At 74.2% G+C, this 57215-nt stretch carries 47 protein-coding genes (1 of these 47 running past the window's edge); 21 read left to right on the forward strand and 26 right to left on the reverse strand.

The features are described 5' to 3' along the window. Positions 1-374: 374 nt before the first annotated feature. A complete protein-coding gene (locus ACFFKU_RS01380; RefSeq protein ID WP_380134798.1) occupies positions 375-3092 on the forward strand; it encodes an MGH1-like glycoside hydrolase domain-containing protein in 2718 nt (905 codons plus the stop codon). A gap of 2 nt (positions 3093-3094) precedes the next feature. On the opposite strand, the gene ACFFKU_RS01385 is transcribed toward ACFFKU_RS01380, so the two are convergent. From ACFFKU_RS01385 to ACFFKU_RS01395, 3 genes are read right to left on the reverse strand one after another with little or no spacing between them, the layout of a single operon-like run. Then, positions 3095-3829, reverse strand: coding sequence for a TSUP family transporter (locus ACFFKU_RS01385; RefSeq protein WP_380134801.1), 735 nt, complete (start codon positions 3827-3829; stop codon positions 3095-3097). Next, positions 3826-5790: a M13 family metallopeptidase gene (locus tag ACFFKU_RS01390; RefSeq protein WP_380134803.1), complete on the reverse strand. Its 1965-nt coding sequence runs from the start codon at positions 5788-5790 to the stop codon at positions 3826-3828. The genes ACFFKU_RS01385 and ACFFKU_RS01390 overlap by 4 nt, the downstream gene beginning before the upstream one ends. Next, positions 5787-7175 carry a multidrug effflux MFS transporter gene (locus ACFFKU_RS01395; protein ID WP_380134805.1) on the reverse strand — a complete coding sequence of 463 codons (1389 nt, stop codon included), beginning with the start codon at positions 7173-7175 and terminating at the stop codon, positions 5787-5789. The genes ACFFKU_RS01390 and ACFFKU_RS01395 overlap by 4 nt, the downstream gene beginning before the upstream one ends. Before the next feature lie 268 nt (positions 7176-7443). Between ACFFKU_RS01395 and ACFFKU_RS01400 the strand changes: the two genes are divergently transcribed. Further along, positions 7444-8022, forward strand: a complete 579-nt coding sequence (locus ACFFKU_RS01400) for a TerD family protein (RefSeq protein WP_380134807.1) — start codon at positions 7444-7446, stop codon at positions 8020-8022. A gap of 45 nt (positions 8023-8067) precedes the next feature. On the opposite strand, the gene ACFFKU_RS01405 is transcribed toward ACFFKU_RS01400, so the two are convergent. The 3 genes from ACFFKU_RS01405 to ACFFKU_RS01415 form a co-directional block, all read right to left on the reverse strand. Beyond that, positions 8068-8307, reverse strand: coding sequence for a hypothetical protein (locus ACFFKU_RS01405; RefSeq protein ID WP_380134809.1), 240 nt, complete (start codon positions 8305-8307; stop codon positions 8068-8070). 119 nt (positions 8308-8426) lie between these two features. Next, complete coding sequence (locus tag ACFFKU_RS01410; protein ID WP_380134810.1) at positions 8427-8918, reverse strand: dihydrofolate reductase; 492 nt, start codon at positions 8916-8918, stop codon at positions 8427-8429. Then, complete coding sequence (locus ACFFKU_RS01415) at positions 8915-9709, reverse strand: thymidylate synthase (protein WP_380136084.1); 795 nt, start codon at positions 9707-9709, stop codon at positions 8915-8917. The genes ACFFKU_RS01410 and ACFFKU_RS01415 overlap by 4 nt, the downstream gene beginning before the upstream one ends. Before the next feature lie 207 nt (positions 9710-9916). Here ACFFKU_RS01415 and ACFFKU_RS01420 point away from each other — a divergent pair, with 207 nt between their 5' ends. Together ACFFKU_RS01420 and ACFFKU_RS01425 are read left to right on the forward strand one after the other, a co-directional pair. Then, entirely contained in the window at positions 9917-11626 is a 1710-nt protein-coding gene (locus tag ACFFKU_RS01420; RefSeq protein ID WP_380134811.1) for a dihydroxyacetone kinase family protein, read from the forward strand. Positions 11627-11705: 79 nt separating this feature from the next. Further along, complete coding sequence (locus ACFFKU_RS01425; protein WP_380134813.1) at positions 11706-12206, forward strand: ribose-5-phosphate isomerase; 501 nt, start codon at positions 11706-11708, stop codon at positions 12204-12206. Positions 12207-12257: 51 nt separating this feature from the next. Here the strand turns inward: ACFFKU_RS01425 and ACFFKU_RS01430 are convergent, their stop codons facing one another. Together ACFFKU_RS01430 and ACFFKU_RS01435 are read right to left on the reverse strand one after the other, a co-directional pair. After that, positions 12258-13676 carry an APC family permease gene (locus ACFFKU_RS01430; protein WP_380134815.1) on the reverse strand — a complete coding sequence of 473 codons (1419 nt, stop codon included), beginning with the start codon at positions 13674-13676 and terminating at the stop codon, positions 12258-12260. Between the two features lie 104 nt (positions 13677-13780). Next, positions 13781-14053, reverse strand: a complete 273-nt coding sequence (locus ACFFKU_RS01435) for a GlsB/YeaQ/YmgE family stress response membrane protein (RefSeq protein ID WP_380134817.1) — start codon at positions 14051-14053, stop codon at positions 13781-13783. Between the two features lie 149 nt (positions 14054-14202). Here ACFFKU_RS01435 and ACFFKU_RS01440 point away from each other — a divergent pair, with 149 nt between their 5' ends. Beyond that, positions 14203-15432 carry an NAD(P)/FAD-dependent oxidoreductase gene (locus ACFFKU_RS01440; RefSeq protein WP_380134820.1) on the forward strand — a complete coding sequence of 410 codons (1230 nt, stop codon included), beginning with the start codon at positions 14203-14205 and terminating at the stop codon, positions 15430-15432. Positions 15433-15448: 16 nt separating this feature from the next. On the opposite strand, the gene ACFFKU_RS01445 is transcribed toward ACFFKU_RS01440, so the two are convergent. After that, positions 15449-16063, reverse strand: a complete 615-nt coding sequence (locus ACFFKU_RS01445; RefSeq protein WP_380134821.1) for a LysE/ArgO family amino acid transporter — start codon at positions 16061-16063, stop codon at positions 15449-15451. 72 nt (positions 16064-16135) lie between these two features. Between ACFFKU_RS01445 and ACFFKU_RS01450 the strand changes: the two genes are divergently transcribed. Next, positions 16136-17065: a LysR family transcriptional regulator ArgP gene (locus ACFFKU_RS01450; RefSeq protein WP_380134823.1), complete on the forward strand. Its 930-nt coding sequence runs from the start codon at positions 16136-16138 to the stop codon at positions 17063-17065. A gap of 18 nt (positions 17066-17083) precedes the next feature. Here ACFFKU_RS01450 and ACFFKU_RS01455 read toward each other — a convergent pair whose 3' ends face one another. Both ACFFKU_RS01455 and ACFFKU_RS01460 read right to left on the reverse strand, forming a co-directional pair. After that, positions 17084-19612, reverse strand: a complete 2529-nt coding sequence (locus ACFFKU_RS01455; protein WP_380134825.1) for an MMPL family transporter — start codon at positions 19610-19612, stop codon at positions 17084-17086. A 1-nt stretch (position 19613) separates the two neighbouring features. Next, positions 19614-20264, reverse strand: coding sequence for a TetR/AcrR family transcriptional regulator (locus tag ACFFKU_RS01460; protein ID WP_380134828.1), 651 nt, complete (start codon positions 20262-20264; stop codon positions 19614-19616). Positions 20265-20375: 111 nt separating this feature from the next. Between ACFFKU_RS01460 and ACFFKU_RS01465 the strand changes: the two genes are divergently transcribed. Further along, complete coding sequence (locus ACFFKU_RS01465) at positions 20376-23135, forward strand: aminotransferase class I/II-fold pyridoxal phosphate-dependent enzyme (protein WP_380134831.1); 2760 nt, start codon at positions 20376-20378, stop codon at positions 23133-23135. Here ACFFKU_RS01465 and ACFFKU_RS01470 read toward each other — a convergent pair. Beyond that, a complete protein-coding gene (locus ACFFKU_RS01470; RefSeq protein ID WP_380134834.1) occupies positions 23103-25253 on the reverse strand; it encodes a PP2C family protein-serine/threonine phosphatase in 2151 nt (716 codons plus the stop codon). The two genes, ACFFKU_RS01465 and ACFFKU_RS01470, sit on opposite strands and share 33 nt — an antisense overlap. Before the next feature lie 130 nt (positions 25254-25383). On the opposite strand from ACFFKU_RS01470, the gene ACFFKU_RS01475 reads away from it, so the two are divergent. Further along, positions 25384-26421 carry an LLM class flavin-dependent oxidoreductase gene (locus ACFFKU_RS01475; RefSeq protein ID WP_380134837.1) on the forward strand — a complete coding sequence of 346 codons (1038 nt, stop codon included), beginning with the start codon at positions 25384-25386 and terminating at the stop codon, positions 26419-26421. A gap of 39 nt (positions 26422-26460) precedes the next feature. On the opposite strand, the gene pruA is transcribed toward ACFFKU_RS01475, so the two are convergent. Both pruA and ACFFKU_RS01485 read right to left on the reverse strand, forming a co-directional pair. Beyond that, entirely contained in the window at positions 26461-28086 is a 1626-nt protein-coding gene (pruA, locus tag ACFFKU_RS01480; protein ID WP_380134839.1) for an L-glutamate gamma-semialdehyde dehydrogenase, read from the reverse strand. A gap of 20 nt (positions 28087-28106) precedes the next feature. Next, complete coding sequence (locus tag ACFFKU_RS01485; protein ID WP_380134842.1) at positions 28107-29084, reverse strand: proline dehydrogenase family protein; 978 nt, start codon at positions 29082-29084, stop codon at positions 28107-28109. A 151-nt stretch (positions 29085-29235) separates the two neighbouring features. Here ACFFKU_RS01485 and ACFFKU_RS01490 point away from each other — a divergent pair, with 151 nt between their 5' ends. Then, entirely contained in the window at positions 29236-30378 is a 1143-nt protein-coding gene (locus ACFFKU_RS01490) for a PucR family transcriptional regulator (protein ID WP_380134845.1), read from the forward strand. Here ACFFKU_RS01490 and ACFFKU_RS01495 read toward each other — a convergent pair. The 3 genes from ACFFKU_RS01495 to ACFFKU_RS01505 form a co-directional block, all read right to left on the reverse strand. Beyond that, positions 30362-32857 carry a SpoIIE family protein phosphatase gene (locus ACFFKU_RS01495; protein WP_380134848.1) on the reverse strand — a complete coding sequence of 832 codons (2496 nt, stop codon included), beginning with the start codon at positions 32855-32857 and terminating at the stop codon, positions 30362-30364. The two genes, ACFFKU_RS01490 and ACFFKU_RS01495, sit on opposite strands and share 17 nt — an antisense overlap. A gap of 152 nt (positions 32858-33009) precedes the next feature. Further along, positions 33010-34104, reverse strand: coding sequence for a glycosyltransferase family 4 protein (locus ACFFKU_RS01500; RefSeq protein ID WP_380134851.1), 1095 nt, complete (start codon positions 34102-34104; stop codon positions 33010-33012). Between the two features lie 140 nt (positions 34105-34244). Beyond that, the gene (locus tag ACFFKU_RS01505) at positions 34245-34784 is read right to left on the reverse strand and encodes a TetR/AcrR family transcriptional regulator (RefSeq protein WP_380134853.1); all 540 of its coding nucleotides are present in this window, start codon (positions 34782-34784) and stop codon (positions 34245-34247) included. 93 nt (positions 34785-34877) lie between these two features. On the opposite strand from ACFFKU_RS01505, the gene ACFFKU_RS01510 reads away from it, so the two are divergent. Both ACFFKU_RS01510 and ACFFKU_RS01515 read left to right on the forward strand, forming a co-directional pair. Beyond that, complete coding sequence (locus ACFFKU_RS01510) at positions 34878-36524, forward strand: MFS transporter (protein WP_380134855.1); 1647 nt, start codon at positions 34878-34880, stop codon at positions 36522-36524. 55 nt (positions 36525-36579) lie between these two features. Continuing rightward, positions 36580-37005, forward strand: coding sequence for a ChaB family protein (locus ACFFKU_RS01515; RefSeq protein ID WP_380134857.1), 426 nt, complete (start codon positions 36580-36582; stop codon positions 37003-37005). A gap of 27 nt (positions 37006-37032) precedes the next feature. On the opposite strand, the gene ACFFKU_RS01520 is transcribed toward ACFFKU_RS01515, so the two are convergent. Further along, a complete protein-coding gene (locus tag ACFFKU_RS01520; RefSeq protein WP_380134859.1) occupies positions 37033-37599 on the reverse strand; it encodes a hypothetical protein in 567 nt (188 codons plus the stop codon). Positions 37600-37789: 190 nt separating this feature from the next. On the opposite strand from ACFFKU_RS01520, the gene ACFFKU_RS01525 reads away from it, so the two are divergent. Both ACFFKU_RS01525 and ACFFKU_RS01530 read left to right on the forward strand, forming a co-directional pair. Then, on the forward strand, positions 37790-38458 hold the full coding sequence (locus ACFFKU_RS01525; protein ID WP_380134860.1) for a VOC family protein: 669 nt from the start codon (positions 37790-37792) through the stop codon (positions 38456-38458). Between the two features lie 86 nt (positions 38459-38544). Continuing rightward, positions 38545-39210: a PilZ domain-containing protein gene (locus ACFFKU_RS01530; protein WP_380134863.1), complete on the forward strand. Its 666-nt coding sequence runs from the start codon at positions 38545-38547 to the stop codon at positions 39208-39210. A gap of 14 nt (positions 39211-39224) precedes the next feature. Here the strand turns inward: ACFFKU_RS01530 and ACFFKU_RS01535 are convergent, their stop codons facing one another. After that, the gene (locus ACFFKU_RS01535) at positions 39225-40661 is read right to left on the reverse strand and encodes a CCA tRNA nucleotidyltransferase (RefSeq protein WP_380136086.1); all 1437 of its coding nucleotides are present in this window, start codon (positions 40659-40661) and stop codon (positions 39225-39227) included. 164 nt (positions 40662-40825) lie between these two features. On the opposite strand from ACFFKU_RS01535, the gene ACFFKU_RS01540 reads away from it, so the two are divergent. Both ACFFKU_RS01540 and ACFFKU_RS01545 read left to right on the forward strand, forming a co-directional pair. Then, positions 40826-41299: an NUDIX hydrolase gene (locus ACFFKU_RS01540; protein ID WP_380134865.1), complete on the forward strand. Its 474-nt coding sequence runs from the start codon at positions 40826-40828 to the stop codon at positions 41297-41299. Beyond that, positions 41296-43677 (forward strand): DUF6049 family protein, encoded by a 2382-nt coding sequence (locus ACFFKU_RS01545; protein WP_380134868.1) that lies wholly within the window; start codon positions 41296-41298, stop codon positions 43675-43677. The genes ACFFKU_RS01540 and ACFFKU_RS01545 overlap by 4 nt, the downstream gene beginning before the upstream one ends. Here the strand turns inward: ACFFKU_RS01545 and murJ are convergent. Continuing rightward, positions 43636-45318, reverse strand: coding sequence for a murein biosynthesis integral membrane protein MurJ (gene murJ / locus ACFFKU_RS01550; RefSeq protein ID WP_380134871.1), 1683 nt, complete (start codon positions 45316-45318; stop codon positions 43636-43638). The two genes, ACFFKU_RS01545 and murJ, sit on opposite strands and share 42 nt — an antisense overlap. 262 nt (positions 45319-45580) lie before the next feature. Here murJ and ACFFKU_RS01555 point away from each other — a divergent pair, with 262 nt between their 5' ends. The 5 genes from ACFFKU_RS01555 to trxA all read left to right on the forward strand — a co-directional run bounded on the left by ACFFKU_RS01555 (position 45581) and on the right by trxA (position 50252). Next, a complete protein-coding gene (locus tag ACFFKU_RS01555; RefSeq protein WP_380134872.1) occupies positions 45581-47248 on the forward strand; it encodes a hypothetical protein in 1668 nt (555 codons plus the stop codon). Positions 47249-47252: 4 nt separating this feature from the next. Then, entirely contained in the window at positions 47253-47846 is a 594-nt protein-coding gene (sigM, locus tag ACFFKU_RS01560) for an RNA polymerase sigma factor SigM (RefSeq protein ID WP_380134875.1), read from the forward strand. A 111-nt stretch (positions 47847-47957) separates the two neighbouring features. Then, on the forward strand, positions 47958-48737 hold the full coding sequence (locus ACFFKU_RS01565) for a hypothetical protein (protein WP_380134877.1): 780 nt from the start codon (positions 47958-47960) through the stop codon (positions 48735-48737). A 95-nt stretch (positions 48738-48832) separates the two neighbouring features. Further along, the gene (gene trxB / locus ACFFKU_RS01570; protein ID WP_380134880.1) at positions 48833-49882 is read left to right on the forward strand and encodes a thioredoxin-disulfide reductase; all 1050 of its coding nucleotides are present in this window, start codon (positions 48833-48835) and stop codon (positions 49880-49882) included. Positions 49883-49928: 46 nt separating this feature from the next. Beyond that, positions 49929-50252, forward strand: a complete 324-nt coding sequence (trxA, locus tag ACFFKU_RS01575; protein ID WP_380134882.1) for a thioredoxin — start codon at positions 49929-49931, stop codon at positions 50250-50252. Positions 50253-50332: 80 nt separating this feature from the next. Here trxA and ACFFKU_RS01580 read toward each other — a convergent pair whose 3' ends face one another. Continuing rightward, positions 50333-51001, reverse strand: a complete 669-nt coding sequence (locus tag ACFFKU_RS01580; RefSeq protein ID WP_380134884.1) for a GNAT family N-acetyltransferase — start codon at positions 50999-51001, stop codon at positions 50333-50335. A 79-nt stretch (positions 51002-51080) separates the two neighbouring features. On the opposite strand from ACFFKU_RS01580, the gene ACFFKU_RS01585 reads away from it, so the two are divergent. Then, entirely contained in the window at positions 51081-52292 is a 1212-nt protein-coding gene (locus ACFFKU_RS01585) for an aminotransferase-like domain-containing protein (RefSeq protein WP_380134886.1), read from the forward strand. A gap of 25 nt (positions 52293-52317) precedes the next feature. On the opposite strand, the gene ACFFKU_RS01590 is transcribed toward ACFFKU_RS01585, so the two are convergent. The 5 genes from ACFFKU_RS01590 to yidC all read right to left on the reverse strand — a co-directional run. Further along, a complete protein-coding gene (locus ACFFKU_RS01590; protein WP_380134887.1) occupies positions 52318-53553 on the reverse strand; it encodes a ParB/RepB/Spo0J family partition protein in 1236 nt (411 codons plus the stop codon). Next, positions 53550-54656 (reverse strand): ParA family protein, encoded by a 1107-nt coding sequence (locus ACFFKU_RS01595; protein ID WP_380136088.1) that lies wholly within the window; start codon positions 54654-54656, stop codon positions 53550-53552. Before ACFFKU_RS01595 ends, ACFFKU_RS01590 begins: the two co-directional genes overlap by 4 nt. Before the next feature lie 361 nt (positions 54657-55017). Then, positions 55018-55758, reverse strand: a complete 741-nt coding sequence (rsmG, locus tag ACFFKU_RS01600; RefSeq protein WP_380134889.1) for a 16S rRNA (guanine(527)-N(7))-methyltransferase RsmG — start codon at positions 55756-55758, stop codon at positions 55018-55020. Between the two features lie 119 nt (positions 55759-55877). Continuing rightward, the gene (locus tag ACFFKU_RS01605; RefSeq protein ID WP_380136090.1) at positions 55878-56405 is read right to left on the reverse strand and encodes a Jag family protein; all 528 of its coding nucleotides are present in this window, start codon (positions 56403-56405) and stop codon (positions 55878-55880) included. A gap of 164 nt (positions 56406-56569) precedes the next feature. Further along, positions 56570-57215: the 3' portion of a membrane protein insertase YidC gene (gene yidC, locus ACFFKU_RS01610; RefSeq protein WP_380134892.1), read on the reverse strand. The gene runs 332 nt beyond the window's last position; 646 of the gene's 978 nt are visible here — the last part of the coding sequence; its start codon lies beyond the right edge, outside the window; the stop codon is at positions 56570-56572.

Here is a 57215-nt window from a genome sequence, read left to right on the forward strand (position 1 = left end):
TGAGTTCTCAAGAACCGGACGCACCCGCACCACCACCCCACCAGGAGCAGCAGCAACAGGGACAACTTTCCCACCGTAACCCGCGACCACACCACACGACAACCAAACACCGCGTGACCTGAACCACAGACCCGGACCACCAGAACCAGCACCCAGAAGAAGCCCTCAGACCCTCCCGCTGCCCCGTCCCGGCGACATCGAGAACATTACGGGGCCGGGTGGACGGAAGACAAATCCGCGGTGTCGGGCGGGCGACATGGGCTGCGGCGCAACGGATGTGACGCGCCGATGTCAGCCGCTCACGAAACCACGTCCGCCCGGTGGGACCCACCCGCCCCCGGTTCACCCCTACCGGGTGCCCCGTAGACGGCAGGATGAGGACCGTGAGCGAAGCGACCGCCGGCAGCGCCGACCCGTCCGGGGACCACCCCTCGATCGAGCACGCCCGCCTCGCGGAGTCGCCGGGGGCCGAGGGTCCCTGGCGCATGTGGGGTCCCTACCTGTCCGGCCGGCAGTGGGGCACGGTCCGCGAGGACTACTCCGCCACGGGCGACGCGTGGTCGGCCTTCCCGTTCGACCAAGCCCGGTCCCGGGCCTACCGCTGGGGCGAGGACGGACTGGGTGGCATCTGCGACCGCTTCGGCTTCCTCAACCTGTCGGTCGCCCTGTGGAACCGCAAGGACCCGATCCTCAAGGAACGGCTCTTCGGGCTGACCAACGGGGAGGGCAACCACGGCGAGGACGCCAAGGAGTACTGGTGGACCGTCGACGGGACGCCCACCCACAGCTGGATGCGCTGGCTGTACCGCTACCCCCAGGCGGAGTTCCCCTACGAGCGGCTCCGGACGGAGAACGCCCGTCGCGGCCGCGACGAGCGCGAGTTCGAGCTGGGTGACACCGGCGTCCTGGACGAGAACCGGTTCTTCGACGTCGAGGTCCGCTACGCCAAGGCCTCCCCCGACGACCTCTGCATGGTGGTGCGGGCCACCAACCACGGACCCGACGCGGCGCCGCTGGACCTCGTCCCCCAGATCTGGTTCCGCAACACCTGGGCCTGGGGGGTCGACCGTCGGCGCGGGACGATGGACCAGGTCCTGCCCCCGACCCTCACCGTCGGCGGGCTCGAGGCCGTCGAGTGCAACCACGCCCATCTGGGGCGCTACTACGTCAGCGCCGAGGGCAGCCCCGAGGTGCTGTTCTGCGAGAACGAGACCAACGCCGTCGAGCTGTTCGGGGCCCGCCGCAACGACACCCCCTACACCAAGGACGGCATCGACCGTCGGATCGTCCGGGGCGACCTCAAGGCGGTCAACCCCGGCCTGCAGGGCACCAAGGCGGCGTTCTGGTACTCCTTCGACGAGGTCCTGCCCGGTCAGACCGTCGAGGTCCGGCTGCGGCTGTCCCACGCGGCACCGAACCTCACGACCTTCGGCCCCGGGTACGACGCCGTCCTGCGCGACCGGCAGGCGGAGGCCGACGAGTTCTACGACAACGTCATCCATGCCGACCTGACCCCCGCCGACCGGCACGTCGCCCGACGCGCCTACGCGGGGCTGCTGTGGACGAAGCAGCTCTACCGCTACGACGTCCGGCAATGGCTCGAGGGCGACCCCGGGGTCGAGCCGGCACCGGAGTCGCGCACGCGCCGCGGCGCGCGCAACGTGGGGTGGCGCCACCTCGCGCTGGCCGACGTCATCTCGATGCCCGACGAGTGGGAGTACCCCTGGTTCGCGGCGTGGGACCTGGCCTTCCACACCATCCCGCTGGCGCACGTCGACCCCGAGTTCGCCAAGGAGCAGCTCGTCCTGATGTGCCGCGAGTGGTCGATGCACCCCAACGGCCAGCTCCCGGCCTACGAGTGGGCGTTCGGCGACGTCAACCCGCCCGTGCACGCGTGGGCGGCCTGGCACGTCTACCGCCTCGACGGGTACCGGGACCAGGGTTTCCTGGTCCGGGTCTTCACGAAGCTGCTGCTCAACTTCTCGTGGTGGGTCAACCGCAAGGACGCGAGCGGGTCGAACCTCTTCGAGGGCGGCTTCCTCGGCATGGACAACATCGGGCTGTTCGACCGGTCGGCCCCCCTGCCGCCCGGGTACCGGCTCGAGCAGTCCGACGCCACCAGCTGGATGGCCTTCTACTGCCAGCAGATGTTCAAGATCGCCCTCGAGCTCTCGCGGCACGACCCCGCCTGGGAGGACGCCGCCACCAAGTTCCTCGAGCACTTCCTCTCGATCGCGCAGGCGATGACCACCTTCGGTTCGCGCGACGTCTCCCTGTGGGACGAGGAGGACGGTTTCTTCTACGACGTCCTGCTGCATCCCGACGGGACCGCCGAACCGATGCGCGTGCCCTCGATGGTGGGACTGCTGCCCATCCTCGGGGCCACCGACGTGCCGAGCTGGATCTCCGAGGAGTGCCCCGACCTCACCAGCCGGCTGCGCTGGCTGCAGCGCCGACGTCCTGACCTCATGGGGCCGTTGCTGACCCGGTCCACGCCGGAGGGCCGCAGCCTGCTGCTCTCGCTGCTGGACAAGCCCCGGCTGGTCCGGATCCTGGAGCGGATGTTCGACTCCGAGCAGTTCCTCTCCCCCTACGGCATCCGCTCGCTGTCGGCGGCGGTCAAGGAGACGATCACGACCTCCGTCTCGGGTCAGAGCTCCTCGATCACCTACGAGCCCGGGGAGTCCCGCACCGGGTTGTTCGGGGGCAACTCGAACTGGCGCGGACCCATCTGGTTCCCGGTGAACGTGCTGCTGGCCGACAAGCTGCGCACCTACGGCCGCTTCTTCGGCGACTCCCTCACCATCGAGGTGCCCAAGGGGTCCGGGAAGCGGATCAACCTGGTCCAGGCTGCCGACCTGGTCGACAACTCCCTGGTCGACCTGTTCCGTCCGGTCGAGGGGTCCCGGCCCGCGGACGGGCAACGGATCGAGGCGACCCGCGACCCCCTCTGGCAGGAGCACCCCTCGTTCCCGGAGTACTTCGACGGGGACACCGGGGAGGGGCTGGGTGCGAACCACCAGACGGGGTGGACCGCGCTCGTGGCGCACCTGCTGCACCCGCGGCTGCCGGGACGTCCGCCCGGGCGCTGACCTCAGCCGGCGGCGCCGAGGAGCACCCCGCGGACCAGGGCGACCAGCGCGCCGGTCAGCGCCAGCCCCACGGTGAGCCGGTAGGCCGCGCGGGCCGGGACCCGTCCGGCGAGGCGGTCGCCCAGCACCGACCCGGCCAGCAGCGCCGCGAGCGCCACCGGCCACACGGCGACCTCGACCCGGGGCAGGCCCTTGACCAGCAGCGACGTGAGGTTGATGACCAGCAGGTAGGCCTGCATGGTGGCGACGAAGGTCGCCGGGGGCCACCGGCGCGACAGGCACCAGGCGGCGGCGATCGGCCCGCCGACCCCGGCGGCGACGTTGAGCAGTCCACCCGCCGCGCCGGCCCCGGCGCCCCATCCCGGAGCGTCGGCGGCCACCCGGGCCCCGCCGCGGGTCAGCACGACCACGACCACCGCGACCAGGCTGAGGAGCCCGACCGCCACGAGCATCGGGGCGTCGGGGACGTCGGCGATCAGGACGGCCCCCAGCGGCACCACCAGCACGGCGGGGACGGCCAGCAGCAGCAACTGCCGCACGTCCAGACCGCCGCGGGTGCTTCGCAGGGCGAGCAGGCAGGAACCGGCCGACAGCGCGTTCCCGAGCGAGACCCCGTCGTGCGGGCCGGCGAGCAGGACGAGGAACGGCGAGGCGATGAGGGCGAAGCCCAACCCGGTGGCGCGCTGGGTGGCCGCCCCGACGAGGACCGCCAGGGCGACCAGGACGAGCGTCGTCACCAGATCCGGACGCGCTCCTGCGGGTCCATCCAGAGCGCGTCGCCGGGCTGCACGTCGTAGGCGGCGTGGAACTCGTCGAGGTTGCGCACGACGGCGTTGCAGCGGAACTCCGGCGGCGAGTGCGGGTCCACCGCCAGGCGCCGGGCGACCTCCTCGGGACGGACCTTGCCGCACCAGACCCGGGCCCACCCGTTGAACAGGCGCTGCGGGCCGGTGAGCCCGTCCACCACCGGGGCCTCGGCCCCGCCCAGGGAGATCAGGTAGGCCTTGTGGGCGATGGTCAGACCGCCCAGGTCCCCGATGTTCTCCCCCACGGTCAGCGAGCCGTTGACGTGCTGCCCGGGGGTCTCCGGCGGTTCCAGCGCGTCGTACTGCGCGACCAGGGCCTCGGTGCGCTTGCCGAACTCGGCCCGGTCCGCGTCGGTCCACCAGTCGACGAGGTTCCCGCGCCCGTCGTACTTGGAACCCTGGTCGTCGAACCCGTGGCCGATCTCGTGACCGATGACGGCCCCGATCCCGCCGTAGTTCTCGGCGTCGTCGGCGTCGGGGGAGAAGAACGGCGGTCGCAGGATGGCAGCGGGGAAGACGATCTCGTTGAGCCCGGGGTTGTAGTAGGCGTTCACCGTCTGCGGGCTCATGAACCACTCGCCGCGGTCGACGGGCCCGCCGAGCTTGGCCAGTTCCCGGTCCACCTCGAAGGAGAACGCGCGACGCACGTTGCCCACCAGGTCGTCCCGGTCGATCTCGAGGGCGGTGTAGTCGCGCCACTCGTCGGGGTGGCCGATCTTGGGCGTGAACTGCGACAGCTTGAGCAGGGCGCGGTCCTTGGTCTCCCGCGTCATCCAGTCCAGGGCCTCGATGTCGACCCGGTAGGCCTCGACGAGGTTGGCGACGAGCTCCTCCATGCGGGACTTGGCGACCGGCGGGAAGTGCTCCTCCACGTAGAGCCGGCCGAGCGCCTCGCCCAGGTTGCTCTCGACCAGACCGATGCCCCGCTTCCAGCGCTGCCGCAGCTCGGGCGCCCCGGTGAGCGTCGTGCCGTAGAAGGCGAAGTTCTCGGCCACGAAGGGGCTGCTGAGCAGGGCCGCCCCCTGGTGCAGGACCCGCCAGGCCAGCCACTCCCGCCAGACCTCGACGGGGGTCGCCGTGAGGACCTCGGCCAGCCCCTCGAGGTAGCTGGGCTGCCGGACCACCACCTCGGCGAAGGCGTCCGCGGGGATGCGGGCCGCGGCCAACCAGGCCGGCACGTCGACCCCGGGCAGCAGGGCGGCGAACTGCTCGCCCGTGACCTTGTTGTAGGTCAGGTTCGCGTCCCGGTTGCGGACCCGGTCCCAGTGGTGGGCCGCGAGCGCCGTCTCCAGGTCCAGGACGCGACCGGCCGCGCCGGCCGGGTCCGGGCGCCCCGCCAGGGTGAAGATGTTCTCGACGTGGCGCCGGTAGGCCGCACGGATCCCCTCGTACTGCTCCTCGCGGTAGTAGGACTCGTCGGGCAGGCCCAGCCCCGACTGGGTCACGTAGACGACGTAACGCTCGGAGTCGCCGTTGTCGGTGTCCACCCAGTACGCGAACGGCCCCCCGACCCCCGAGCGTTCCAGGGCGCCGAACCGGCGCACGAGCTCGGCGTGGTCGGTCACCGCGTCCACCGCGGCGAGGTCGGCGGCGAGCGGGGACACCCCGAGGGCCTCCACCCGCTCCTCGTCCATGAACGAGGCGTAGAGGTCGCCGATCTTGCGGCGGACCGACCCGGGTTCGGCGTCGGAGGCGGCCGCGGACTCGACGATGGCCCGGCACTGCGCCTCCGACTCGTCGCGCAGCCGGATGAAGGCGCCGTCGACGGCCCGGTCGGCCGGGATCTCGGTGCTGTCCAGCCACCGTCCGTTGACGTGGCGGAAGAGGTCGTCCTGGGGTCGCACCGAGCCGTCCAGGTCCGTCGCGGCGAAGGGCGGCGTCTCGGTGGTCATGCCCGCAAGCCTAGGGCGGCCCCCTCGCGTCGAGCCCGCCGGGACACCAGGGCGAAGAGGAACGTCGAGAGGGCCACCGCGCCGAGCGACACCCCGGCCATGGCGACCGCGTCGCCCCCCAGCGCCCCGGTCAGGACGCCGACGACGCCGCCGACGCCGGACTGCAGGGCGGTGACCAGCGCCGCGGCCGACCCGGCCCGCTCGCCGTAGGGCGCGAGCGCCAGCGTGGCGGCGTTCGGCATGACCAGACCACCCGTGGCGAGGAGCAGCCAGAGCGCGACCACGAGCCCGGTCAGGCCGCCGGCGCCCGTGAGGGCCACGACCAGCAGGCCGACGGCGAAGACGACGCCCAGGACGAGCCCCGCCCGCAGCAGGACCATCGAGTCGAGGCGACCGACCAGGGCGGCGTTGACCTGGGTGCCCCCGACGAGCGCGATCCCGTTCACCGCGAAGAGGACGGCGAACTCGGTGTGGCTGAGTCCGTAGCCGACCTGCAGCACGAACGGCGAGACGGCCACGTAGCTCATCACCACGGCCATGGCCAGGCCCGGCATCACGGCGAAGGACAGGAAGCGGCGGTCGCGCAGCAGGACCCCGAACCCGGCGAACGTGCTCAGCAGCCCCCGGGCGCCCGCGGTCGTGGGACGCACCGTGACCGGCCGGGTCTCGGGCAGCGCGCGCCAGACGACCACGGCCAGCAGCAGACCGGCGACCCCGATGCTCGCGAGGACCGTGCGCCAGCCCCACACCTGCGCCAGGGCCCCGCCGATGGTGGGGGCGAAGAGCGGTGCGACCCCGATCACCAGGACGAGGCGGGACATCAGGCGGGCCGCGGTCGGTCCGGTGAACAGGTCACGGACGACGGCCATGCCGATGACGCCGCCCGCGGAGGCGCCCACCCCGGAGAGGATGCGCGCGGCGGCGAGGGCCTCGATGGTCGGGGCCAGCACGCAGGCCACGCTGATCAGCACGAAGAAGCCGAGGCAGACGAGGGCGGGGCGGCGGCGCCCGAACCGGTCCGACATGGGCCCGACCACGAGCTGCCCGACGGCCGAGCCGATGAGCACGCCGGTGATGGTCAGCTGGGCGGCGGCGGGCGTCGTCCCCAGGTCGCTCGCCACCTGGGGCAGCGAGGGCAGGTAGAGGTCCACCGAGATCGGTCCGAGCGTCGCCATGGCGCCGAGCAGGACGATCAGGCCCACGACCCGGGCCCGGGAGAGCGCCAACCGGTCCGCGACCGACCCGACCGGCTCCCCGGTGACGCTCTCGGCCTCGGGGGCGGGACGCGGGGCCGGGGGGCGGGCGGCGTCGATCCGGGACTGCGCCGGGACGACGTCGCGGGGCGGGCAGGACTCGGGCGAGGAGGGACGCTGGGGCGAGGTCATTCTGTCCTTGACGGGAGGGGCGGTGGCACCTCGGCGCATTCGGAGGACCCGGAGCCGCGGGGCACGGTCCGGGGGGCGCTCGGGGTGGGGCGACGGCGGATCGCCGTGCGTCGTACCCCAGGGTAACTATCTTCGGGCCTCCCTGTCCTGCCCGTCCGTGGCCGACGACCGGCCGGGGCCGGCACAGCCGTCGTCCAGGAACCCCCCGGGCGGGGTGCAGCGCGCTCGCGTAGCGTCGGGACCTCGACGAGCGGAGGGACGAGGGACGATGGGTGTCACGCTGGCCAAGGGCGGCAACGTGTCGTTGACGAAGGTCGCGCCCGAGCTGCGGCAGGCGTCGGTGGGACTCGGCTGGGACGTCCGGACGACGACCGGGGTCGACTTCGACCTCGACGCCAGCGCGCTGCTCGTCGGTCCGCAGGGAAAGGTCCTCTCCGACGCCCACTTCGTCTTCTACAACAACCTCACCTCCCCCGACGGGTCGGTGACCCACACCGGGGACAACCGCACCGGCGAGGGCGAGGGCGACGACGAGGTCATCGACGTCGACCTCACCCTGGTCCCGACCTCGTGCGACAAGATCGTCTTCGCGGTCTCGATCTACGACGCCGAGAGCCGGCGGCAGAGCTTCGGGCAGGTGCAGGGCGCGTTCATCCGGCTCGTGGACAAGGCCGACGGTCGCGAGGTCGTCCGCTACGACCTGTCCGAGGACGCCTCGACCGAGACGGCGATGGTGTTCGGCGAGGTCTACCGCTACAACGGCGAGTGGAAGTTCCGGGCGGTGGGCCAGGGGTACGCCAGCGGGTTGCTGGGCATCGCGCGGGACTTCGGCGTCGACGTCTCCTGAGCCGGACCTGAGCGGGGTCTTGTCGGCGGCCCGACCGGGGCGGGCTCAGTTCCCGCCGCCCCCACCGTCGCAACCGCCCCCGCCGCCGTCGAACCCCCCGCCGCCCCAGCCGCCGCCGGAGGTGTCGCACCAGTCGGAGCCGGAGCCGGACCCCTGTTCGCCGCCACCGGCCCAGAAGGAGTCCGAGGTCCGGGCCCTGGAGCGGGGTCGCGGGGCGGGGCTGCCCATGCGGATGACGAAGCCGATGAGGGCGAAGAACCCGAGCAGGACGAGCAGCGTGCCCATGACGACCTCCGGGGGCCGGGGACCCGACGGGTCCCTGTCGTCGGAGGGTGCCACCCGTGATCGCCGGCGTCCAGAGGTGCGGTGCCGGAGCGGCCTGCAGGGTGGCGTGAGCAGGCGGCTCAGCCGGGCCGTTCCCAGGTGACGACGCGGAAGCGGATTCCGGTCCGCGAGGTCGTCCAGCCCTCCGCGGGCTCGACGTCGAGCCGGGACCACCCCGGCCCGAGGTCCGGGGCGAGGGTGTCGCCCTCGACGTCGAGGTCGACCTCGGTGACCACGGCCCGGTCGGCCAGCGGCAGGGCGTCGCGGTAGACCGCGCCCCCGCCGATCACCCAGACGTCCTCGGCCAGGGCGAGCGCCGTCCGCAGGTCGGCGGCGACCTCGGCACCGGGCGCGGACCAGCCCGGGGTCCGGGTGAGGACGACGTTGCGCCGGTCCGGCAGCGGCCGGTAGGAGTCGGGCAGGGACTCCCAGGTGGCCCGGCCCATCACGACGACGTGGCCGCGGGTGCGTGCCGTGAACTGGTGCAGGTCCTCGGGGATGCGCCACGGCAGCCCCCCGTCGCGGCCGATGACCCGGTCGCGGGACTGCGCCCAGATCAGCGAGACGGTCACACCGCCACCGGGGCCGCGATCGTCGGGTGGTGGCGGTAGTCGTGGACGCCGAAGTCCTCGTACTCGTGCTCGAACAGGGAGGGGCGCGGCGCGACGGTCAGCGTCGGGAACGGGTAGGGGTCGCGGGTCAGCTGCTCGCGCACCTGCTCCACGTGGTTCTCGTAGACGTGGCAGTCACCGCCGGTCCAGACGAACTCACCCGGGGTCAGTCCCACCTGCTGGGCGACCATCGTCGTCAGCAGCGCGTAGGAGGCGATGTTGAACGGCACGCCCAGGAACAGGTCGGCCGAGCGCTGGTAGAGCTGGCAGGAGAGGCGGCCGTCGGCCACGTAGAACTGGAACAGCGCGTGGCAGGGGGCGAGGGCCATCTTGTCGAGCTCGGCGACGTTCCAGGCCGAGACGATCATGCGGCGGGAGTCCGGGTCGCGGCGCAGGGTGTCGAGGACGGCCGTGACCTGGTCGACGTGGCGACCGTCCGGCGTCGGCCAGGACCGCCACTGCACGCCGTAGACGGGGCCGAGGTCGCCGTCGGGGGCGGCCCACTCGTCCCAGATGCGCACCTTGCGCTCCTGCAGCCAGCGGGCGTTGCCCTCCCCGCGCAGGAACCACAGCAGCTCCAGGGCGAGGGAGCGGAAGTGGACGCGCTTGGTGGTGACCAGCGGGAAGCCCTCCGCCAGGTCGTAGCGGAGCTGGTGGCCGAACAGGCTGCGGGTCCCCGTACCGGTGCGGTCGGACTTGCGGGCCCCCGTCTCGAGGACGCGGCGCAGCAGGGTCTCGTACTGGGTGTCGATCACGTTCGTGGGCCCTTCCCCTGGTCTGCGCCGACCCTACCCGCGGGCCGGAATCTCTATATCGCAGCCTCGTGCTCAGGTGAGCAAGGCCCCTGACACCGCCTCCGGGGCCGGTTACCGTGGCCGCAGACCGCACGGCACACCTGTCCAGAACGCCTGTGCCGGGGCGGTGCAGCCCCCGCGCAGCGATCGAAGGAGATCCCGAGCATGACGCGCATCTACGGCGACCCGTCCTCGTTCGTCCCCGACGCCCTGGCCGGCTTCGTCGACCTGTACTCCCACTACGTGCAGCCGGTGCCGCACGGCGTCGTGCGCTCGACCGCGACGCCGGAGGGCAAGGTCGCGGTGGTCGTCGGCGGCGGGTCCGGGCACTACCCGGCGTTCGCGGGCTACGTCGGCCCGGGGCTGGCCGACGGCGCCGTGTGCGGCGACGTGTTCGCCTCCCCCTCGACGCGCTGGGTCTACGACGTGGCGCGCGCGGCCGACCACGGCGGCGGGGTGATCCTCGGCTTCGGCAACTACGCCGGGGACATCCTCAACTTCGGTCTGGCCGCCCAGCGCCTGCGCTCGGAGGGCATCCGCGCCGAGCTGCTCGTCGTCACCGACGACGTCGCCAGCGAGGGGCAGGGCGCGCAGGGGAACCGGCGCGGCATCGCCGGTGACGTCGTCGCCTTCAAGATCGCCTCCGCGGCGGCCGAGGCGGGCTACGACTTCGACGAGACGCTGCGCGTCGCCCGGTTCTCCAACGACCGCACGCGCTCCATGGGCATCGCCTTCGCCGGCTGCACGCTGCCCGGCGAGAAGGAGCCGCTGTTCACCGTCACGTCCGGGCACATGGGCGTCGGGCTCGGCATCCACGGCGAACCCGGCATCTCCGAGGAGCCCATCGGCAGTCCCGACGAGATCGCGGACCTCCTCGTCGACCGGGTCCTGGGCGGCCGCCCGGAGGACGCTCCCGAGGGCGGGAAGATCACCGTGCTGGTGAACGGGCTGGGCTCGACCAAGTACGAGGAGCTCTTCCTCCTGTACGCCCCCATCGCGAAGCGGCTGCGCGAGAAGGGGTACGAGATCGTCGCCCCGCAGGTCGGCGAACTGGTCACCTCCCTCGACATGGCCGGCGCCTCGCTCACCGTCACCTGGCTCGACGAGGAGCTGGAGACCCTGTGGACCGCCCCCGCGCAGTCGCCCGCGTTCTCCACCGGGACGACGATCCAGACCTCCCCCGCGCCCACCTACGTGGTGCCCGAGGAGGAGCGCGCCGACTACACCGGGACGCCCGCCGCGGCCGCCGAGGTCGGGGCCGCGGTGGCCGGCCACCTCGAGGCGGTGCGGGACGCGCTGGCCGCGGCCGAGGACGAGCTGGGCCGGATCGACGCCGTCGCCGGGGACGGGGACCACGGGGTCGGGATGACCCGAGGGTCGACCGCCGCCGCCCAGGAGGCGCGCTCGGCCGCCGACGCGGGCGCGGGCGCCGGCTCGACCCTGGCCGCCGGTGCCGACGGGTGGGCCGACCGGGCGGGTGGGACCTCCGGGGTCATCTGGGGGGTGTTCCTGCGGGCCTTCGCGGCCGCCCTCGGCGACGAGGGGCGGCCCGAGGCCGGCGCGGTCGCGCAGGGCGTCGCCGACGGGATCGCCGCCGTGCAGGACCTCGGTGGGGCCCGGGTCGGGGACAAGACGCTGCTCGACGCGCTGGTCCCCTTCGGCGACCGGTTGACCGAGCGGGTCGAGGCCGGCGACGACCTCCGGACCGCGTGGGCGTCGGCCGCCGAGGCGGCGACCGAGGCCGCCGAGGCGACCAAGGACCTGCGCCCGCAGATCGGGCGGGCCCGCCCCCTGGCCGAGCGTTCGCTCGGCCACCCCGACGCCGGTGCCGTCTCGCTGGCCCTGGTGGCCCGCACCGTCGCCGAGCGGCTCTGAGCGGTCCCGCACGAACGATCAGGAAGCATCCGGGCGCGGCGGACGCTGCACCCGGGGACGGCAACGACGAGGAGTGGTGATGAGCGAGACCCCGCAGTGGCGTGTCGTGGTGGGTGCCGACGACGCCGGAGTGCAGTACAAGGACGTCATCAAGGCCGACCTGCTCAAGGACCCGCGGGTCGTGGAGGTCGTCGACGTCGGGGTGAACGGTGACGAGGACACCGCCTACCCGCACGTCGCCGTGGCCGGGGCGCGCAAGGTCGCCGCGGGCGAGGCCGACCGGGCCCTGTTCATCTGCGGCACGGGGCTCGGCGTGGCCATCGCGGCCAACAAGGTCCCCGGGATCCGGGCCGTGACCGCCCACGACAGCTTCTCGGTCGAGCGGGCCGTGCTGTCCAACGACGCCCAGGTGCTCTGCATGGGCCAGCGCGTCGTGGGCATCGAGCTGGCCCGCCGCCTGGCCAAGGAATGGCTCGGCTACACCTTCGACCCGAGCAGCCACTCCAAGGCCAAGGTCGACGCGATCTCCTCCTACGAGAACCTCGACGGTTCCGAGGCGGAGACCGTCGCCGCCTGCTGAGGTCCTCAACAGGGTCGAACCGATCCCCGTCCCGGTCTCCCGGGGCGGGGATCAGTTCGTGGGGGCGCCCACCTGGTCCGGCGCGGGACGCCCGTCGTGCCCCAGCAGCCGGGTGATCGCCCAGAGGACCAGACCGAGCCCGAGGAGCACCCCGGCGATCTCGTACTGCTCCGGGTCGCGGCCCGAGGAGAACGGCAGCACGAGCCAGGCGCAGGTCACGACGCCCACGACCGGGATCACCCGCCCCGCCCGGAAGTGGTGGTGCCCCACGCGGTCCCGGCGCAGGACCAGCACGCAGGCGTTGACCACGCAGAACACGGTGAGCAGCAGCAGCGACGTGGTCCCCCCGAGGATCGAGACCACCGGCGAACCCGGGTCCAGCGACACGTAGGTGATGAGGGCGAAGGAGATGCCGGTCGTCACGACGATCGCGACCCACGGGGTCTGCCGACGCGGGTGGACCCGGGCCAGGGCGGGCGGCAGCACCCGCTGCCGGGCCATCCCGTACAGCAGTCGGCTGGCCATGAGCATGTTGATGAGGGCCGAGTTCGCGACGGCGAACATCGAGATGAACGGCAGCAGGTCCGAGATGGGGAAGTCCGGGGCCGCGGTCTGGACCACGGTCGCCAGCGGCGTCTCGCTCTCGGCCAGGACCCCGACCGGGACCACCGCGACCGCGCAGACGGAGACGAGCACGTAGATGACCGCGGTGATGCCGAGACCGGTCAGCATGATGCGCGGGAAGATGCGGCTGGGATCCTTCGTCTCCTCGGCCATGTTCACCGAGTCCTCGAAACCCACCATGGCGAAGAACGCCAACGACGTCGCGGTGCTGACGGCCAGCAGTGCGGACTTGTCGTCCGGGGACTCGAAGACGACCACGCGGGAGAGGTCGGCGTTGCCGCCGGCGATGGCGTAGAAACCGATGAGGATGACCAGCAGCAGACCGGAGAGCTCGACGAGGGTCAGGACGACGTTCACCCGCACGCTCTCGGAGACCCCGCGCACGTTGACGGCCATCACCAGGGACATGAAACCCAGGGCGATGAGCAGGACCACCCCGTTGGAGACCTCGAGCCCGAAACCCAGGGCGAGGTTGGCGGCGAAGGCGCGCGAGGCGGCGGACGCCGAGGTGATGCCGGAGCACATCACGATGAAGCAGATGAGGAACGTCACGACGTGGACGCCGAACGCCTTGTGCGCGTAGAGCGCGGCCCCGGCGGCCTGGGGGTACTTGGTGACCAGTTCCAGGTAGGAGAACGCCGTGAGGGTCGCGACCGCGAAGGCGACCAGGAACGGGATCCAGGCGGCCCCCCCGACCTCACCCGCGACCTGACCGGTGAGGGCGTAGACCCCCGTGCCGAGGATGTCCCCGACGATGAAGAGCAGGAGGAGCCTGGGCCCGATGGCCCGTTTGAGCTCCGGTGCGTCCTTGACGTTCTCGTCGGTCGCGCTCGACGTCGCACCCATGACCGGCTCCTCGGGTAGCGGGAACTACGGAGGAGGAGATCGTCGCGCAACCGGGGCTGCCGGTCCACCCTTCTCGAGACGGGCAGCCACCGGTGGGCAGGACCTCAGGAACGGGCGCGAGCGCGACCGCCGAGCTTGAGGTACAGGAACAGCACGATGATCGCGCCGATGATGGAACCGATCCAGCTCGACGGCTGCACGAAGTCGTTGCCCGAGTTGAAGATCAGTTTGCCGAGGAAACCACCGACGAAGGAGCCGACGACCCCGACGAGGATGGTGCCGAGGATGCCGATGTTCTGCTTGCCGGGCATGACGAGGCGGGCGATGGCGCCGGCCACCAGACCGATGATGATGAGCCCCACGATGGTGCCGAGCACGATTACCTCCAGGTGAGACGCGGTGCGGGTGCCGACCGACAGGTCGACGTCACCGAAGGTAGGACCGGGAACGGCTCCCAGCATTCCCAAACGGGGTTCGGAACGGAAGAGTGATCGATACGTGACGCAGGGTCGGGAGAATGCGGCGGATGAACGGTGAACTCGTGGTCGTCGGCGCCGGGCAGGCCGGGGTGGACCTGGTCGACGGCCTCCGGACCGGCGGGTGGGCTGGGGGTCTGACCCTGCTCGGCGAGGAGGGCCACGCCCCCTACGAGCGGCCGCCGTTGTCCAAGACGCACCTGCACGACCCGGCCACGGTCCCCTCACCGCTGCGCGCGGCGGAGTTCTGGGACGAGCAGGACGTGCGGCACCGGCCGGGGACGGTGGCGGTGGGGATCGACCGGGCCGGCCGGCGCCTGCGGCTGGCCGACGGCACCGAGGTCGGCTGGGACGTCCTCGTCCTCGCCACGGGGGCCCGGCACCGCCGGCTCGACGTGCCGGGCGCGGACCTTCCCGGGGTGGCGCAGCTGCGCACCCTCGACGACGCCGTGCAGGTCGCCCGGGCGCTGGACACCGCCCCCCGGGTCGTCGTGGTCGGCGGCGGGATCCTCGGGGTGGAGCTCGCCGCCAACGCCCGGGCCCGCGGGGCCGACGTGACCCTGCTGGCCCGCGGGCCCCGCCTGCTGGCCCGCACCGCCTCCGCCCCGGTGGCCCAGACCCTCCGCGAGCGCCACACGGCGGCGGGGGTCCGGGTCGAGACGGGCACCGGGGTGGTGCGGATCGAGGCGCGCGACGGCCGGGTGGGCGCGGTCCTCGACTCCCGCGGGCGGACCCACCCCGCCGAGCTGGTGCTGGTCGCGGTCGGGGCCGAACCGCGCGTGGACCTCGCCCGGGACGCCGGGATCGAGACCGACGACGGGATCCTCGTCGACGCGACGCTGCGGACGTCGGCGCCGGAGGTGTACGCGATCGGGGACTGCGCCCGACCGCGGGACGGCGCCCGGAGGGAGACCGTCCAGAGCGCCACCGCACAGGCCCGGCACCTCGCCGCGGGCCTGCTCGGCACCGTGGACGGAGGACGCGCACCCGACGACGTCCCGTGGTTCGCCAGCGACCAGGGAGGGGTGCGGCTGCAGAGCGCCGGCACCCCTCCCACCGACCCCGTCCCGGCGGGGACCACGCAGGTCCGCCGCGGACCGGGCGACGGGCCGCACTCGGTGTTCTCCTGGGTGGGGTCCACCCTGGTCGCGGTCGAGTCGGTCGACGCCGGGCGCGACCACGCCACCGCGCGACGGTTGCTGGCCGCGGGGGTGGCCGTGGACCCGGCCGTGGCGGCCGACCCCGCGGTCGACCTGCGGGGCCTGCTGCGTCGGGGGTGACCCGCTCCCGAGGTCCTCAGACGGGGCGGAGGACCAGCAGGACCGCCAGGGTCGCCATGACCACCGCGACGCCCGCGTCGAGCAGCCGCCAGGCGGCGGGCCGGGCGAAGAACGGGCGCAGCCAGCGGGCCCCGACCCCCAGCAGGGTGAACCAGGTGATGCTGCCGAGGGCGGCCCCCAGGGCGAACCACCACCGGTCGCCACCGTGGCTGCCGGCCACCGATCCGAGCAGCAGGACGGTGTCCAGGTAGACGTGGGGGTTCAGCCAGCTGAGCGCGAGCACGGCGGTCAGGACCCGGGCCGCGGGGACGCGCGCCCCCTCCGTGCCCGCGCGCAGGGCACCCGGGTGCAGGGCGCGGCGGGCGGCCAGCACGGCGTAGCCGGCCAGGAAGGCGGCTCCGGCCCACCGCACCACGTCGACGACGACGGGCGCCCGTTCGAGCACGACCCCGACCCCGGCCGTGCCGGCGAAGATGAGCGTGACGTCGGTCGCGGCGCAGACCGCGACGACCAGTCCGACGTGCTCCCCGCGCAGACCCTGGCGCAGGACGAAGGCGTTCTGCGCCCCGATCGCGACGATGAGGGACAGACCCAGGCCGAGCCCGGCGAGAACGGTGAGGAGGACGGTCACGCGTCCGACGCTAGGGCGGGCGGAACCATCAGTGAATCTGTTCCTGCTTACGCAGCATTAGCATCGCTGTTCATGGCGCTCGACGACGACCTCGATCTCGGACAGCTGGCCGCGCTCGACGCGGTCGTGACCGAGGGCACCTTCGACGGGGCGGCGCGACGGTTGCACGTCACACCCTCGGCCATCTCGCAACGGATCCGGGCCCTGGAGGTCGCCACCGGACGGGTCCTGCTGGTGCGCTCGAAACCGGTGCACCTCACCGAGTCCGGTGAACCCGTCCTGCGGCTGGCCCGCCAGATCGGGCTGCTGACCGCCGAGGCCCGTCGCGAGCTCACCGGTTCCGTGGGCGGGCCCGACGACGGGACCGAACCGGTCGAGGGTCCGGTGCGGCTGCCCATCGCCGTGAACGCCGACTCGATGGCGACGTGGTTCCTGCCGGCCCTCGCCCCGTTGGCGGGCGAGTTCAGTTTCGAACTGCACCGGGTGGACCAGGAGCGGACCGGTGACCTGCTGCGCGGCGGCCGGGTCATGGCCGCGGTGACGACGCGTTCCACCGCCCTGCCCGGGTGCAGCAGCACCCGCCTCGGCACGATGCGCTACCGACCCGTCGCGTCCCGGGCCTTCGTCCGTCGGTGGTTGCCGGACGGCGCGACGACGGCCGCGCTGCGGCGGGCCCCGGTCGTGGTCTACGACAACGACGACGACCTCCAGCACGCCTGGTTGCGCACCCGGGCCGGGCGCGACCTGCACCCCCCGGTCCACCACGTCCCCTCGGCCGACGACTTCGCGACCGCGGTCCGGCTGGGCTTCGGCTGGGGGATGCTGCCCGACCAGCTCCGCCGGGCGGCCCTGGTCCCCCTGGTCCCGGACGACGAGGCGGACGCCGACGCCGGGCGGGTGGGCGACGTCGTCCTGCACTGGCAGCAGTGGCGTCTGCGCTCGGCCGCGCTGGACCGGGTGAGCGCCGCGGTGGTCGCGGCGGCCGCGGCCGCGCTCGACTGACGCCCCGCCCGGCGCCCCTCAGTCCTGACGGTGGCGGGCGCGGTGGCGCACGTGCCGGGCGTGCTCGGGATCGCCCGGGCCCGCGCCGGCGGGGGCCGTCGCGAGGTCGCGTTCCAGCGAGGCGCCCTCGACGTCCACGTCGGGCAGGATCCGGGTCAGCGGGGCGGGCAACCACCACGCGGCCCGACCCAGCAGGTGCATCACGGCCGGGATCAGCAGCAACCGGACCACGAACGCGTCGACCAGGACGCCGAAGGCCAGGCCGAAACCCACCGACCGGATGATGACCGAGTCCGAGGCGATGAAGCCCGCGAACACCGAGACCATGATGATCGCCGCGGCGACGACCACCCGGCGTCCGGCCCGCAGACCGGCCGTGACCGCGGCGCGGGCCGGGGCCCCGTGGGCGTAGGCCTCGCGCATGCCCGAGACCAGGAACAGCTGGTAGTCCATCGCGAGCCCGAACAGGATCCCGATCACGATGGTGGGCAGGAAGCTCAGCACCGGACCCGGGGTGCTGATGCCGAACACCGCCCCGAGCCAGCCCCACTGGAACACCGCGGTGATGGCCCCGAACGTCGCGAACAGCGACAGCACGAACCCGAGGGTCGCCGTGAGCGGGACCAGGACGGAGCGGAACACCAGGACCAGGATGAGCACCGAGAGCCCCACCACCAGCGCCAGGTACCCCGGAAGGGCGTCGGCGAGCTGCTCGGAGACGTCGATGTTGCCGCTGGCGCTGCCGGCGACGCCGACGGTGGCCGTCCCGGTCGGGGTCGCGAGCGGGGTGAGGTCGCGCAGGTCGCGGACGAGCTGCTCGGTCGACTCGCTGGTGGGCCCGCCCCGCGGCAGGACCTGGAAGGCCAGCAGCCGCCCGTCGGTCGAGACGCCGACGGGGGCCACGGCGACGACGTCGGGCACGGCCGCCAGCCGCTCCACGACCCCGGCCTGCTCGGGCAGCCGCTCGGCCTCGCCGAGCGGACGCCCGACCTCGGCGACCACCAGCAGGGGCCCGTTGGCGCCCGCCCCGAAGGCGCGCGCGGTGAGCTCGAAGGCCTGGTACTGCGTGGTGTCCGTGGCCTCGGCCGACCCGTCGGGCAGCCCCAGGCGCATGGAGAGCGCCGGGACCGCGATCGTCGCCAGCACCGCCACGCCGACGACCAGGGTCAGCACCGCCCGGGCGGTGCGCATGGGCGCCGGGGTCGGGACGGGTTCGGCCCGCAGCTCCGGCTCGGGACCGCTGCGCTCCTCGCGCCGTCCCTTCTCGTGACGGTTCAGGACCCGGACCCCGAGCAGGGCCAGCACGGCCGGCGTGAAGGTCACGGCCATGACGACGGCGACCAGCACGCAGAACGCGCCGACGGTGCCCATCAGGCCGAGGAACCCGATCCCGGTCACGTTGAGCGCGGACAGGGCGATGACCACGGTCAGCCCGGCGAAGACGACGGCGTTGCCCGACGTCCCGGTGGCCAGGGCGATCGAGTCCGGCAGGGGCATGCCGTCGGTGAGCTGCCGACGGTGCCGGTTGATGATGAACAGCGAGTAGTCGATGCCGACGGCCAGACCGAGCATGACCCCCAGGACCGGGGTGATCGAGAGCATGTCCACCACACCGGACAGCGACAGCGCCACGGTCACGCCGACGCCCACCCCGACGAGGGCCGAGGCGAGCGGCACGACCGCGCCGACCAGGGTGCGCAGGACGACCACCAGCGTGACCGCGGCCACGAGCAGCCCGAGCGCCTCGCCCGGGCCGAAGACCTCCGGCGTGGTCTGCACGAGCTCGTTCGACAGCTCCACCTCGACCCCGGCGACGGTCGCGCCCTGCAGCTCCTCGGCCACGGCCTCCTTGACCTCGACCGGGACCTCCTGGACGGGTTCGTCGAACTGGACCACGCCGAGCGCGGTACGGCCGTCGGTGGAGACCTGGCGGACCCCTTCGGCCGCCCGCAGCAGGGTCTGCCCGGCGTCGAGGGGGGCGGCCTGGGCCTGCAGCTCGGCCCGGCCGGCGTCGAGGCGGGTCTGCTGCTCCTGCAGCGCGGCGAGCTGGGCCTGCACGGCCGCCGTCTGCTGCGCCGCGGCGGGAAGGGCCTCGAGCTGCTCCCGACCCGCGTCGAGCTGCTGCTGCCCGGCCTCGAGCTGGGCCCGGGCGGCGTCGACCTGTTCCTGGCCGGCCGCGAGCTGCGCGGCCTGCTGGTCCCGCTGCGCGGTCGTCGCGAAGGGGTCGACCGTGCCGCGGACGCCGTCCAGCGCGCCCACCCGGGCGAGCAGGGCGGTGATCTCCGCCCGCTGCGCGTCGGTCAGGGCCCCCTCGGTGGCGTGGAAGACGACCGTGCCGCTGCCCCCGCTGGCGTCGGGGAACTCCGCGGCCAGCTGGTCGGCGACGCGGGCGGTCGGGGTCCCGGGGATCGAGACCTGCGAGGACAGCGTGCCCCCGAGGGTGAGGAATCCGGTGACCCCCAGGGCGAGCAGCAGCAGCCAGGTGAGCACGACCGCGCGCGGGCGCCCGGCGCAGGCCCGGCCGAGCCGGTGGAGGAGGCGGGCCATGTCAGAGACCTTCCGGGGAGAGCGGGGCGGGGCTGAAGCCGTGGCGCAGGGTGCGGAACAGGTGGTCGAGCAGGTCCTCCCAGCGGCGGCGGCCCGCGGGGTCCAGGGAGCCGCCCGTCTCCTCCAACCAGACCCGGGCCACGACGGTCAGTCCGGACAGGACGCTGCCGGTGACCAGGGCCGCGTCCAGCGCGGAGAGGTCGGGGTGGCGGTGGCGCACCTGCTCGGTCATCGGACCGGCCAGGTGGGCCATCGCCTGCTGCTGCAACCGCAGCTCGTGCTCGCTGCTGCCCGGCCCCTCGAGCATCCGGGCGATGCGGCTGACGACCCGCGGGAGGTCGGTGCCCCGCAGGGAGGTCTCGAGGTCGTCCAGCGGTCCGCGCTGCGCGCCCCCGGTCGGGCTCCGGTCGACGGCGTCGGCCACCGAGCTGATGGCGCTGTTCAGCTCGTCCTCCAGGCAGGCCAGCACCACGTCCTCCAGCGAGGCGAAGTGGTTGAAGATCGTGCGGCGCGCGACGTCGGCGCGGGCGGCCAGCACGTCGGCGGACAGCGCCGGGACCCCGCCCTCGGTGAGGACGGCGGTGGCGGCGGCCAGGATCGCGGCCCGGTGCCGCGCCTTGACCGCGGCGTACCGGTCGGGGGTGATCGTCACGGCCCCAGGATTGCACCAAGTGCAACGTGATGCCCACCCGGGGTGCGCCCCACGGGTGACCCGCGCACCCGACGAGCCCGCGAGCCGGTGATCGTGGGAGCATCACGGCGCATGAAGGGTCCTCGGTCCGTCCGACGGCAGCAGAGCCGTCGCCTCCGGGTCAGCGCGCTCGCCGCGATGGCCAACCCGTCCTCGCAACGGATCGACGTGTGGCACCTGCTGGACGACGCCACCAACCAGCTCGACGCCGTCTCCCGCGCCGGGCTGGACACGGGCCGGGAGACCGACCGCGTGCAGCACCTGCTCGACCGGCTGGCCTCCTACGAACGGTTCTGGCTCTACCCGGGCATCGAGACGCTGCAGGCCATGCAGCAGATGCTGGCCGAGGGCGACACGTCGCGGCTGTCGGCCCGCTCCTCGGTCGCCGCCCGGCTGCTCTCGGCCTACGGCGACCGGGCCGCGCTGTTCGACGACACGCAGCCGCTGGAGGAGCAGGAGCTCGTCGCCCGGGCCAACCACCAGCAGTACTTCACCGTCCTGCTCGCCGACGACTCGCCCACCACGGTCCCCGGCGGCCTGGAGGGGGCCCTGCGCGGGTTGCGACGGGACTTCGACGACGTCGTCTACGAGATCCTGGTGGTGACCAGCGTCGAGGACGCGATCACCGCCATGGCCCTCAACGGCGAGATCCAGGCCGCGATCGTCCGCCACGACCTGCCCCTGCGCTCCAGCGCACGGCTGCCGTTGATGACGCGCCTGCTCGGGGTCGAGAACATCGCGGTCGCGACCGACCGGACCTACGACTGGATCGAGTGCGGGCAGTGGATCCGCGAACTGCGCCCGCACGTCGACCTGTACCTGCTGACCGACGAGTCCGTGGCCGCCGGGGGCGAGCAGGACCCCGACGTCTACGACCGCACGTTCTACCGGCTCAACGACGCGACCGACCTGCACTCCACCGTGCTGGCCGGCTACCGCGACCGCTGGACGACCCCGTTCTTCGACGCGCTGCGGAACTACGCGGCCTCCCCCATCGGGCAGTTCCACGCCCTTCCGGTGGCCCGGGGGGCGAGCATCTTCAACTCCCGCACCCTGCAGGACATGGGGGAGTTCTACGGTCGCAACATCTTCATGGCCGAGACGTCCTCGACGTCGGGCGGCCTGGACTCGCTGCTGGACCCGCAGGGGGCCCTCAAGGCGGCCATGGACAAGGCCGCGCGGACCTGGAACTCCCACCACACGTACTTCGTGACCAACGGGACCTCGACGGCCAACAAGATCGTCCTGCAGTCGCTCACGCGCCCGGGCGACATCGTCCTCATCGACCGCAACTGCCACAAGTCCCACCACTACGGTCTGGTGCTGGCCGGGGCCAACCCCGTCTACCTCGACGCCTACCCGCTGCCGGAGTACGCCATTTACGGCGGGGTCTCCCTGGCCACCATCAAGTCCACGCTGCTGCGGCTTGAGGCCGAGGGCCGGCTCGACTCGGTCCGGATGCTGCTGCTGACCAACTGCACCTTCGACGGGGTGGTCTACAACCCGCGTCAGGTCATGGAGGAGGTGCTGGCGATCAAGCCGGACATCGTCTTCCTCTGGGACGAGGCCTGGTTCGCCTACGCCGCAGCGGTTCCGTGGGTCCGGCAGCGCAGCGCCACGGCCGCGGCCGAGGAGCTGGAGCAGAAACTCGCCTCGCCGGCCTACCGGCGGGAGTACGACCGCTGGCGCCGCCGGATGGAGGACGTCCCCCGGGAGGACTGGGCCCACCACCGGTTGCTGCCGGACCCGGACCGATCCGTCGTCCGGGTCTACGCGACCCACTCCACCCACAAGTCGCTCTCGGCGTTGCGCCAGGCGTCGATGATCCACGTGCGGGACGCGGAGTTCGAGCGGAGCACCCGCGACGCGTTCGCCGAGGCGTTCCTCACCCACACCTCGACCTCGCCCAACCAGCAACTCATGGCGTCTCTCGACCTCGCGCGCCGCCAGGTCGACATCGAGGGTTTCGAGATGGTCCGCTCGGCCTACAAGATGGCGCTGGCGTTCCGCCAGCGCGTGCGGACCGACCGGCTCATCGGCCGCTGGTTCGGCATCCTGGACGAGTCCGACCTGGTCCCGGAGCAGTTCCGGATCGCGGGCGACCTGCGCGGTGACTCGGAGTCCGGGCGGCCCGACATCGGCACCAACGCCACCGCGCGCTGGACGATGGCGTGGCGCGAGAACGAGTTCGTCATGGACCCGACCCGCGTGACCCTGTTCATCGGACGGACCGGGATGAACGGGTTCGAGTTCCGCGAGAAGGTCCTGATGGAGCAGTTCGGGATCCAGATCAACAAGACCTCGGTGAACAGCGTCCTGCTCATCTTCACCATCGGGGTGACCTGGTCCAGCGTGCACTTCCTGCTCGACGTCCTGCGCCGGGTGTCCGAGCAGCTCGACCGGCGCCTCAGCAGCGCCGGGCGGGCCGAGCGCCGTCTCCTGGAACGCCGCGCCGCGGCGGTCAGCGACGGGACGATGGTGCTGCCCGACTTCAGCGACTTCGACCCGGCGTTCCGCTCGACCCCGACGTCCCTCGACGGCGACATCCGGGCCGCCTTCTACGCCGGTTACGAGGAGGCCGACCGCGAGTACGTGACCCTGGCCGAGGCCCCCGACCTCATCGCCGCGGGGCGTCGGCTGGTCTCGACCACGTTCGTGGTCCCCTACCCGCCGGGGTTCCCCGTGCTCGTCCCCGGGCAGCGCGTCTCCGCCCGGATCGTGGAGTTCCTCTCCACGATCGACGTCCGCGAGATCCACGGGTACCGCGCCGAGCTGGGGTTGTCGGTCTTCACCGAGGAGTCACTGGCGGCGGTCGAGCACGCCCGCTCGTGACGGCTGCGGGATGACCGGGGCCGCCTCGGCGGCCTCCTCGTCGCGGTGCTCGGCGGGGTCGCGGACCCGCAGCGCGAGCAGCGCCACGTCGTCCTCGGTGTGCGCCGCCACGGCCGCCAGGACGTGGTCGCAGATCTCGTCCGGCCCGGCCGACCCCAGCCCCGAGCACGCCTCGACCAACCAGCGCAGCCCGTTGTCGATCGAGTCGCCCCGGCGCTCGACCAGACCGTCGGTGTAGAGCAGCACGGTGGCCCCGGGGGGCAGCAGGTGGACGTGGTCGGCCCGCGGGAGGTCAGCGTCCAGCCCGAGCAGCAGGTCGGGGGGCGTCCGCAGCAGCTCGGCGCCGCCCCCGGGCAGCACGACCAACGGCGGCGGGTGCCCGGCGTTGGACCAGCGCAGCCGCCAGCCGTGGTTCGGCAGCGGGTCCAGCGTCGCCAGCACGGCGGTCGCCAGCCCGCTCACCCCGAGGTCGCGCATGGCCCGGTCCAGCGCCGAGAGCGCCGTCGCGGGGGACACCTCCAGGCTGTACCCGATGCCGCGCAGGAGGTTGCGCACCTGACCCATCGCGGCGGCGGCCTCCTGGTCGTGGCCGGTGACGTCGCCGATGACGAAACAGGTGGTGCCGGCGGCGCTCAGGAAGGCGTCGTGCCAGTCGCCACCGACCTGCGCGTGCTGGGCGGCGGGCAGGTAGCGGACCGCGGTCTGCACGTGGTCGGGGTGCGGGGCCGCGGTCAGCAGGCTGCGCTGCAGGGTCTCGGACAGGGAACGGACGGCCTCGGCGGCCCGCTGCTCCCGCCGTCGGGCCCGCAACCGTTCCAGGGCCTGACCGGCCGCCGCCGCGAGCGCCCGGACCAGGTCGGCGTCCTCGGGCGGGAAGGCGCACGGATCGTCCCAGACCAGGATCATCGCCCCCGAGGCCGCGGCCCCGGTTCCCAGCGGCACCGCGGCCAGACCGTGACCGGCCACGTCGGGCAGGAACACCGCGTCCCCGCGCAGCGCGGAGGCCATCGGCAGCACGGTCCGGTCGGCGAGGTGACCGCCCAGGTCGCCGAGCACCCGGGACGGGCCGGCGACGTCGTCCGGGTCGACCACCTCGAAGGCCACGTGCCGGGCCTGCAGCAGGACCCGGGCCTGCTCGGCGACGACCGCGTGGACCTCTTCCTCGTCCGGCACGTCGGGCAGGGTCTGCGCGACGTCCACGAGCGCCCGCAACCGGGCGGCGTGCCGCGCCTGGTTCTCGGCCCGCCGACGTTCGGCGTCGTGGGCGGCGACGACCGAGGCCGCGTCGCCGATGCTGGTGGCCACGAGCCGGATGAAGTCCAGGTAGGCCTCGTCGACCTCGAGCAGCTCGCTGAGCCGGACGGTCAGCGACCCCTGGCCGCTCGTCCCGCCCCCGCCCGGGATCGCGGTCCAGGCGTAGCGCTTCCCGCGCACCTCGGCCAGGTGCACGTTGCGGGCCTGCGGCGTGCGGTCCGGCGTCGGCAGGCGGCGGGGCAGCGGGTCGGTGGGGAGCCGGACCTCGACCTCGGGCAGGTCCTCGGGGGCCGAGGCCAGGATGGCCTCGGCCCGCTGCCGCAGGGCGGCCCCGGCGTCGAGGTCGGTGACGAGGTCGCCGAGGCGCGCCAGCAGCTCGAGGCGCCGACGGTCGAGCTGACGCCGGGTCGTCTCCTTGGCGATGTCCAGCACGCCCAGGATGCGCTGACCGTCCTCCGACCACAGCGGTGAGTAGGAGAAGGTGAAGAAACCCTCGTCGACGCCGCCTCGGCGGTGCAGGAGCAGCCGCATGTCCTCCAACCACAGGCTCTCGCCGCGGAACGTCCGCTCGAAGAGCGGATTGAGGTTGTCCCACTCCTCCGGGAAGACGTCGGCGACACGGCACCCCAGCGCACCGGGGTGCTTGTCGGCGATGAGCCCCGCGTAGGCCTCGTTGTAGAGCATGACCAGGTCCTGGCCCCAGCAGACCAGGTACGGGAACTTCGTCCCGAAGCCGGTCCGCAGAGCCCCGACCAGCTCCGTGGGCCAGGAGTCCGGCGGTCCCAGCGGGTGCGCTCCCCAGTCCACCGCCTCGTAGAGCGGGCGCAGCGCGCCCGCAGCTGCGAAGGGAGAGATCGTCGGCACCCACCCACGCTAGGCCCCGGGGGGGTCCGGCGCTCCGTGAACGCGTCGCGGTCGGGCCCCGGCCGGCGTCCCGCCGGGTGGGGGAGGGGAGCCCGGGCCCGTCGCGGGTGGGGACGGCAGACTGGGGACCGTGGAGATCGGCATCAGTTCCTTCGCGGAGACGACCCCGGACCCCCGGACCGGGGCGGTGCTGCCGCACCCGCAGCGGTTGCGCGAGGTCGTGGCCGAGATCGAGACCGCCGACCGGGTGGGCCTGGACGTCTACGGTCTCGGCGAGCACCACCGGGCCGACTACGCCTCCTCGGCCCCGGCCGTCGTCCTGGCGGCGGCGGCGAGCCGCACCACGCGGATCCGGCTGACCAGCGCCGTGACCGTGCTGTCCTCGGCCGACCCCGTCCGGGTGTTCCAGGACTTCGCGACCCTCGACGGGTTGTCGAACGGCCGCGCCGAGATCATCGCCGGGCGGGGCTCGTTCATCGAGTCGTTCCCGCTGTTCGGGCAGGACCTCGACGACTACGACGAGCTGTTCGCCGAGAACCTGGAGCTCCTGCTGGCGATCCGGGCCGGGGAACGGGTGACCTGGCGGGGCGGGCACCGCCCGGCGATCCACGACCTGGGCGTCTACCCCCGCCCGGTCCAGGATCCCCTGCCGGTCTGGATCGGGGTCGGTGGGAACCCGCAGTCGGTGGTGCGGGCGGGAACCTTGGGGCTGCCCCTGGCCATCGCCATCATCGGCGGGATGCCGGAGCAGTTCGGGCCGCTGGCCGACCTCTACCGACGGGCCGGGGCCGCCGCCGGGCACGACCCGGCCACGCTGCGGGTCGCGACCCACAGCCACGGTTTCGTGGCCCCGACCGAGGACGAGGCGGTGCGCACCGCTTTCGGGTCGATCCAGGTGGCGATGAACACGATCGGGCGCGAACGCGGCTGGCACCACTACTCACGGACGAGTTTCGAGGCCGCCCGTTCGCCGCGCGGGGCGCTGCTGGTCGGTGACCCGGAGCAGGTCGCGGCCAAGATCGTGCACCAGCACCGCCACCTCGGGATCGACCGGTTCATGCTGCACGTCTCGGTCGGCACGCTCCCGCACGCCGACGTGCTGCGGGCCGTGGAACTCCTCGGCACCGAGGTCGCGCCGCGGGTGCGCGCCGCGCTCGACCGCGGGTGACCCCCGGGACGCCGTCGCGTCCCGGGGGTCGGGCCGGTCTCAGAACATGTGCGGGTAGCGGTGGTCGGTCGCCGGGACGAACGTCTCCTTGATCGAGCGCGGGGAGACCCAGCGCTGCAGGTTCAGGATCGAGCCCGCCTTGTCGTTGGTCCCCGAGGCGCGGGAACCGCCGAACGGCTGCTGACCGACGACGGCCCCTGTGGGCCGGTCGTTGACGTAGAAGTTCCCGGCCGCGAACCGCAGGGCGGTGGAGGCCTCCTCGACCGCCGCCCGGTCCTGCGCGATCACCGCACCGGTCAGGCCGTAGGGGGAACCCGAGTCGACCAGGTCGAGGACCTGGGGCCAGCGGGCGTCGTCGTACACGTGCACCGCGAGGATCGGGCCGAAGTACTCGTCGCAGAACGCGGCGTCGGTCGGGTCCTCCCCGAGCAGCACGGTCGCGTCGACGAAGTACCCCTCGCTGTCGTCGCAGTTCCCACCGGCGGCGACGGTCAGGCCGGGGGTGTTCCGGGCCCGCTCCAGGGCGGCCTTGTTCTTGGCGAAGGAACGGGCGTCGATGACGGCCCCGCCGAAGTTCGAGAGGTCGGAGACGTCACCGAAGCGCAGCGAGCGGACGGTGTCGAGGAACTCCCCACCCATGCGCTGCCACACCGACCTCGGCACGAACGCACGGGAGGCGGCCGAGCACTTCTGGCCCTGGTACTCGAACGCACCGCGGACCATCGCGGTCGCCAGGATCGCCGGGTCGGCCGAGGGGTGGGCGAGGACGAAGTCCTTGCCCCCGGTCTCGCCGACGAGGCGCGGGTAGGTGCGGTAGTTCGCGATGTTCTCCCCGACCGTGCGCCACAGGTGCTGGAACGTCGCGGTGGAGCCGGTGAAGTGGATCCCGGCCAGACGGGGGTCGGCGAGCAGCACCTCGGAGACCGCACGGCCGTCGCCGGTCAGCAGGTTGATGACGCCCGGGGGCAACCCGGCCGCCTCCAGCAGGCGCATCGTCCAGTACGCCGCGAGGGTCTGGGTGGGGCTGCACTTCCAGATCACCGTGTTCCCCATCAGGGCGGGGGCCGCGGGCAGGTTGCCGGCGATGGCGGTGAAGTTGAACGGGGTGATCGCGTAGACGAAACCCTCGAGCGGACGGTGGTCCATCCGGTTCCAGACCCCGGGGGAGTTCACCGGCTGCTCGGAGATGAGGCGGCGGCCGAAGGCGACGTTGAACCGCCAGAAGTCCACGAGTTCGCAGGGGGTGTCGATCTCGGCCTGCTGCGCGGTCTTGGACTGCCCCAGCATCGTGGCGGCGGCGAGCTTCTCCCGCCACGGCCCCGAGAGCAGGTCGGCGGCGCGCAGGAACACCGCGGCTCGGTCATCGTAGCCCATCGCGGCCCACGCGGGGGCCGCGGCGGTCGCGGCCTCCACGGCGGCGCGGGCGTCGGCGTGGGTCGCACCGCCGAACGTGCCGAGCACCGCGGCGTGGCGGTGCGGCTGGACGACGTCGACGCGCTCCCCGCCGCCGAGGGACTGCACCCCGCCGATGGTCTGGGTGAGTTCCACGGGGTTCGCGGCCTGCTCGGTCAGCTGGTCGGTGAGGAGCTTGCGCTCCGGGCTGCCCGGTGCGTAGGAGTGGACCGGTTCGTTGATCGGGTCGGGGACGACCGTGATGCTCTGCACGGGGGTTTCCTTCCGGGGGTTCAGCGGGAGAACAGGCTGCGGGCGAAGAACAGGAGGTTCGCCGGACGTTCGGCGAGCCGGCGGGAGAAGTATCCGTACCAGTCGGTGCCGTACGGGACGTAGACGCGCACGCGGTGCCCGGCCTGCGCGAGACGCTGCTGCTCGGTCGTCCGGATGCCGTAGAGCATCTGGAACTCCGCGTCCTCGGCCGAGCGCGCGTGGCGGCGGAGGAGCTCCTCGGCGAGGTCGATCATGCGCTGGTCGTGCGTCGCGATCATCGGGTACCCCTGACCCCCGACGAGGATCTCCAGGCAGCGGGCGTAGGCGCGGTCGACGTCGGCCTTGGCGGCGTGCGCGACCGAGGCCGGCTCGGCGTAGGCGCCTTTGACCAGACGGATCCGCGACCCGGGACCGGACAGGTCACGGGCGTCGGCCTCGGTGCGGAACAGCATCGACTGCAGCACCGCACCGGTCCGCGGGAAGTCCGCCCGCAGGGCGCGCAGGGTCTCCAGGGTCGCGTCGACGGTGGTGTGGTCCTCCATGTCCAGGGTCATGTCGACCCCGACCCCGGCGGCCGCGGCGGCCAGCTCCGCGGCGTTGTGGGTCGCGAGCGCCGGACCGTCCGTCCCGAGGGACTGCCCCAGCGCGGACAGCTTCACGGAGATCTCGTTGCCCTCGGTGAGGCCGGCGTCGGCCAGGCGCTGCAGCACCTCGCGGTAGCCGGCCACGGTCGCGGTGGCCTCGCGCGGGTCGGTGATGTCCTCGCCGAGCCGGTCCAGCGTCAGGCGCAGGCCGGCCCCGTTCAGGTCGGCGGCCGCGCGGACGGCGGCGTCCGCGTCGGTGCCGGGGACGAAGCGCCGCACGACGGGGCGCGACAGCGAGCTCTTCGTCACGGTGGCCCGGACGACGGGGTTGCCCGCCACACCCAGCAGCACGGGCCCGAAGGCGAGCCGGCGGCGGGTCTTCGCGGGCTTCTGGGGGGTCTGGAGCAGGGACATGGCGGCCTCCACCGGTCGAGGGCCCCACCCGGGGCGTACGTCGACGGTAGGCCGGTTCGTCGAGGGCGAACAGTGACGACGGTCAGGATCTCGGACGGGTTCGTCGTACAGATGGATGACGGATGAGTGCCGGTTTCGGCATGATGACCGCGTGAACGTGCGGGGGCCGGCCGAGGTCCAGGACCTCGTGGACACCATCGCCGCCGCGACCGGCGCCCCTACCGTGCTGGAGGACCGGGACCTGCACCTGGTCGCGAGCTCGCAGCAGGAGGGCCCGCTCGACGCCGTGCGTCGGGAGTCGGTCCTGCGCCGGCGCTCCAGCGCGGCCGTCCAGGAGCAGTTCGCCGCGTTCGGGATCGCGCGGGCCGAGGAGCCGCTGCGGATCCCGGCCCGTCCGGAGACCGGCCTGCTCCCCCGCTGGTGCGTCCCGGTGCGCTGGCGGGCGGTCACCTACGGCTACCTCTGGCTGCTCGACCCGGACGGGCGGGTGGACGCCGGCACCCTGGCCGAGCTGGCCGAGGCCGTCGAGCAGGTGGCCGCGCTGCTGGCCGCCCGCGCCCGGCTGCGCGACCGGACGACGTGGGCGGTGGGCGGGCTGCTCGCCGAGGACGCCGGGGAACGGGCCCGGGCCGCCGAGGAGCTGCAGCGCGACGCCCTGCTGCCCCCGGGTGGGGTGCGGGTGGTGGCGCTCGCGCCGCGCGGGGCGGTGACGACGGGCCCGGTCAACGGGTGGGTGCTGCCCCGGGGGGTGCTCAGCGCCGCGGTCGGCGGGCGGGCCGCCCTGGTCGTGCCCGACGACGAGGGGGCGGGACCCGCGGCCGGGCGGGCGGCCGGGCGGGCGGCCAACGCGCTGCTCGCGCAGCACCCGGCGGGCGTGGCGGCGGGGATCTCGGGCGACGTGGCGCTCACCGACGGGCACCGCGGCTGGCGCCAGGCGACCGCCGCGCTGCGGGCCGCCCTGGCCGGGCCCGGGCCGGTGGTCACCCTGCGGGAGTGGGGGGTGCTGGGCGTGGACCGGCTCCGGGCGCTCGCCGACCCGGCCACGCTGGCGAGCACGGTGACCGACGACCGGACGGCCCGCCTGCTCGCCGGCGACCCCGAGCTGGTGCGCACGGCCCGGACCTGGCTGGACCTCGCGGGCAGCGTCGGACGGACCGCGGCCGCCCTGTCGGTGCACCGGCAGACGCTCTACGCGCGGCTGCGCCGGATCGAGGCGGAGACCGGGCTGGACCTCACCGACGGCCGCGACCGGCTGGCCCTGCACGTGGCGCTGGTGCTCACCGGTCCCGACTGAGCCGACCCCGGCGGTCCTCGTCGGGGGTCGGCAGCAACCGCACCGCCACCAGGGCGACGTCGTCCTCGGGCCGCTCGGGCAGCATCCGGGCCAGCAGACCGTCGCAGAGCCGGTCCAGGTCGTGCTCGAGGTCCAGGTCGCCGGACGCCACGAGCTCCTCGACCGTCGCGGCCAGGCGTTCCAGGCCCTCGTCGACGGCCTGGTCGCGCCGTTCCACCAGCCCGTCGGTGAACAGCAGCACGACGTCGCCCTCGTCGAGGTCGAGGACGGTCTCGGTGCGGGGCACCGTCGGGTCGATGCCGAGCAGCAGGTCCGGTTCGGCCGCCACCTCGAAGCCGTCGACCACCTCGACGCCACCCGCGCGGGACAGCCGGACCATGGGCGGGTGGCCCGCGCTGGACCAGCGCAGCCGGGTTCCGTCCTCGTCGGTCTCGAGCCGGGCCACCAGCACCGTGGCGATGACCGACCGGTGCAGACCGGCGACGGTCGCGTCGAGCTGGGCGAGGAGGTCGGCCGGGCCCGCGCCGGTGGCGTAGGCCGTCCCCCGCAGCAGCGAGCGCAGCTCGCCCATGGAACCGGCCGCGGCGACGTCGTGGCCCATGACGTCGCCGATGACCAGGACGGTGGACCCGTCGGCCTGGGGGAAGACGTCGTACCAGTCGCCGCCGACGCGCACGGCCTCGGCCGCCGGGGCGTAGCGCACCGTGATCTGCAGCTCGTCGGTCCCGACCGGGGCCGAGAGCAGGTTGCGCTGCAGGCTCTCCGCGATGCTCTGCTGGCGTCCGTAGAGGCGGGCGTTGTCGATGGCCAGGGCCGCGGCCCCGGCCACGTCGTGCAGCAGCTGCAGCTCGGGCCGGGTCCACGCCTCGGCCCCGAGGCCGCGGCCCACGGTGAGCAGTCCGAGCGGTCGCTGCCGGGCCAGCAGCGGGACGAGGACGACCTGGCCGGGGTCCAGGGCCGCGACGGCCTCGGCGGCGGCGCCCGTCCCGGGTCCGGCCGGCCCGGCGGGCAGCCCGGCCAGGAGCTCAGCGCGGGGCGGGCCGTCGAGCACCGACCACGGGGCGGTCCCGATCGCGACCAGGCGGTCGGCCCAGGAGGGCAGGGCGGCGGGGCGGGCGGCGACGTAGGCCTCCAGCGCGGGCCGGGCGCGCGGGTCGGCGTGGACCCAGCCGGTGTCGCCCAGCTCGTCCTGGTCGTCGAGCAGCGAGACCACGCACCAGTCACCCAGGGCGGGCACCAGGTGCTGCCCGAAGCGCCGGACCGCCGGCGCCAGGTCGAGGGTGCTGGTGAGGTCGGTGGTCACGGCGGCGAGCAGGCGCAGGCGCCGGTTGGCGTCCTCGGCCTCGCGCTGGGCGGTCCGCCGGGCCGTGGCCTGGCTCATGGCCACCGACAACCCCTCGGGGTCCGGCCACGCGCGGACCTCCCACCACTGCCCGGAGCCGGGGACGAGCTCCAGCTCCACCTCCACCGGGGCGCCGCGCCCGACCGCGGCGTGGAAGACGGCCTCCACCTGGCCCCCGCGCAGCTGCGGGAACTCCTCCCAGAGCGAGCGGCCCGCCACCTGGCCCAGCGTGCGCCGGAGCCGCTGCTCGGCGGCCGCGTTCAGGTAGCGGAAGCGACCCACCCGGTCGAACTGGGCGAAGGGGTCGGGCAGGGCGGCGAGCGCGTGCCGCCCGTCGTCCTCCCGGCGCTGGGGGGTGGTGTCGAAGACGATCCCGACCAGGTCCGGCAGCCGGGGCGACCCCGGTGCGGGAGGTGTCCCGGTGGCGCCCAGCGCGGCCCCGCGCAGCCGCAGCCAGCGCTGGCGCCCGTCGGCCCGCCAGGCCCGCACCTCCTCGTCGAAGGTGCCACCGACCGCCCGGCACCGCTCGACCGCGACCTCGAGGGCGAACCGGTCGTCGGGATGGATCATGGCGGCCAGGTCGTCCACGGGCTCGCGCGGTCCCGACCCCACGGCGGCCAGCAACCCGCGGGCCTGCTCGTCCCACCCGACCGTCCGGTCGGTGAGGTCGACGTCGAAGCGACCGACGCCGGTCAGTCCGAGCGTCAGGCTCCGACGCACCCGCTCGGCCCGGTCCGGCCCCTCGTCGGTCAGCACGAGCTCGTCCCCGGCCACCGCGGCGGCGAGGTCGACCAGCAACGGCAGGTGTCCGTCCCAGTCGCGCGGACGGGGGTCGGAGACACCCAGGACGCCGAGGGTCCGGCCGCCGGGACCGCGCACGACCGCCCCGAGGAAGCTCGCGACGCCCTCGTCCAGCGCCTCTGCGGCCCGGGCCAGCGTCCGCGGGTCGGCGGCCACGTCCTCGACGGCCAGGGGGGCGCGGGCCGCCCGGGTCAGCCCGCCCAGGCCGGCCGGCCCGTCGTCCTCGACGGGCCACCAGTGCGCCCCGTCCACCCCGACCAGCCGGGCCGCGAGCGCGGCGTACCGGTGGGCCAGGTCCCGGACCGGGACCGACCCCTCCGTCCCGTCCGCGCGCACCGCACCGGTCGGGGCAGGCGGGGGCGACCCCTCACCCGGCTGCTCGGCGGTGACGGGGGCGCGGCGGCGCTCGGTCCGGTCGATGGGACGACTGTAGGAGTGTCGGAGCGTGACCGCGGGGTTTCGGTGCGCTTCGTGGCGGTCCGGACGGGTCAGAGCTGGACGCTGCGGTAGGTGGCGAGCAGGTCGTCGTTGATCGTCGCCCAGTCCCGTCCGGCGATGGAGGTGCGGGCCGCGGCCGCCATCTGCTGCCGCAGGTGCGGATCGGCCACCAGTCGGGTGACCCGCTGCCGGAGGTCGACGGCCGACCCGGGGTCGAAGAGGTCACCGTTGACCCCGGGGTCGACGAGGTCGAGCAGCCCGCCCGCGGCCGGGGCCACGACGGGCACCCCGCTGGCCAGCGCCTCCTGCGCCGCCTGGCAGAACGTCTCGTGCCGCCCGGTGTGCACGAACAGGTCGAGCGAGGCGAAGGTCGAGGACAGGTCCAGCCCCCCGATCATCCCCAGGAAGGTCGCCCGGGGCAGCTGCCGCTGCAGGGCACCGCGGGCCGGGCCGTCCCCGGCGACGACCAGCCGGACGCCGGGGAGGTCCTGCACCCCGCGCAGCAGGGCCAGCTCCTTCTCCGGCGCCAGCCGCCCGATGTAACCGACCAGCAGCTCGCCGTCCGGAGCCAGCCGGGCGCGCAGCTCGTCGTCGCGGTGCGTGGGCGAGAAGCGGCGCGGGTCGACGCCCCGCGGCCACCGGCTGACCCGGTCGACGCCGTGCGCCTCGAGCTGCGCGCAGGCGTGCCGGCTCGGGGCCAGCGTGCGGGTGGCGGCGCTGTGCACGGTCCGGACCCAGCGCCAGGCCGCCCGGGTGAGCGCGGTCAACCGGTAGCGCTCGGCGTAGCCCGGCAGGTCGGTCTGGTAGATCGCGACGCTCGGGACGTCCATGCGCCGGGCCAGGGCGGCCGCGTGCGCGCCCAGCACGGCCGGCGCGGCCAGGTGCACGACGTCGGGCCGGAAGCCGGCCAGCGCGCGGGACAGCTCGAGGTTCGGCAGGGACACCCGTTGCTCGGCGTACATCGGCAGCGGGGCCGACGGGATGCGTCGGACCTCGACGTCACCGTGCCGATCGGGGCCGGGTCCGGGGGCGACGACCATCGCCTCGTGGCCCTGGCGGCGGAGGTGCTCCACGACGCGGAGCACGGAGTTGGTGACCCCGTTGACCTGGGGCAGGAAGGACTCGGTGACGACGGCGACGCGCACCCGACCAGCCTGTCGAGCCCGGCCCGGGCCCCGGCGAGATCGCGGCCAGGGTCGCGTGAACCGCTGCGGAACACTTGGGGCGCAGTCGTTCCCGGTTCACCGGAGCGACCCGGGCGGGCCGCCGACCGCTCACCGGGGGTTCAGATGCCGAGCGCCCGCAGGCTGGCCAGCAGCTCCTGCGCGTCCTCGGCGGGCACGCCCATCGTGGCGTTGAGCCACATCCCGTCCCCGATGAGCTGGATCACCCGGGACAGCCGACGGTCCCCGACCTGCTCCTCGATGGCGGCCCGCCAGTCCTCGGTGATCTCGCCGAACACCGTGACCGCGCGCGCCTCCCCGTCCTGGGCCAGGCGCACGGCGGCGACGGTGGCCCGGTGCAGGCCGGGGACGAGGTCGTCGACCGAGGTGTTCAGGTAGTAGGCCGCCGCCCCCTCGGGGGCCGCACGCATCAGGTCCAGGTCGGCCCCGGCCAACCGCCGCAGGCGGGCCAGCTGCCCCTCGACCAGCGCGTCCTTGCTCCCGTAGTGGTACAGCAGGCCGCCCTTGGACACCCCGGCCGTCGAGGCCACCGCGTCCAGCGTCGCCGCGCGCGGCCCCTGGTCGCAGATGAGCTCCTCGTAGGCGTCCAGCAGGCGCTCGCGGGTGGCCCCGCGGGCGGGGGCGGCAGGGGGGCGGGACACCGGGAGATCCTACGGCTAGCCAACTAAACCGTCTGGACGGTACAGTAAATCGACGACGTGGCCGCCGCCGCGTCGCGAACGGAAGAGAAGGACATGACCCCGCACCCCGCCGGCCGGCCGGAGAAGCGCCCGACGCCGACCTCCGCCCCCACGCACACCGCCCCCGCGACCACCGCCCCCGCTCCCGCCCCCCGTGCGGGGTGGCGCGAGTGGAGCGCGCTGGCGGTGCTGGTCCTGCCGGTCCTCATCGTCTCCATCGACCTCACGGTCCTGAGCTTCGCGCTCCCGGCGATCAGCGAGTCCCTGGCCCCGACCGGGACCCAGCTGCTCTGGATCGTCGACGGGTACTCCCTGGCGATCGCCGGGCTGCTCGTCACGATGGGTTCCCTCGGCGACCGCTTCGGCCGCCGGAAGCTGCTGCTCATCGGCGGCACCGGGTTCGCCACCGTCTCGGCGCTGGCCGCCCTGGCCGACACGGCCGAGTCGCTCGTCGCGGCCCGGGTCGCCCTCGGCATCTTCGGGGCGACCCTGATGCCGTCCACGTTGTCGTTGCTGCGCAGCACGTTCCACGACCGCAACCAGCGCCGGACCGCGTTCGCGATCTGGGCCGGGGGTTTCGCCGCCGGTTCCGCGCTCGGGCCCGTCGTCGGCGGTTACCTGCTCGAGCACTTCTGGTGGGGTTCGGTGTTCCTGATGAACATCCCCGTCATGGTGGTGCTCCTCGTGCTCGGCCCGGTGTTCCTGCGGGAGAGCCGCAACCCGGTGGCCGGTCGCATCGACGTCGTCTCGGTCGTGCTGTCGATCGCCGCCCTCACCGCCCTGGTCTACGTGCTGAAGAGCCTGGCCAAGTCCGTCGGGCACGGGCTCGACGCCACCCCGGTCCTGCTGCTGCTCACCGGGCTCGTCCTCGGACTCGTGTTCGTGCGCCGTCAGCACCGGCTCGCCGAACCGCTGCTGCAGGTCGACCTGTTCCGGATCCCGGTGTTCCGCTCGGCCGTGCTGGCCAACCTGATGTCGGTGCTCGGCATGACCGGGATGCTGTTCGCCACCTCGCAGTACCTGCAGCTCGTCCTCGGGCTCGCGCCGATGGACGCCGGGCTGCTGCTGCTGCCGGGGGCGGTCGTCTCGATCGTCGCCAGCCTGGTCGCGGCCCGGCTGGCGCGCCGGCACCCGCTGCACGTCCTGATCCCGGTCGGGCTGCTGCTCGGCACGACCGGGTACGCCGTCGCCGCGACCCTCGGTGCGGGCACCGACGGGGTCCTCGTCCCCGCGATCCAGCTGGGCGTGGCCTTCGTGGTCCTCTCGGCCGGGGCCGGTCTGGCCGAGACGCTGACCAACGACGCGATCCTCTCGACCGCCCCCGCGGAGCGCTCGGGTGCGGCCTCGGCCATCTCCGAGACCGCCTACGAGGTCGGCGCCGTGCTGGGGACCACGCTGCTCGGCTCCCTGCTCAACGCCGTCTACCGCTCCTCGATCAGCGTCCCCGCGACGGCGAGCGGTGAGCAGGCGGCCGCGGCCGCGGAGACCCTCGGGGCGGCGACCCGGGTGGCCTCCGAGCTGCCAACCGGAGGCCCGGAGCTGCTCGTCTCGGCGCGGGAGGCGTTCGCCACCGGGCTGGACGTGACGTCCCTGGCCGGGGCGCTGCTCACGGCGACCGCGGCCTGGATGGTGTGGCGCACGCTGCGTCCCCGGACGACGGCCACGACCCCGGCCCGGCCCGTCGAGTCCGTCCCCGCCTGAGCCGTCGGTCCGCGCCCGGGAGGCGGGCGCGGACCGTCCTGCCTACCGTCGCGGCATGCCCAAGACGACCAGGAACGGCGAGGTCCGCGAGGACGAGCTCCCCTCGACCCTGCAGCGCTCCGACGAGCACGCCCAGGCCACCTTCGCCAAGGCGCACGACTCCGCCGAGGAGCAGTACGGCGACGGGGAGCGTGCGGCGCGGGTGGCCTGGGCCGCGGTGAAGCACACCCACGAGAAGGTGGGCGACCACTGGGAGCCCAAGGAGGAGAACGGGCCCTCCGACCGGCAGTCGGCCGAGGGCGACGCCTCCACCGACCTCGGGACCGCCGGCGGGGTGGACGAGAACGCCACCAAGGAGCACCTCATGGAGCTCGCGCGGCGACTCGACGTGCCGGGCCGCTCGAGCATGACCAAGGCCGAGCTGGTGGAGGCGCTGCAGAAGGCCAACGACCGGGCCACCGCCGAGGCCCGCGGGGACTGAGCCGCCGGGACCGTCCACCCGGCTCGCTCAGGCGGGCTCGTCCTCGTCCGTGGAGTCCTCGGCGAGCTCGCCGAGCCGGCGCCGGACCAGTCCCTCGACCACGTGGGCCTGCTCCTCGGCGCGCCGGGCGAGCGATCCGGCCGGGCCGAGCAGGGGCGCCAGGCCGGGTCGGGGGGAGTCCGCCCCCAGGGCGGCGAGCCCCCGCCACACCCCGGCCCGCCGGTGCAGGTCGGCGGCGACCGCCTCGAGGTCCAGCGCCGTGCGCAGCCGCGGGTCGAGGACCCGGGCGGTCAGCGGCAACCGGTCCAGCCCGGGCAGCGTGTGCAGCAGCGGCAGCAGGTCGGCCGTCCGGGCCGACATCCAGGAACCGACCAGGGCCTGCGACCGCGCGGTCCAGTCGGGTCCGACCCCGAGGTGGCGGGCCAGCGACCGCAGCGCCGCCCGGTCGGCGGTCACGGCCCGCCGCACCTGCTCGAGCGTCGCCCGCTCCGTGGCCGACGTCGACCGGGCCAGGCGTCGCAGGTCGGCGCCCAACGCACTGGTCAGCGCCAGCTGCTCGACCAGCCAGGCGCCCACGGCCGGGGGCATCGGCACGACCCCCACCGCCGCCGGACGGGTCGCCCGCGCGTGGCGCCAGGGTCGTCGTGCGACCCACTGCGATACCCCCACGCACCTCTCCGTCCTCGTTGTCCGACCCGACCGCCGACCGTAGCCGTCGGGGGGCCCCGCCGCACCACCCGTGGGCCGGGGTGGATCGCACGGGGGCGAGGTGGTCGGATGACCCATGGCCTTCCTGCGACTGCTCCCGCGCCTGTCGGTCCGCGACCTCGCCGCCGAGGTCGCCTTCTACGAGCGGCTAGGGTTCGTCGCCCGCACGACGGCCGGGGGGTCGGTGACCCTGGAGGCCGACGGGGTCGCCTTCGGTCTGCACGAGGACCGGCACGCGCCCGGGGGGGCCGGGCCGGGCGGGACGACCTGGCAGATGGAGGTCGACGACGTGCACGCCGTCGCCGAGCGGGCCCGTCGCGCGCACCTGATCACCGACGAGCTCCCCCGGCAGCAGGCCGACGGGGAGTGGACCTGGCGGTTGCGCACGCCCGGCGGCTACCTGCTCCTGCTGCAGTCGCACGCTGATCCCCGCTTCGGCTGCGACCTGCGCTCGGCGGCGCTGGCCCTGCCCGGGGTGGTGGAGCTGCACGAGGACGGTCGTCGCACCTACCGCGTGGGCCGCACCCTGGTCGCGGCCCAGCCGGACCCCCTCACCGCCGAGGTGCGACTGCGCCCCGAGGACGTCCCGGCGGCGGGCGCGGTCGCCGGGGTCGTGCCCGCCCCCGGCGGCGCCCGGGTCGACCTGGCCGCGGTCGACCCCGACGTCCTCGCCGAGCTGCTGCGCACCTCCCACGACCGGTGGTCGCCGCCCGTTCCCGACGTGGGTCTGCTGCGGCAGGAGTGACGGGGCGGATTCCGCGGTACCCGTGGCGCGGTCCCCGGTAAGTCACGTAGCGTGTTCTCGCGACTACACGACTGGAGGAAGCTGCCATGGAGGGTTCTCCCGGCGGACTGCTCATGACCGAGGGGCCGGCCCTCGACTCGGCGGTCACCCTCATGCCCGCGCACTTCGAGAGCGACGCCCCGGCGATGCACGCGGGCACCGTCCGCTCGTGGATCGCGAGCGCCGCCGGACTGGTCGTGACCTCCCAGGTGAGCACGACGCCGGAGACGGTCGCCGCCCTCGACGGACAACGGGTCTGGGTCAGCACCGACTCCGACGACGGCGCCGACGGGGTCCGTCCGCACGGGGTCTTCCAGGCCGTGGCCCAGGCGTCCCGGTCCGACGAGCTGAGCCTCACCGGGGTGATGCTGCTGGTCGCCGAGACCCGGCGCGGGGCGGTCCGGGCCCCGACGGAGGTCGAGGCCCGGCTCAGCTCCGACACCGGCGAGGCCCGGACGACCACGGTCGACCTGTCCCGCACCGGGATGCGCGTGCGCGACACCGCGGACCTGCCGCACACCCCGCACGCCCCCGTCGAAGTCTCGCTGGCGCTGGAGGACGGGTCCGCCGTGCACGCCCGCGGCGAGGTGCTGCGCGTCGACGAGGTCTCGGGCGAGGCGGTCATCCGCTTCGTCGACGTCGACGCGCCCACCGCCGACCGGCTCGAGCACAGCGTGCTGCGCGAGCTGGCCCGTCAGCAGCGGGGGTCCTGACCCCCACCCGGGGCTCAGGACGCGGTGGCCTCGGGCTGCTCGGCCCACCACCGGTGCAGCTCGGCCCGGGCGCTCTCCTCGCCCAGCGGCCCACGGTCCAGCCGGAGCTGCAGGAGGTGCTGGTAGGCCCGGCCCACGGCCCGCGAGGGGCCGATGCCGAGCTCGGCCATGATCGCGTTGCCGTCCAGGTCGGGGCGGATCGAGTCCAGCTCCTCCTGGGCCCGCAGCCGCTTGATGCGCTCCTCGAGGTCGTCGTAGGCGGCGGCCAGCCGACGGGCCTTGCGCTGGTTGCGGGTCGTGCAGTCGCTGCGCGTCAGCCGGTGCAGCCGCCCGAGCAGCGGCCCGGCGTCGGTGACGTAGCGGCGGACCGCGGAGTCGGTCCACTCCCCGTCGCCGTACCCGTGGAAGCGCAGGTGCAGCTCGGTCAGCCGGGCCACCGCCTTGACGGTGTCGTTGTCGTAGCGCAACGCCTTGAGCCGCTTGGCGACCAGCTTGGCCCCGACCACCTCGTGGTGGTGGAAGCTCACCCCGCCGCCGGCCTCGAACCGGCGGGTGCGCGGTTTGCCGATGTCGTGCAGCAGCGCCGCCAGGCGCAGCACCAGGTCGGGCCCGGGCACGGCCTCGACGCCCTCGGTCCCCTCGGGATCCTCCAGGTCGACGGCCTGCTGGAGCACGGTCAGCGAGTGCTCGTAGACGTCCTTGTGCCGGTGGTGCTCGTCGATCTCCAGCTGCAGGGCGGGCAGCTCGGGGAGCACGTGGGCGGCCAGCCCCGTCTCGACCAGCAGCCGCAGCCCGGCGATCGGGTCGAGCCCGAGCAGCAGCTTGGTCAGCTCGGTGCGCACGCGCTCGGCCGAGACGATGGTGATCCGCTCGGCCATCGCGGTCATCGCGGCGAGGACCTCCGGTGCCGGGCGCAGGCGCAGCTGGGAGGCGAAGCGGGCCGCGCGCATCATCCGCAGCGGGTCGTCGGAGAACGACCGCTCCGGGGTCCCGGGAGTGCGCAGCAGGCCCGCGGCGAGGTCGGTCAGGCCGTCGTGGGGGTCGGCGAAGTCGAGCGAGGGCAGCCGCAGCGCCATCGCGTTGACGGTGAAGTCGCGTCGGGACAGGTCGCCGGTCAGGTCCTCGCCGTAGCTGACCTCGGGCTTGCGGGAGGCCGCGTCGTACACCTCGGCCCGGTAGGTGGTCACCTCGGCGACCACGTCGACCGTCGTCCCGTCCGGCCCGGTGCTGCGACGGCGGGCACCGATCGTGCCGAACTCGCGCCCGACGTCCCAGTGCGCGTCGCCCCACGCCCGCAGCAGCCGCGACGTGACGTCCGGGTGGGCGTCGGTGGTGAAGTCCAGATCGGCCGAGCGTCGACCGAGGAACGCGTCGCGCACCGGACCCCCGACCAGGGCGAGCTCGTGCCCGGCGGCCGCGAACCGTCGGCCCAGGTCGACCAGGACGGGCATCACCGGCTCCAGCGCCGCGACGGCGCGCGCCCGGGCCTCGTCCAGCGCGGCCCCCAGCGCGGAGCTCGCGTCGGGGACGACGGGGGCGGGGAGCTGGTCCTGCGGTCGGGGCACGGGTGTCAAGGGTGCCAGATCGTGGCCCCCGCCCTGGTTACAGTGACCCGATGGTCAAGCCTGAGGGGGAGCCGCGTCGTCGGCCGCCCGTCGTTCAGGAGACCTCCTCCGGCGGCGTCGTGGTCGACGTCAGCACCGGGGTCCCGCGGGCGGCGGTGATCTGCCGGGTCAACCGCGCCGGACGCCTGGAGTGGTGCCTGCCCAAGGGCCACCCCGAGGCGGGCGAGACCCTCGAGCAGGCCGCGGTCCGCGAGGTCGCCGAGGAGACCGGCATCGCGGGACGCGTCGTCGAGCCGTTGAGCAGCATCGACTACTGGTTCTCGGTCGAGGGCCGGCGCATCCACAAGGTCGTGCACCTCTTCCTGCTGCAGGCGGTCGGCGGTCACCTCACCGTCGAGGGCGACCCGGACGCCGAGGCCTGCGACGTGGCCTGGGTCCCGCTCACCGACCTCAAGGCGCGGCTGGCCTTCCCGAACGAGCGCCGGGTCGCCGAACTGGCCAGCGCCCGGCACGGCCTCGCGTGAGACCCCCCGCCGGGCGACGGCCGGCGGCCGTCCTCGCCGGCACCGCCGCGGGGCTCTGCTGCCTCCTCCTCGCCCCCGGGGCGGCGCTCGCCGTGCCGTCCGCCGCGGCGACGCCGAGCACCTCCCGCACGAGCACCTCCCCCACGAGCACGGCGACGGACGGGCTGCCGGTGCAGGTGGACCTGGAGGAGGTGTCCGCGGGCGGTTACGACCCGGCCCGGCCCGAGGACCTGCTCACCGTGCGGGTGCGGGTCACCAACCTCGGCTCGGAGGCCCTGAGCGGCGTGCAGGCGCGCCTCGTCGTGCAGCGCCCGGCCCTGCGCACCCGGCAGGCGGTGGCCGCCTGGGCCGCGGCGCCGGCCACGCGATCCTTCGGCAGCGGGGTGGCCGCCTCCGACCGGGTCGCCGTGGGCCTCCGGGACGGGGACCAGGACGAGGGCGGGGGCGGGGGCGATCTCGCCGCCGGGGCCGCGACCGGGGTGACCCTCCAGCTGCCCGTCGCCCAGCTGGGCACCTCCCCCGGAGCCCACGGGCTCGCCGTCGAGGTCGTCGCCGACGGTGTCCGCGTCGGGGTGACCCGGTCGTTCGTCACCGCGCGGGACACGTCCGCGGTCCCGGCCTCGGCCACCCGGTTGACCCTGCTGCTGCCCGTGGTCGCCGGTCGCTCGGGGGACGGTTCGGGCATCTCCGCCGAGCGCGTGGCTTCCCTGGCCGAGGACGGCCGGTGGGGCCGCCTGCTCGAGGCCGGGGCCGACCCCCGGGTGGCCTGGGCCCTCGACCCCGCGCTGGTGGCGGCGGCGCGCTCGGCGGCCGGCCCCGCGGACGCGGAGGACGGGACCGACCCCGGGGAGGGGACGACCGCCGACGGGACGGAGGAACCCCCTGCCGGGACGACCGGGGCCGCCTCGGCCGAGCAGGTCGCGGCGGCCGCGACCGAGCTGCTGGGCACCCTTCGCACTTCCTCGACCGGGCGCGACGTCGTCGTGCTGCCCACGGGCGACCCGGACCTGGCCTCCCTGGCCCGCAGCCCTCAGGGCCGGACCGTGCTGACGGCCGCGGCGGCCGGGTCGACGGCCTCGGATTCCGCGGGCGCCTCCGTCGCGGACGAGCTGCCGGGGGCCCTGCTGCACGACGACGTCGCCTGGCCGGCCGACGAGGCCGCGGGGGCGCAGACGCTGCAGCTGGTGGCCGGTGCGGGGGACACGACCATCGTCCTGGACGACGACTCCCAGCCGGCCGACGCCGACCTCACCTACACCCCGACCGGGCGCAGCCGGGTCCCCGTGGAGGGGTCGGGGGCGTCGCTGTCCGGGCTGGTCGCCGACTCGACCCTGTCCGACGTCCTCGCCCTGGCGCAGTCGGCGGGCGACGGCACCGGCTCCACCGCGACCGGGGTGACGCCGACCGCGATCGTCCAACGGTTCGTGGCCGAGACCGCGACCGCGACCCTGGAACGGCCCAACGACCCCCGCAGCCTCCTGGTCGTGGCCCCGCGCACCTTCGACCCGGACCCCGCGGTCGTGGGCCGCGTCCTGCAGGCCGTGCAGACCTCGGGCTGGGGCACCTGGCAGACCCTCGACGCCCTCGAGCAGGTCCCCGTCCCCGACGTCGAACGCGGTGAACCGGTCCTGACCGAGGAGGCGGCGCGCGGCCTGCTGCCCGGGACGGCGGTCTCGGCGACGGCGTCCGCGCTGGGCGAGCTGGACGCCTTCAGCGCCGCCCTGCTCGGCGAGGACCCGGCCCTGCCCGAGCGTCGGCGCGCGGCGCTGCTGCTGGTCTCGGCGTCCTGGCGGGGGCACGCCGCCGCCCTGCCCGCGGCCCGCTCCGCCGTCGACGCGAGCGTCGAGCAGCTCCTCGACCAGGTGTCGATCCTGCCCGGGGGCACCCGCAACCTGGCGGCGACGCGCAGCGAGCTGCCGGTCACCGTCGTCAACGAGCTGGACGTCCCGGTCCGCGTCGACCTCCTGCTCCGCCCGCGCAGCCCCCGCGTCCAGCTCGACCGGGTCGCCCGCCAGGAGGTGCCCGCCGGCAGCCAACGACGCGTCGCCGTCCCGGTCCGCGCGCTGGCCAACGGCAGCGTGGTCATCGACGCCCAGCTCACCACCCCCGACGGCACCCCCATCGGCGGCAGCACCGAGGTCGAGCTGAACGTCGCGATGGGCGTCGAGGGGTGGGTCACCGGCACGATCGGCGGGATCGCGGGGGTGCTGCTGGTGGTCGGGGTCGTGCGGGCCGTGCGCCGTCCCCGACGACGGGTCGACGAGGTCGAGCACGCCGTCCTGGCCGGGGACACCGGCGCGCGGGGGCCGGACCCGGCCGGGGACCGGACGCCGGGGTCAGCGGCCCCGGAGCCCGGGGACCCGCCGCAGCAGCGGTGAGGCCAGGTCGGTCAGCTCGCGCACGCGCATGACCCGGCACAGCACCAGGAAGACGGCCAGCACGACGACGCCCCCGGCGAGCATCGTGACCACGGCCGCCGCGCGTCCTTCGCCGAGCGGCTCCAGCAGGCGGACCACGCCGTACCCCGCACCGCCGGCCAGCAGGGCGATGATCGTGGCCCGCACGGTGGTGCGCAGCAGCCGGTACCCGTCGATGCCGTGGCCGTCGAGGGAGCGCAACCGGCGGCGCAGCAGCGCCAGCGAGAGCACCCCGCCGACGAGGTTGGACAGGCTCATGGCCGCGCCCACCCCGGCCACGGTCCACTCCGGCGGCGCGAAGAGGAGCAGGGCGACGTCGGCGAGCAGCATGACCCCGGCGACCACCACGGCGGTGACGAACGGCGTGCGGGCGTCCTCGAAGGCGTAGAAGACCCGCTGGGCCAGGTAGGTCAGGCTGAACGGGGCGAGGCCCACGGCCATGGCGACGACGACCGGGCCGATGGCGGGCTCGCCGAACAGGGCGTCGGCGATGGCCGGACCGAGGGCGAGCAGGGCCGCGCTGGAGAGCAGGGCCGCGACGAGCACCGTGCGGGCACCGGCGGAGAAGTCGCGGCGCACCGCGGCCACCTCGCCGAGCCCGGCGTTGCGCGAGAGCCGGGTGAACAGGGCCGTGACCAGCGAGACCGCCACCAGCGAGTGCGGCAGCATGAACAGCAGGTAGGCCGCGGTGTAGGACGCACTGGAGGCCCCCTCCGCCCCGGTCGTCGTGGTCCCGGCGAGCGCCTCGCCGGCCCGGGTCATCACCTTGGACGTCAGCAGGAAGACCAGCTGCCCGGCCACGACCCCGGCGAACGTCCACCCCGCCAGCCGACCCGCGGTGCGGAACCCCATGCCGCGGAAGCCGAACCGCGGCCGGTAGCCGAACCCCGCGCGGTGCAGCGGCCAGAGCAGGATCAGCGCCTGCAGCGCCACCCCCAGCGTCGAGGTGCCGGCCAGCAGCGCGATCTGACCGGAGGTCCACTCCGTCGCGTCCAACTGCTTGGCGTCGGGCACCAGCACGAGGACGGCGACCAGCCCGGCGATCGCGACGACGTTGTTGAGCACCGGCGCCCACATGTACGGGCCGAAGCTGCTCCGGGCGTTGAGCACCTGCCCGAGGACGGTGTAGAGCCCGTAGAAGAAGACCTGGGGCAGGCAGAGGAAGGCCATGGCGGTGGCCAGCGCCAGCCACTCCGGGGGCCAGGACTGCGTGTAGAGGCGGACGACCAGGGGGGCGGCGAGCGTGATGACGACCGTCGCCGCTCCCATGATCAGCAGCGCGAGGGTGACCAGCCGGTCGACGTACTCCTTGCCCCCGTCGGGCCGGCCGAAGGCCCGGACGATCTGCGGGACCAGGACCGCGTTGAGCACCCCGCCGGCCAGCAGCATGTAGAAGATGTTGGGCGCCTTGTTGGCGATGTCGAAGACCTGCGCGCCCACCTGGGCGGCCCCGCCGATGGCCGTGACCTGCAGGGCCGTGCGGACGAAGCCGAGGAGCCGGGAGACCAGGGTCCCGGAGGCCATCAGGGCACTGGACCGGGCGAGGGCGGCGTCCCCCGTGCCGGGGCTGCTCGCGGTCGCGGGGTCGGACTGGGCGCTCACCCCCCGATCGTCGTGCATCGGCGGGGCCACCGAGGACGGAGCGGCCCGCTCGACGCGGAGTCTTCCCCGTCGCGGGGCGCGGCGCAGGGTTCGTGAGGACGTCCCGACGGCGGCGGATCCGGGGAAGCGCTCACCCGGACGGCCTACGATGGAGCCGCAGCGCGCACGTCTCCGAGACCGTCGGGCCCCGTCCCGACCCCTCGGGCCGTCGTCGAACATCCAGGCGCACCGAGCGCCCGTACCGGGAGGATCCCCCGCCGCCGTGAGCAGCAGCGAGACCGTCGACCGCCGCGACGTGGCCGGACGTTACCTGCTGCGGCAGCGCACGAGCACCGGCGGGGAGCTGCACACCTACCGCGGGTGGGACGCGACGCTGGAACGACGGGTGCGGATCAGCCTGCTCGACGCGACCGACTCCCGCGGCCCCGAGCTGCTCGACGCGGCCCGCCGGGTGGCGGTCCTCGAGGACGCGCGGGTGCCGCGGATCCTCGACGCCGGGACGGACCACGCCGCCGGGCCGGCCCTCACCCCGGGCCCGTCGGCCGGGGCCCCCACCGGACGGCACACCCTTGCGACCGGTGAGCACCCCGACTTCCCCGACGGCGTGGCCTACGTCGTCGAGGAGGAGGTCGAGGGCCGCACCCTCACCGACCTGCTGCGCTCCGGGCCGCTGCTCGGCCCGGCCGCGCGGGCGCTGGTCGGCGAGGTCGCCACCGCGCTCGACGCCGCCGCCCGGCGGGGGCTGCACCACACCCGGCTCACCCCCGACCACGTCGTGCTGGGACCCGACGGTCTGGTGCACGTCCTCGGGATCGGGGTGGAGTCGGCCCTGGCCCCCGAACCCCCCTCGGTCTCGACCGGGCGGGCCGACGCGATCGCCAACCGGGCCGACGCGGTGGGCTGCGTGGCGCTGCTCTACGCCGCGCTCACCGGGCGGTGGCCGACCGTCGACAGCCTGGCCCCGCACCCGGGGCTGCCCTCGGCGCCCTCCGGTGCGGACGGCCGCCCGCTGCCGCCCAAGGAGATCCGCCCCGAGGTCCCCAACGACCTGGACACCCTCGCCTCCGTGACCTTCGGCCCGCACGCCGACGGCCCGCACACCCCGGCCGAGCTGGCCCTGCAGCTGGCCCCCTGGTCGATGGACGTCTGGTACGACGTGCTGCGCGAGATGCGCGGGGAGCGGGCCGCCCGCGAGGTCCGCGACCGCCTGGGGGGCGAGGCGGTCCCGGAGGCGGAGCCGGTCATCCCGTTCGTGGCCCCGACCCCGACCCGGACCCGGCGCGAGGACTCCCGGTTCGTGCTGGTCCTGGTCGCCGCCGTCGTCCTCGTCGGCCTGGTCCTGGCCGTCTGGCAGCTGAGCCGGATCGCGACCCCGGACCTGGGCGACGACGCGGCCCCCGCCCGCCCCGCGGCCACCTCCACGGCGCCGAGCCCGGCGGCGACCCCGGAGACCACGCCGGAAGCCACACCATCCGTGAGCGCCGGACCCCTGCCCGTCACGGGCATCACGACGATCGACCCGCAGGGCGACGGGGAGTCCCCCGCGGGGGCGGCGGCGATGACCGACGGGGACCCGGCCTCGACCTGGCAGAGCCAGCGCTACAGCACGACCGCGTTCGGCGGGCTGAAGAACGGCATCGGGATCGTCGTCGACCTCGGGGCCGAGGTCGACGTGACCTCGGTGCAGCTCACCCAGCCCGGGTCGGGGGGCCGCGTCGAGCTCCGCACCTCGGTCGCGCCGGAGGCCCCCACCGGGCCCGAGGGGACCACCGTCGTCGGCGAGGCCGCGGCCGGCGGTGACGCCACCATCACCCCGGCCGCCCCGGTCCGGGCCCGGTGGTTGCTGCTGTGGAGCACCGAGCTGCCCACCAACGACGGCGCGGCCCGCTGGGTCGTCGGCCAGGTCGCCGTCACGGGAACCGCCGGCTGACCCCGTGACCCCCCCGCCGCCGGGAGTCGGGCCCACGGACCCGCGCAGCGACGCCGAGCTCGTCGCCGCGCACGTCGCGGGCGACCCCGACGCGTTCGGCGAGGTGGTCCGCCGCCACCGCGACCGGCTCTGGGCGGTCGCGCTGCGCACGACCGGGGACCGGGAGGAGGCGGCCGACGCCGTCCAGGACGCCCTCGTCTCGGCCCTGCGCGCGGCCGACCGGTTCCGCGGCGACTCCGCCGTGACCACCTGGCTGCACCGCATCGTCGTCAACGCCTGCCTGGACCGGGCGCGGCGGCGCGCGGTGCGACCCACCCGGCCGCTGGAGGAGGCGGGCCCCGACGACGGTGGCCGACCGACCGCCCTGGCCGTCGTCGCCGACCGCGCGCCGTCGGTCGAGACGCGGCTCGACGTGACCGCCGCCCTGGCCCGGCTGCCGGAGGCGCAACGGGTCGCCCTGGTGCTGGTCGACATGTACGACCACCCGATCGCCGAGGTCGCGGCGATGCTCGGGGTGGCGGAGGGCACGATCAAGTCCCGGTGCTCGCGCGGGCGCACCGCGCTCGCCGAACTGCTCGACGGCGGTGGGAACCCGTGAGGCCCGCCCCGCGTCAGACCGACCGTCGAGACCGGTCCGTGACCGGATCGTGATCATGGCCGGCATCGACCGGGTCGACCGGATGGGGAGCAAGGAGGGGGTGGGAACGCCGTGACGGAGCCGCTGGACGCCGAGCAGGAGCGCATCCGCGCCCGGCTGCGCGCCCTCGCGGAGACCGGCCCCATGCCCGAGGACGTGGTGGCCCGGGTCGAGGGCGCCCTGGCCGCGGAACGCAGCCGCCCCCGCCCCGCCCACGCGACCGGTGCCGACGCCGACGCCGACGCCGCTGAGGAGGACGGGCTCGTCGCGGCCGTCTCGCTCGCCGAGCGCCGGTTGCGGCGCGCGGCCCGGTGGCGGCGGGGTCTCGGGGTGGCGGCGGCCGTCGCCGTCCTCGGCGGCGGCGTCTGGGCCGTGCAGGAGCGAGGCCCCTCGACCGCAGATTCCGGTGCGGCGTCCGGGAGCGCGGCCGGACCCGCGAACGAGTCGTACGAACCCGGGGACCTGCAGGCGACGTCCGGGGCGGCGGTCGTCAGCAGCGAGACCGACTACACCTCGCCGGACCAGCTGACCGCCGCCACGGCGCTGATGGACACCCACGACACCGCGACCAGCGCCGACGGGCCCTACACGATGCTCGACGCCCCGGGTGGGGGGTCGTCGAGCCCGACGTCCCGGGCGACCGATCCGTCGCTCGCCGACGCACCGCTGGCCTGTGCCGTGGCGAACGGGGTCACCGCCGGTTCGGTGAGCCGGGTCGAGCTCGCCCGGTGGCAGGGTCGACCCGCGGCGCTGCTGACGGTCGACGCGGGGTCGTCCGGTGCGGAGGTCCTCGTCTACGCGCTGGACTGCCGGCCCGGGGACCTCGAGCTCGCCCGCAGCACCGCGCGCTGACCGGGGGCGGGGAAGAGCCCGGCCCTACGATCGGTTGCAGCAGGAGCACCGGAGAAATCCGGGTGCGACCCCCGATCACGAAAGCAGGTTCGGCAGTGAGTGACGCCAGCGCGACGCAGGCCGCCCCGGGCGAGGACGTCCGCGAGATCATCGTCGTCGGTTCCGGCCCGGCCGGGTACACCGCGGCGCTGTACGCGGCGCGTGCCGAGCTCCGCCCCCTGGTGTTCGAGGGCTCGGTGACCGCCGGCGGTGCGCTCATGAACACCACCGAGGTCGAGAACTTCCCCGGTTTCCCCAAGGGGATCATGGGTCCGGACCTGATGGACAACATGCGGGCGCAGGCCGAGCGGTTCGGGGCCGAACTGGTCACCGACGACGTCGTCGAGGTCCGCCTCGAGGGCGACGTCAAGGAGGTCGTGACCGGCAGCGGTGAGACGTTCCGGGCCCACGCGGTGATCCTCGCCCTGGGTTCGGCCTACCGCGAACTCGGTCTGCCCGACGAGAAGCGGTTGTCCGGTCGCGGCGTCTCGTGGTGCGCGACGTGCGACGGGTTCTTCTTCCGCAACCAGCACATCGTCGTCGTGGGCGGCGGAGACTCCGCGGTCGAGGAGGCGACGTTCCTCACCCGGTTCGCCGAGACCGTCACCATCGTGCACCGGCGCACGGAGCTGCGGGCCTCGGCCATCATGGCCAAGCGCGCCCACGACAACGAGAAGATCCGGTTCGCCTGGAACTCCGAGGTCGTGGCGATCCACGGCGAGGACAAGGTGAACGGCCTGCGCCTGCGCGACACGGTGACCGGTGAGGAGCGCGACATCGACGCGACCGGTCTGTTCATCGCGATCGGCCACGAACCCCGGACCGCGCTGGTGAAGGGTCAGGTCGACCTGGACGACGCCGGTTTCGTGCAGGTCGAGGGCCGCAGCACGCGGACCAACCTGCCCGGGGTCTTCGCCGCGGGCGACGTGGTCGACCACGTCTACATGCAGGCCATCACCGCCGCCGGGATGGGGTGCTCCGCCGCCCTGGACGCCGAGCACTTCCTCGCCCAGCGCGGGGACGTGGCCGACAACCCGGTGCGCGAGGAGACCGCGCTCGCGGCCGACCCCGAGGCCACCGTCGAGCGCCCGCAGCCCCGCGACTGACCTCCCGACTAACCCCACGATCACGAAACCTGTTGCAGGAGTAGCGATGAGCAGCACGACCCCGGTCACCGACGACACCTTCGAGTCCGTCGTCCTGCAGGCCGACAAGCCCGTCCTGGTCGACTTCTGGGCACCCTGGTGCGGCCCGTGCCGCCAGGTCGCCCCGATCCTGGAGGAGATCGCCGCCGAGAACGGCGAGAAACTCCAGGTCGTGAAGCTGAACACCGACGAGAACGGCAGCACCGCCGCCCGGTACGGCATCACGTCGATCCCGACCATGTCGGTGTTCTCCGGCGGCGAGGTCGTCAAGACCATCATCGGGGCCAAGCCCAAGCCCGCCCTGCTGCAGGAGCTCGGCGAGTTCCTCTGAGTTCCTCCCGGGCCCCACGGGGGTTCCGGCACAGGGGGACCGTGCGCTCGTCGATCGAGAGCACGGTCCCCCTGTGCCGTTCAGGACGGGCCCGCGGCCACCCCGGTCAGGGTGGGGACGCGGACGCTCCCCAGAAGGCGTTCGAGGGCCTGCTCGACGTCCTCGCGCCAGCTCAGCGCCGACCGCAGCTCCAACCGCAACCGGGGGTGGCGGTGGTGGGGACGGACCACGGTGAACCCCACCGACTCGAGCAAGTGGGCGGGCAGCACGCAGGGTTCGTCGTGCTCGTGGGCGCACTCGCTGCTGCCGTCACCGCCGATCGCGGCCGGACCCCCGCCGAACGCCTCGACCGCCTTGACCCCGCGCTGGGTGAGGTCCTTGGCCGCGCCCTGGACGAGCATGCGGGCCAGCCCCTGGCCCCGGAAGGCCGGGTCGATCCAGCCGGTCATCAGCAGCACGGCGTCCGCGCTGACCGGTGACGTCGCAAACCCCGCCTGGCGGGGCACGTACACCGGCGGCGCGTAGGTGACGAATCCGACGGGTCGGTCGTCGACGTAGACGAGCCGACCGCAGGGCCCCCACTGGAGCAGGACCGTGGAGATCCAGGCTTCCTTCTCGAAGTCGGGGAACCCGGCCTCGGCCGCCCGCTGCCCGGCGACGGCGTCGAGCTCCCAGAAGACGCACTGCCGCGACGGCTTGGGCAGGTCGGCGAGGGCGTCCAGCGTGAGCGGCGCCATCCGTCGACCCATACGACCATCCCTCCGCCGGTCAGCGAGCCGCGGTCCCCCACCCTGGAGGCGTCGCGACCGTCGGCGGCATCCTATCCGGGTGCACCCCGCGAGCCACGACCTCGAAGCCCTGCTCTCCGGCGTCGCCGCCGGGATCGCCCCCTCGGAGCTGGGCGAGCTGTTCACCGCCGCGGAGGATCCCTTCGTCGTGTCCCTGGCCGGGGGGATGCCCGCCCTGGGGGGACTGCCCTGGGAACGGCTGGCCGACCTCGCCCGCGACCTGCTGCTGAGGTCGGGACCCTCGGTCCTGCAGTACGGCGGGGCTCGGGGCCGGGGAGACCTGCGGGCGGGGGTCGCGGACGTCGTGGCGGAGCAGGGCCTCGCGGTGGACCCCGACGACGTGCTGGTGACCGCCGGTTCGCAGCAGGCCCTCGACCTCGTGGCCCGGGCGTTGCTGGACCCCGGGGACACGGTCCTGGTCGAGGCTCCCACCTACGTCGGGGCGCTCGGGGTGCTCGCCGCCCAGCGCGCCCGCATCGAGCACGTCGCGCTCGACGACGACGGACTGCGACCCGACGCCCTGGAGGAGGCCCTGCGCCGGGCGGCCCGCGCCGGACGGATCCCCAAGCTCCTCTACACCGTGCCGCACCACCAGAACCCGGCCGGGGTGACCCTGGCCCTGGAGCGGCGTCACGCCGTGCTCGACCTCGCCGGCCGGTACGGGGTCCTGGTCCTGGAGGACGACCCCTACGCCCTGCTGGGATTCTCCGGTCCGCCGCTGCCCAGCCTGCGCAGTCTCGCCCCCGACCTCGTCGTCCACACCGGGTCGCTGTCCAAGACCCTCGCGCCGGGCTTCCGCCTCGGCTGGGTCCTCGCCCCCGAGTGGTTGCGGTCGCGCCTGGAACTGCTGGCCGAGGCGACCGTGCTCTGCCCGAGCGGTCTCACGCAGGCCGTGGCCGCCGAGTACCTGGCCACGACCGACTGGCGGAACCAGGTCGAGCGGTACCGCGACCAGTACCGGGAGCGCCGGGACAGCGTGCTGGGCACGCTGGACGTCGAGCTCCCCGAGGCGACCTGGACCCGTCCGGGCGGCGGGTTCTACGTGTGGCTCACCCTGCCGGACGGCCTGGACGCGACGACCCTGGCGCCCGCCGCTCTCGCGGCCGGCGTGGCCTACGTCCCGGGGTCCGCGTTCTTCGCCGACGGCGGGGGCCGCGACCAGCTGCGCCTGGCCTACTGCTTCCCCCCGCCAGACCGTCTGGTCGAGGGGATCCGGCGGCTGGGGACGGCCGTGCGGGCCGCTCGTCGCTGAGCGGCCCGACGACCGGACCCGTCGCTCAGTGGCTGGGTGTCCGGTCCAGGAGGCGCAGGATGCGGTCCAGGTCCTCGAGGCCGGCGAAGTCCACCGTCAGCCGCCCTCGGCTGCGGCCCATGCTGATCTTGACCCGGGTGTCGAGCCGGTCGGCCAGGTCGGCGGCCCGCCGGTCCAGCTCTGGCGCGTCCCGCGGGGGGTTGCGTCGACGCGGGGCCGTGTCGGCGTCGCCCAGGGCGATGATCTCCTCCACCGCCCGCACGCTGAGGCCCTCGGCGACGATCCGCTGGGCCAGGCGCTCCATGGCCCCACCGTCCTCCAGGGCCAGCAGGGCGCGGGCGTGCCCGGCGCTCAGGACCCCGGCCGCCACCCGCCGTTGCACCAGCGGGGGCAGCTTCATCAGCCGCAGCGTGTTGCTGATCTGCGGCCGCGATCGTCCGATCCGCCCCGCCAGCTCCTCGTGGGTGCAGCCGAAGTCCTCCAGCAGCTGGGCGTAGGCCGCCGCCTCCTCCAGCGGGTTCAGCTGGCTGCGGTGCAGGTTCTCCAGCAGGGCGTCGCGGAGCAGGTCGTCGTCGGCGGTCTCCCGCACGATGGCCGGGACGGCGGCCAGACCGGCCTCGGTCGCCGCCCGCCACCGCCGCTCGCCCATGACCAGCTCGAACTCGGCCGGACCGTCGTGCGGTTCGGCGATCGGCCGGACCACGATCGGCTGCAGGACCCCGATCTCCTGCACCGAGTGGACCAGCTCGGCGAGGTCGTCCTCGTCGAAGACCGTCCGCGGCTGACGCGGGTTGGGGCGGATCGCCGCGATCGGGATCTCGGCGAAACGGGCGCCCGGAACGGGCACCAGGTGGTCCTCGACCCGTTCCGGGACGGTCGGTTCCACGTGGAACACGTTCTCGGCCGGGCTCGCCCCGGCCGGAGACGAGTCGCCGGGCTCCGACGAGGGGGACCCGGCAGACGTCGGCTCGAACGGCGCAGGCTCGACCGCGACGGGTTCCGCGTCCGGATCCGCCGACCGGGACGGGGCGGGGGGGTCGACCACGGGCTGCGAGCGCGCCACGGGCGTCTCCTCGACGGTGGCGCCCGCCTCCGAGGCGGGGCGCTGGTCGAAGAAGACGTCGACCGGCCGGACCGGCGGTCGGATGGCCCCGCGCGTCGGTGCCCCGCCGCTGGTCGGGGCGCCGGGTCGGGTCGGGGTCGGACCGCTGGGGATGAGGGCGCCCAGCCCACGTCCCAGACCACGCCGCTTGTCGCTCACGCTTCACCCTCCCGCGACGCCGGTCCGCGTCGGTTGATCTTCCCGTCGGTCCACCGCGACCACGGGTCGGCGACCTGCGGGGCGGAGCCGGGGGCAGCATCTCCCGGCGGGGTGATGTTTCCCGTGGAACCGGACGGCGTGTCGGGCTCGGCAATCGTGGCACCCCGCTGGGCCAGCTCCCGCGCGGCGGCCAGATAGGCCAACGCCCCCGAGGACAAGGGGTCGTAGGTCATCACGGTCTGGCCGTGGCTGGGGGCTTCGCTGATCCGTACTGAACGGGGGACGAGGGGACGGAGCACCTGCTCCCCGAAGTGACTGCGGACCTCCTCGACCACCTGGGAGGCCAGGCGCGTCCGACCGTCGTACATGGTGAGCAGGATGGTGGACACGTGCAGGTCCGGGTTGAGGTGCTGCTGGATGAGGTCGATGTTCGAGAGCAGCTGCGTCAGGCCCTCCAACGCGTAGTACTCGCACTGGATGGGGATGAGCACCTCGGGGGCCGCCACGAACGCGTTGATGGTCAGCAGGCCCAGGCTGGGCGGGCAGTCGATCAGCACGTAGTCGACCCGGCCCTGCCCGGAACGCTCGACGTCCTTGAGGTATTTGGTCAGGGCCCGCAGCAACCGGGACTCCCGCGCCACCATCGAGACCAGCTCGATCTCGGCGCCCGCCAGATCGATGGTCGCCGGGGCGCACCACAGATCGGGGGCCTCGTCGCAGCGCTGGACCACCTCGGCCAGGGACTTGCCCTCGACCAGCACCTCGTAGATGCCGGGAACGCCAGGCTGGTGGTCGATGCCGAGCGCCGTCGAGGCGTTGCCCTGCGGGTCAACGTCGAGCACGAGGACCTTCAGTCCCGCCGCCGACAGGGCCGACGCCAGGTTGACGGCGCTCGTGGTCTTGCCCACGCCACCCTTCTGGTTGGCGATCGTGAGGATGCGCGTCTCGTCCGGCTTGGGGAACCGCTCACCGGGCCGGACGGGCGGTGCGGCCGGGACGACCGGCTCGGTCACCTCGACCGGGAGGTCGACGGGCTCGGTCGCCTCCTGGATCGGCGGGTCGGCGTGGGTCGACGACTCGTCGGGATCGACGAGGAGCGGCACGACCGGGTCGGTCTCTGACGATGTGGCGCTGGTTTCACGGGAAACATCGGTGACGACGTCATTGACCTCGTTCGTCAACGCCAATGTTTCACGGGAAACCTCGGGCGCGGACGCTGCCAGTTCTGTCGAAGGCTCGAGGGCGACCGGGGGGACCGGTGCGGTCTCATCGGTTTCACGTGGAACCGGCACCACCGCACCCTCGGTAATCGCTGATCCCTCGGTCGGTTGCGGTCGGGATGCGGGTTCGAACCATCCCAGCCCCCGCGGTCCGGTGGTGGGCGGGACGGCTCCGAGCCAGCCGAGTCGGGTCACGCGGGTACTCCTTGTCGTTCTCTACCGGAAGGGACGGGCGCGGAACCGGTCATCGCGTCGAGCGGCGCTTGTCGCCGCCGGACCGTCCGCGGCGCTGACCGTTCTTGGTCGGGCCGGCCCCACGACGCCGGGTCGTCGTGGCCGGCGGCGCGACCGACCGGAGCGGTCCGTTGCCCCGCTCCACCCGGACGACCGTCGTGCCGGTCCCGTCCTGCGGTCCGCACACCACCACGTCCGGGGTGGCGGAGACACCCATGGCGGCCAAGGTCTCCGCGGCCGCCGCGATCTCCTCCGGAGCGGAGCGGCCCTTGATGGCGAGCAGGTGCCCCCCGGGCTGCACCAGGGGCAGCGTCCAGCCGTAGAGGGAGGCGAGGGGGGCCACGGCCCGGGCGGTGACCACCCGCCCCGAGAAGTCCCCGCGAATGTCCTCGGCCCGGCTGCGGACGACGGCCACCTGCTCCCGCAACCCCAGCTCGGCGACCACCTCGCGAAGGAAGTGGTAGCGCCGCTCCAACGGCTCGACCAGGCGGACGGTCACGTCCGGCCGGGCCAGCGCGACCGGAAGCCCGGGCAGTCCGGCACCGGAGCCGACGTCGACGACCGAGGCCCCCGGTTCGACGAGTTCCGCCAGGTAGGCGCAGTTGAGGACGTGCCGATCCCAGAGACGCGGAATCTCCCGGGGCCCGATCAGCCCCCGCTCGACCCCCGTCGTCGCCAGGATCTCGGTGTAGCGGCGGGCCAGGTCGACCCGTTCCCCGAACACCTCACGGGCGGACTCGGGCTCCGTCACGAGGCTCGGATCGGCTGCGGACACGGAAGAGGGCGGTGATGTTCCACGTGGAACATCACCGCCCTCGGGCACCTCGTTCGACACCCGGACAGCCTAACGGCCCGGGTCCGAACCTCCGTTCAGGACGACGCAGCCTCCGCACCGTCGCCGGAACCGGCGGACTGCTCGGACGAGCTCGTCGCCGCGACCGGAGCGAGGACGACGACGCGGCGACGCGGTTCCTCTCCCTCCGACTCGCTCTGCAGCCCGGCGGCGGCCACCGCGTCGTGCACGACCTTGCGCTCGAACGCCGGCATCGGGTCGAGCTTCTTGTCCTGACCCGTTGACCGCACGGTCGCGCAGACGTCCTCGGCCAGGGCGATCAGCGCGGTGCGCTTCTCGGCGCGGAAGCCGGCCACGTCGAGCAGCAGGCGCGTCCGGTCGCCGGTCTGGGCCTGCACGGCCAGGCGCGTCAGCTCCTGGAGGGCGTCGAGGACCTCGCCGTCCTTGCCGACCAGCTTGCGCAGGGCCGCCATCTCGGAGTCCTCCGCGACGATGGCCACGGCGGCCCGGCCGTTCTCGATGTCGATGTCGATGTCACCGTCGAGGTCGACGATGTCGAGCAGTTCCTCGAGGTAGTCGGCGGCGACGTCGCCCTCCTCCTCCAACCGCCTGGCCGCCGACTTGGGGGCCGGCGCCGGAGCGACCGTGGCCTCGTCGACGTTCTGCGGGTCCTGCTCGTCGTCCTCGCGGACGGTCGAGGTGGTGCTGTTGGTCACCGTCGTCCTTCCTGACTGGGTGCTGAAGCGGTGGGTGGGCCGGGGCTGCGCCCTCAGCGGTTGCCGGGTCGCGTGTTGGGCTTCCGACGGGTCTCGCGGCTTCCCCCGCGCTTCGGCTGCTGGCGCTGCTGGCGCACCGGCGCGGTCACCGTCGTGCCACCGTCGGCCGCCGCCTCGGGCAGCGGCTTGCCCCGGCGCAGCGCCCGACGGGCCTTGCGCTCGTTGAGCTCCTTCTCGGCGATGGAACCCGGGGTCGGCATGTTGCGGATGACGAAGAACTGCTGCCCCATCGACCAGGCGTTGGTGGTCAGCCAGTAGAGGAGGACACCGATCGGGAAGTGCACGCCGGAGATGGCGAAGATGATCGGCAGCAGGTACAGCATCATCTTCTGCTGCTGCGCGAACGGGTTGCCCTCCATCGACGCCGAGGAGGTGTTCTTCGCCATCAGCTGCTTCTGGGTGACGAACTGCGACAGCGACATCAGAACGATCATCGTGACCGTGACGATGACGACGTTGAGGTCGCCGCGGTTGGTCCAGAAGATGTCGGAGAGCTCGGCCCCGAAGATGGTGGCCTTGTCGATCTGGTCGACCAGGGTGGCGTTCAACGCCCCGACGGTGCGGCCCTGACCGATCCCGTTCAGCGTGTGGAAGAGGGCGAAGAAGATCGGGGACTGCAGCAGGATCGGCAGGCAGCTC

The organism is Kineococcus gynurae (genome assembly GCF_042433995.1).
Classification (GTDB): Bacteria; Actinomycetota; Actinomycetes; order Actinomycetales; family Kineococcaceae; genus Kineococcus; species Kineococcus gynurae.

What these genes read in the sequence shown, in the direction of transcription:
- ACFFKU_RS01390 (WP_380134803.1), bottom strand. Translation starts at nt 5,790, where the DNA reads ATGACCACCGAGACGCCGCCCTTCGCCGCGACGGACCTGGACGGCTCG.
- ACFFKU_RS01485 (WP_380134842.1), bottom strand. Translation starts at nt 29,084, where the DNA reads ATGTCCCTGCTCCAGACCCCCCAGAAGCCCGCGAAGACCCGCCGCCGG.
- ACFFKU_RS01440 (WP_380134820.1), top strand. Translation starts at nt 14,203, where the DNA reads ATGAACGGTGAACTCGTGGTCGTCGGCGCCGGGCAGGCCGGGGTGGAC.
- ACFFKU_RS01510 (WP_380134855.1), top strand. Translation starts at nt 34,878, where the DNA reads ATGACCCCGCACCCCGCCGGCCGGCCGGAGAAGCGCCCGACGCCGACC.
- ACFFKU_RS01465 (WP_380134831.1), top strand. Translation starts at nt 20,376, where the DNA reads ATGAAGGGTCCTCGGTCCGTCCGACGGCAGCAGAGCCGTCGCCTCCGG.
- ACFFKU_RS01430 (WP_380134815.1), bottom strand. Translation starts at nt 13,676, where the DNA reads ATGGGTGCGACGTCGAGCGCGACCGACGAGAACGTCAAGGACGCACCG.
- trxA (WP_380134882.1), top strand. Translation starts at nt 49,929, where the DNA reads ATGAGCAGCACGACCCCGGTCACCGACGACACCTTCGAGTCCGTCGTC.
- ACFFKU_RS01525 (WP_380134860.1), top strand. Translation starts at nt 37,790, where the DNA reads ATGGCCTTCCTGCGACTGCTCCCGCGCCTGTCGGTCCGCGACCTCGCC.
- ACFFKU_RS01580 (WP_380134884.1), bottom strand. Translation starts at nt 51,001, where the DNA reads ATGGGTCGACGGATGGCGCCGCTCACGCTGGACGCCCTCGCCGACCTG.
- ACFFKU_RS01455 (WP_380134825.1), bottom strand. Translation starts at nt 19,612, where the DNA reads ATGGCCCGCCTCCTCCACCGGCTCGGCCGGGCCTGCGCCGGGCGCCCG.
- ACFFKU_RS01420 (WP_380134811.1), top strand. Translation starts at nt 9,917, where the DNA reads ATGACGCGCATCTACGGCGACCCGTCCTCGTTCGTCCCCGACGCCCTG.
- ACFFKU_RS01380 (WP_380134798.1), top strand. Translation starts at nt 375, where the DNA reads ATGAGGACCGTGAGCGAAGCGACCGCCGGCAGCGCCGACCCGTCCGGG.
- ACFFKU_RS01395 (WP_380134805.1), bottom strand. Translation starts at nt 7,175, where the DNA reads ATGACCTCGCCCCAGCGTCCCTCCTCGCCCGAGTCCTGCCCGCCCCGC.
- ACFFKU_RS01405 (WP_380134809.1), bottom strand. Translation starts at nt 8,307, where the DNA reads ATGGGCACGCTGCTCGTCCTGCTCGGGTTCTTCGCCCTCATCGGCTTC.
- ACFFKU_RS01540 (WP_380134865.1), top strand. Translation starts at nt 40,826, where the DNA reads ATGGTCAAGCCTGAGGGGGAGCCGCGTCGTCGGCCGCCCGTCGTTCAG.
- ACFFKU_RS01515 (WP_380134857.1), top strand. Translation starts at nt 36,580, where the DNA reads ATGCCCAAGACGACCAGGAACGGCGAGGTCCGCGAGGACGAGCTCCCC.
- ACFFKU_RS01450 (WP_380134823.1), top strand. Translation starts at nt 16,136, where the DNA reads ATGGCGCTCGACGACGACCTCGATCTCGGACAGCTGGCCGCGCTCGAC.
- ACFFKU_RS01530 (WP_380134863.1), top strand. Translation starts at nt 38,545, where the DNA reads ATGGAGGGTTCTCCCGGCGGACTGCTCATGACCGAGGGGCCGGCCCTC.
- ACFFKU_RS01400 (WP_380134807.1), top strand. Translation starts at nt 7,444, where the DNA reads ATGGGTGTCACGCTGGCCAAGGGCGGCAACGTGTCGTTGACGAAGGTC.
- ACFFKU_RS01425 (WP_380134813.1), top strand. Translation starts at nt 11,706, where the DNA reads ATGAGCGAGACCCCGCAGTGGCGTGTCGTGGTGGGTGCCGACGACGCC.
- ACFFKU_RS01535 (WP_380136086.1), bottom strand. Translation starts at nt 40,661, where the DNA reads ATGCCCGTCCTGGTCGACCTGGGCCGACGGTTCGCGGCCGCCGGGCAC.